Below are 54,682 nucleotides of genomic sequence, written 5' to 3' on the forward strand. Positions count from 1 at the left end.
TCTCGGCGCTGCGGGACAGGGCCCGCATCCGCTCGGACAGGGCGGCGTCCGTCAGGCGCCCGAGCAGGGCCGTCAGACCGTCGCCCGCCGCGCGGAACTCGGCGGCGATGGGCGCCATGTCGAGGAGGTCGGTCATGGCGCTCACCCGCGCCACCAGATCCTCCATGCGGCGGAACCGGTCGCGGGCCGCCCGGCTCGCCTCGTTGGCCTCGGTGGTGCGCTCGGCGAGGCTGGCGAGGTCGCCCACGGCGCCGAGGCCGATGAGGCCGGTGGCGCCGGACAGGAGGCCCGCCAGGACCATGAAGCCGAGGAGCGGAAGCAGGATCGTGGAGCGGATCGACATGGTGGGGGCGCGGTCCCGTCTCGGAATCAGGTCGGGGGAGTCTTCAGTTCGGCAGGTTCGGCAGGGCGGTCTGGGTCTGCTCCGCCGTCAGGGAGCGCAGGAAGGCGATGAGGTCCGCGCGCTCCTCGGGGCGGAGGCTGAGGGGCCGCATCAGCGGCGATTTCGAGGGCCGCGCCAGGCCGCCGCCCTCGTAGAAGGCGACGATCTCCTCGAGGTTGGCGAACTGGCCGGCATGGCCGAAGGGGGCGCGGTAGGTCAGGTTGCGCAGGCCCGGCGTCTTGAAGGCGTGCTTCGCCAGGGGCGCATCGGGCTCGAAGGCGGCGCGGCCGGGGTCCTTCGTCGGGAGGCCGAGGTCGTGGAACCGGTTGTCGGTGAAGTTCCACCCCGTGTGGCAGGCCGCGCAGCCGCCCTTGCCGGTGAACACCGCAAAACCCCGCTGGGCCGCGGGCGAGATCGCCGCGGCGTCGCCCTCGACCCAGCGGTCGAACGGCGCCCAGCCCGACACCACCGTCCGCTCGTAGGTGGCGATGGCGGTCAGGATGGTGTCCTGGGTGACGCCATCCTTGGGAAACAGCCGGCCGAACCACGCCGCGTAGTCCGGCGTGCCCTTGAGGCGGGCGATGATCTCGGGGAACTTGCCGTCCATCTCGGCATCGGCCGTGATCGGCCCCATGGCCTGGGTCTCGAGGTCGGGGGCGCGCCCGTCCCAGAACAGGATCGGAATCCAGGCGGCGTTCAGCACCGTCGGGGCTTTTCGCGCGAGGGGCTTGTTCGTCGCCCCGATGGCGCCGGGCACCGGGACCTCGAAGCCGAAGGACGGGTTGTGGCAGCTGGCGCAGCTGAGGTTCTGCTTGCCGCTCAGTCGCGGATCGAAGAACAGCATCTTGCCCAGCGTCGCCACCTGCGGTGAGAACGGCGCGGTCTCGGGGAACGGAATCGCCGACGGCCGCCGATACTGGGCCTTGAGGGCGTCGAGGTCATGGGCGCCGGCGCGGACGAGGCCGAGGGAAAGGAAGCCGACCGCGAACAACACGGCTCTCTGCACCAACGACATGCCGGGTTCCTGCATAAGACCTCCGATCGACACATCGGAAGCGCGATTACTTCATACCTTCACCCATACGGAGCGATATTTTAAGGAAACGTGAAGCAAAGACTCGATGAATTCGAGTTTGTATTGATGGTTCATGGCAAGACTAGAAGTAATGCTCGTGAGAACTCGGATCGGCGGCGCTGGTTTTTGGTTTGGACCGGATGGGTGGCCGCCGATGCGGTGGTTTGTCGAGGGCAGCATTCGCCCGGCATGAGGTTTCGCCAATCCTGTCGTCTGTCTTCGAAGTCATCCGCGTCGCCGGGGATTGCACGAGCCGGCGCACCGAAATCGGTGCGTCCAGGGCGGCGGTCCGGTCCGCGAACGCGAAAAGGGCGGCCCCGAAGGAGCCGCCCCGTATCCGTCACCCGTTCGCTGCGCAGTCCCGGCTTCAGCGTGCCTTGAGCGTCAGCTTCTTGGCGATCTCGAACATCTCCTCGGGGGCGTAATCCGGGGTGAAGGCGGAGGGCACGCCCGTGAGCTGGTGGATCTTGCCGCCGTCGGGCATGCCCTCGACCACGGAGAGTTCGCCCGGGGGATCGCCCGGCAGGGCCATCTCGCCGTCGCCCCAGATGCCGGCCATCTCCTTGTAGTCGTTCGGGCTGAAGGTATAGAGCCGGCGGTGCGAGCCCTCCTGCAGGTACTTCTGACACTCGGGGATCTTGTCGAGGTTGATGTTCGGGGTCGGCAGGAATTTTTCCAGCTCGACGCCGGTGATCTTCTTGAGCGCCAGGGCGTAGGCGTGGGCGTGGACCGAGCCGCGCACGAGCAGGTAGCCGCAGACCTCGCGGCCCGTCGGGTCGGTGAGGGTCTCGTAGACCCGGAGCTTGTGCAGGCGGGCGCCGCATTCGAGGTGGAAGTTGTGCAGCAGGTCGACCACCACGTTGCCCGTGGTGGTGATGAAATCGTTGTTCCACGAGGCGCCGTTGGAATTGACGGGCGTCACGCCGCCGCCGTTCGACAGGAACGCCGCCGCGAGGCGGATGTCCTTCATGTCCTCGAACGGCGCGCCCGAGATGTCGCCGCCGTCGCCCTTATCGCCGTCGTTGTCGGGGCCGTTGTTGAGCATGGCGACGCCGTTGCTCACGAGCTCGACGTGGCCGAGCTCCTCAGCCGTGATGGCGGCCACCAGGCTATAGAACGGGCGCAGCTTCGACTTGCTGCGGAAGTTGAAGCTCTGGAACATGTAGTTGCCCAGGGTCGACATCTCGCCGTACTTGCCGCCCAGCAGTTCCTGCAGGGCCGCGGCCGCGTTGGGATCTTTCCGCTTCGGCGCGGGAAGCTCGGCTTGGAGTTTGTCGACGCGCATGAACATGGGTTGGTCTCCGGTCGGGCTGGAAGGCGTCTCGGGGGAACCGGGCCTGCCCGGTCCTGTTCCGCCCTTGCGCCATGATCACGCAGGACCGGCCACGCTTGGAACCTTCCCGCCGGGGCAGGCGAAGCGGCGGTCCCGCCCCCGGCCCGGGCCGGGGTGTCCCGCCCGCAACTGCCTCTGAATACATCATTAACCCGCGTTGAGCCGGGTCCGGGCGTCTGCTAGCAACGTCGGCAACACCCCGGCGGGAGATCGGGGTCGCCTTGGGAGGACGCAGCCGTGAACACCGTCACCACCTGGAATCAGGTCTATGACCCGTTCGGGAGCCCCTGGCTCTCGACCCTGGCCGCCTCGCTGCCGGTCATCGCCCTCCTCGGCATGATCGCCAGCGGCAAGGTCAAGGCCCACATCGCCGCCGTCCTCTCCCTGGTCCTGGCCTTCTGCGTCGCCGTCTTCCTGTTCGGCATGCCCGCCGACCTCGCCACCCGCGCCTCCGGCTACGGCATCGCGCTCGGCCTGTTCCCCATCGGCTGGATCATCCTCAACGTCATCTTCCTCTACCGCCTGACGGTGGAGAAGGGCTGGTTCGCCACCCTGCAGCAATCCGTGGCGGGCATCACCACCGACCGGCGCCTGCAGCTGCTCCTCGTCGCCTTCGCCTTCGGGGCGTTCTTCGAGGGCGCCGGCGGCTTCGGCACCCCCGTCGCCGTCACCGGCGCCATCCTCATCGGGCTGGGCTTCTCGCCGCTGGCCGCCTCGGGCCTGTCGCTCATCGCCAACACCGCCCCCGTGGCCTACGGGGCGCTCGGCGCCCCCATCGCCGGCCTCGCCTCGGTGACGGGCTACGACCCCTACATCCTCGGCGCGATGATCGGCCGCCAGCTGCCGTTCTTCTCCGTGCTGGTGCCGTTCTGGCTCATCTGCGTGTTCGCGGGCTTCCGCGGCATGCTGCAGATCTGGCCCGCCATCCTCGTCTGCGGCGGCTCGTTCGCGCTCGCCCAGTTCGGCATCTCGAACTACGTCAACCCGTGGATCGTCGACATCGGCGCGGCGCTGGTCTCCATGGGCGCCCTGGTGCTGTTCCTGCGCTTCTGGCGCCCGGCCGTGATCTGGACCTCGCCGGCGCTCCGCGGCAACGATCCGTCCATCGGCTACGTCACCGTCGTGGACGGCCCCAAGGCCGCCGCCGCCACCCGCACCGCCACCTCCTCCGAGATCCTGCTGGCCTGGGTGCCGTGGATCATCCTCTCGGTGATCGTGGCGATCTGGGGCACCAAGTTCTTCAAGGACATCGTCGACCCGATCTTCATCTGGAACTATCCGGTGCCGGGCCTGCACAACGTCATCATGAAGGTGCCGCCGGTGGTGGCGACCGCCCATCCGGAAGCCGCGATCTTCAAGTTCGCCTACATGTCCTACACCGGCACCGGCGTGCTGTTCGCCGCCATCCTCTCGGGCCTGCTCATGCGGTTCTCGCCGTGGCGCCTCGTGACCGCCTACATCGAGACCATCTGGGTCCTGCGCTACTCGCTCATCACCATCTCGGCGATGCTGGCGCTCGGCGTGCTCACCCGCTACGCCGGCGTCGACGCCACGCTCGGTCTCGCCTTCGCGGGAACCGGCATCCTCTACCCGTTCTTTGGCACCCTGCTCGGCTGGCTCGGCGTCGCCCTGACCGGTTCGGACACGGCCTCGAACGTCCTGTTCGGCGGCCTGCAGAAGATCACGTCGGAGCAGCTCGGCCTGTCGGGCATCCTCATGGCCTCGGCGAACTCGTCGGGCGGCGTCATGGGCAAGATGATCGACGCCCAGTCCATCGTCGTCGCCTCCACCGCCACGGGGTATTTCGGCCAGGAGAGCAAGATCCTGCGCTTCGTGTTCTGGCACTCCATCGTGCTCGCCTGCCTCGTCGGCGTGCTGGTGATGCTCCAGGCCTACGTCTACCCGTTCACCGCCATGGTGATTCACCCGTAGGGGCCAACGCCCGACGCGCGCGAAACAGCCCGCTCCGGTTCGCCGGGGCGGGTTTTTTCATGCGCGGATCTTTTCCTGCGCGGGTCCTTTCGTGGCGGTGTCCGGTCGGGCCCCCGGACAGTGTGGCCGGATCGTCCGGGGCCGTCGCTGTCGCGGGGGCGGGCGGGCCTCTATCGCCGGGGTTCCACGCGAAAGGGACCCCGATGCCACGGACGACGCGAGGATGGGGCAGCGGGCTCCTCGGCATCCTCATCTTCAGCGCCTCCCTGCCGGCGACGCGAGTCGCCGTCGGGGGTTTTTCGCCCCTGTTCCTCACCGCGGCGCGGGCGGTGATCGCCGCGCTCCTCGGCGCGGGGCTGCTCCTGGCCCTGCGCCAGAAGCCGCCGGGGCGGGGCGACTGCGCCGCCCTGGCCCTGGTGGCCGTCGGGGTCGTGATCGGCTTTCCCCTGTTCACGGCCCTGGCGCTCCGGCACGTCACCGCCGCCCATGCGGTGGTGTTCGTCGGCCTGCTGCCGCTCGCCACCGCCGGGTTCGGCGTCCTGCGCGGCGGCGAGCGGCCGCGCCCGGCCTTCTGGCTGTTCTCCGTCGCCGGCGCGGCCACGGTGGCGGGCTTCGCCCTCGCCCAGGGCGGCGCCTTCGAAGGCAGCGATGCGCCCGTGGGCGACCTCCTGATGCTCGCCGCCATCCTGCTCTGCGGCCTCGGCTACGCCGAGGGGGCGACCCTGTCGCGGCGCCTCGGCGGCTGGCAGGTGATCTCCTGGGCCCTCGTCCTGGCCCTGCCCGCGATGGCGGCCCTGGCGCTGGCGACCCTGCCGGAAACCTGGCGCGGCATCGGCTGGCCGGCCTGGGCCGGCCTCGCCTACGTCTCGGTGTTCAGCATGCTCGTCGGCTTCGTGTTCTGGTATCGCGGGCTGGCGCTGGGCGGGATCGCGGGCGTCGGCCAGCTGCAGCTGCTCCAGCCGTTCTTCGGCCTGGCGCTGGCCGGCCTCGTCCTGCACGAGCCCGTGGCCTGGACCATGCCGGTCGCCGCCGGCCTCGTCGTCCTGTGCGTGGCGGGTGCAAAACGGTTCGCGTAAGCGCGGCGCGATGGGGTAGGGTGGCGGCGCCATGTTCAACCTCGCCGCCCGCTACTCCCTCGCCAAGCTCCCCGCCGTGGAGACCGCCCGCCTGCGCGTCGCGCCCCTGGTGCCGGGGGATGCCGAGGCCGTGCGGGCGCTCACCGACGATCCGGCCATCACCGGCGCCATCGACTTCCTGCCCGACCCCTTCACCCTCCAGGCCGCGCGCCAGCTCATCGGCCCGGCCAAGGTGAAGACCGACTGCTTCCTCGGTGCCAAGATCCGGGACGCGGCCCGGGACAACCCGCACTCCGGCGACCTCGTCGCCATCGTCGGCCTGCACCTGCGCGGCGACCACGCCGTCGAGCTCGGCTACTGGGTCGGCGGGTCGGCCCGGGGCCGGGGCTACGGCGCCGAGGCCGTGACCGCCGCCATCGGCCTCCTGCGCCAGCGCTTCCCCCACCGCTTCGTCGTCGCCGAATGCCGCCCGGAGAACGCCGCCTCGCGCGGCCTGCTCCTCAAGGTCGGGTTTCGCGACACCGGCGACGAGGGCCACCGGCCGGGGCGGCGGATCTTTGCGTATGAGGGTGGTTGATTCTCCCTGCGTCCTCCGATTGAAATCTCCTTGAGATCCCAATCCTGGAGGGTCGCGCGTCGTGGGTGAGGGCGAGAACCGGAAATTCATCGCCAGGCGCTTCAACGAGCATGCCAAGTTGCTCGCAACGCTCTTCAACTCCCTCTCGATCGCGACGTTCGGGGCCGCCTTCGTCGTCCCGCTCGCACAGGGACAAGCCGGCTTCCTGAAGGACGGCCATTGGATTTTGCTTCTGGTCGGGCTGGCCCTACATATGGCGGGCCATACGGCCCTTCGTTTCATGCGGAGCGAGGATTGAATCCGATGACGCTCACCCTGCAGATCGCGGCCGTCGCCGCCGTGCTGATCGTCGGAGGCCTCTCGGCCCTGGCCCTCGCCGCGCGGAACTTCGACCGGCGCTTTCCCCACACGGAGCGGCCGTCCAGCCGCGAGTGAGGGGTCCCCGCTACTCCGCCGCCATCCGCGCCGCGTCCGCCCCGATCCACGCCGCCAGATCCGCCCGGCCGCGATCGGTCAGGGCCTTCTTCTTGGCGACCGCCTTCTCCGGGCCGCGCAGGCGCTGGCCGGCCTCGCCCTTCGGCGCGTGCTCCAGGGGCGGGAACAGGCCGAAATTCACGTTCATGGGCTGGAACGAGCGCGGGGCGCCGGCATCCTCGGCGGCGATGTGGCCGCCGGTGATGTGGCCGATGAGGGCGCCGAGGGCCGTGGTGGCGGGGAGCGGCGCCAGGGTCTGCCCCCGCGCCTCGGCCACGGCGAAGCGCCCGGCCATGAGGCCGATGGCGGCGCTCTCGACGTAGCCCTCGCAGCCGGTGATCTGGCCGGCGAAGCGCAGGGAGGGCCGCGCCTTGAGGCGCAGGGTCGCGTCGAGGAGGCGGGGGCTGTCGAGGTAGGTGTTGCGGTGGAGCCCGCCGAGGCGCGCGAACTCGGCGTTCTCGAGGCCGGGGATGGAGCGGAACACCCGGACCTGCTCGGAATAGGTCAGCTTCGTCTGGAACCCGACCATGTTGTAGAGGGTGCCGAGCGCATTGTCCTGGCGCAGCTGGACGATGGCGCAGGCCTTCACCGTCGGGTTGTGCGGGTTGGTCAGCCCCACGGGCTTCATCGGGCCGTGGCGCAGGGTCTCGGGGCCGCGCTCGGCCATGACCTCGATGGGCAGGCAGCCGTCGAAGTACGGCGTCGACGCCTCCCACTCCTTGAACCCGATCTTTTCGCCGTCGACCAAAGCTTGGATGAACGCGTCGTACTGGTCGCGGTCCAGGGGGCAGTTGATGTAGTCGGCGCCGGTGCCGCCGGGGCCGACCTTGTCGTAGCGCGACTGGAACCACGCCTTGTCCATGTCGATGGAGTCGCGGTGGACGATGGGCGCGATGGCGTCGAAGAACGCCAGGGACTCGGCCCCCGTCAGGTCGCGGATGGCCTGCGCCAGGGACGGGGCGGTGAGCGGCCCGGTGGCGACGATGGTCCGGCCCCATTCCTCCGGCGGCAGACCTTCGACCTCTTCGCGCACGACGGTGACCAGGGGATGCGCTTCCAGGGCGGCGGTGACGGCGGCGGCAAAGCCGTTGCGGTCGACGGCGAGCGCCCCGCCGGCCGGCACCTGATGGGCATCGGCGCAGGTCAGGATCAGGGAGCCGAGGGTGCGCATCTCCTGGTGCAGCAGCCCCACGGCGTTGCCGTTGGCGTCGTCGGAGCGGAACGAGTTCGAGCAGACGAGCTCGGCCAGATCCTGGCCGTGATGGGCCTCGGTGCCGCGCACCGGTCGCATCTCGTGGAGCACCACCGGATGGCCGGCCTCGGCGATCTGCCAGGCGGCCTCCGAGCCCGCGAGGCCACCGCCGACGATGTGGATTGCTGTGTCCGTCATCGCCTCGGGATAGACCCGCGCGCCGCCCGGATCAATGCAGGGGCGGCGAGACCAGGAAGCGCTCGCGGTTGGCCGAGGTCACCGCGAGCTTGATGGTCTGGCCGTCGCGGCGGATGGTGAGGGGCACCCGCACCCCGGCCTCGCCGAGGGCCCAGACCTGCCGGAAGAAGCCGGCGAGATCGGCCACGGGCTCGCCCGCCACGGCCGCGACCACGTCGCCGGGGCGCAGATCCGCCGCCTCCGCCGGACCGTCGTCGGCGAGCCCCATGACCACGACGGCATCGTCGCCGTCGCTGGCGTAGAGGCCGAGCCACGGCCGCGGCGCCCGGTCGGCCCGGCCCCGGGTCACGAGGTCGTCGAGGATCGGGGTCAGGAGGTCGATGGGCACGATCATGTTGATGGTCTTCGGGCCCTCCGACGTGCCCTGCTGCAGCTGGAGCGAGCCGATCCCCAGCAACTCGCCGGCCGCCCCGATGAGGGCGGCGCCGCCCCAATGCGGGTGGGCGGGCGCGGTGAACAGGGCCTCGTCGAGGACGTATTCCCAGTAGCCGGCGAATTCCTGCCGGGCGACGATCTCCACGGCGACGCTGCGCTGGCGCCCGCCGACGCCGGCGACGATGGCCCGGTCGCCGATCTTCACCCCGCCCGAGCGCCCAAGGGGCATGGACGGCAGGCCGAGGGTGCCCAGCGCCTGGACCAGGCCGAAGCCCGTCACCGCATCGTAGCCGACGACGTGGCCCGGCACCGAGCGGCCGTCATGGGTGGTGAGCCACACGGTGTCGGCCTCGGTGACGAGGTAGCCGATGGTCACGACGAGGCCGTCGTCGCCGATGACGACGCCGTTGCCGGCCCGCTCCGTGCCCAGGGTCTCGGCCGTGAAGGCCTCGTCGGGCACCCGGGTCGAGAGGGCGACGATGGCGGTGAGCGCCTGCGCGAGGTCGAAGGCGTAGTCGGCGGCCCTGGGCTGCACGGATGTCGGGATCTTCCAGTCTCCGGGCGTGGCCATGGGGATCTTTCCTGCCGTCGTCGTTCCGCGAGACCGGGAGATAGGTCGCCGGCCACCGTTTCGACAGGCGGGGGCGGCGTCTTCCTCGCGGGGACACCGCCCGAGGCTGCCCTCAGCCCAGCAGTTTGTCGAGGGTGATGGGGAAGTCGCGCACGCGGGTTCCCGTGGCGTGCCACACGGCGTTGGCGATGGCGCCCGCCGTACCGGTGATGCCGATCTCGCCCACCCCCTTGATGCCGAGCGGGTTCACGTGCGGGTCGTGCTCCTCCACCAGGATCGCCTCCAGGGACGGCACGTCGGCGTTCACCGGGACGTGGTACTCGGCCAGATTCGGGTTCATCACCCGGCCCGACCGGGTGTCGAGGACCGCGTGCTCGTGCAGCGCCAGGGACACGCCCCAGATCATGCCGCCGTAATACTGGCTCCGCACGAGGCGCGGGTTGACGATGCGCCCGGCGGCGAAGGCGCCCACCAGCCGCGTCACCCGGATCTGCCCGAGGTCGGGATCGACCTTCACCTCGGCATAGACCGCCCCGTGCGCGTGCATGGCGTAGGTTTTTCGCGAGGCCGGTTCGCCCGCGCCCGTGCCCTTGGCCTCGACGGAGTCCTTTCCGGCCCGCGCCAGAATCTCCGAAAAGCTCTCGGAGCGAGTCGGGTCGTCGCGCCGCGCCAGGCGGCCGTTCTCCGCCACCGTGCCGGCATTGCCGGCGCCGTAGAGGGGCGAGGCGCGGTCGTTCACCGCGAGGTCTTCGAGTTGGGCCAAAGCCGCCTGCGTCGCCGCGTGCACGGCGCTGCCCGACGTGGCCGTGCCGGTGGAGCCGCCGGCGAGCCCGCCGTTGGGCAGGTCCGAATCGCCGATGCGCAGTTCGACCCGGTCGCCGTCGAGGCCGAGGCCGTCGGCGGCGATCTGGGCGAGCACGGTCCAGGCGCCCTGGCCCATGTCCTGGGCGGCGGTCTCGACCAGGGCCGTGCCGTCGGCCCGGATGGTGGCGCGGGCCTCGCCCTGCATCATCCCGGCCGGATAGGTGGCGGTGCCCATGCCCCAGCCGACGAGGAGGCCGTCCTCGTCCCGCATCTGGCGCGGCTGCTTCGGCCGCTTGCCCCAGCCGAAGCGCTCGGCCCCCTGCGCGTAGCATTCGCGCAGGGCTTTTGAGGAGAACGGCCGGTGGGTGATGGGCTCGACCTCGGCGTAGTTCTTCAGGCGCAGGTCCAACGGGTCCATGTCGAGGGCGAGGGCGAGTTCGTCCAGGGCCGATTCCACCGCGACGCTGCCCGGGGCCTCGCCGGGGGCGCGCATGAAGATCGGGGTGCCGATATCGGCCCGCGAGACCGCGTGGGTCGTGGAAATCGCCTCCGACGCGTAGAGGTGGCGGGCGATGAGGCCGCAGGCCTCGACGAAGTCGTCGTGCCGGCTCGTCAGGGTTAGGGTGTGGTGATCGAGGGCCGTGAGGGTGCCGTCGGCTTTCGCGCCGAGCTTGAGGGTCTGGCGGGTCGACGCCCGGTGGCCGACGGGGCCGAACATCTGCTCGCGCCGGGTCACCAGCTTCACCGGCCGCCCGACGAGCCTGGCCGCCATGATCCCCAGGATCTGGGGGGAGGAAATGAACCCCTTCGAGCCGAAGCCGCCGCCGAGGTAGTGGCTGACGATGTGGACGTTGCCTTCGGGAATCCCGAACAGGCCGGCGAGCCGCCCCTTGGCGATCCACAGGGCCTGGGTCGGGGTGTGGAGGGTGAGGCGGTCGCCGTCCCACTGCGCCACGCTGGTGTGGGGTTCCAGGGCGTTGTGGTACTGCGCCGCCGTCTCGTAGGTGGCCTCCATCCGGGTTGCGGCCGACGCGAACCCGGCTTCGATGTCGCCCGCGCCCTGCTCCGTCGGGGTGCCGGCGCCGACGCTGTCGGGCACGAAAATCTCGCCCCCGCCGAGTTCCACGCCCGGTGCCTCGGCCTCGTAGCGGGGGCTGAGCAGGGCCGCGCCCTCGGTCGCTGCCTCGAGGGTGTCCGCGATCACCACCCCGATGGGCTGGTTGGCGTAGCGGACGCCGGAATTCTGCAGGAGGTCGAGGCGGAAGGCGAAGGGGTTGTCCTTCTCGTCGGGGGATTTGGCGAGTGTCGGCGCGTTCTCGGGCGTCATCACGGCGACGACGCCCGGATGGGCCTCGGCCGCCGCCACGTCGAGGTGGACGACCCTGCCGCGGGCGATGGCGCTCACCGCCATGACGGCGTGGAGCATCCCCGCGGGGTGGAAGTCGGCGCTGTAGCGGGCCGCGCCCGTGACCTTGGCGGGGCCGTCGCGCCGAGTCAGGGGCTGGCCGATGGAGGCGCCGTGGCGCATGCGCTCGCTCATGGTCGGGCTCCGGAAGGGGCGGCGGCGAAGGGGCTGGCGGGCAAGGCGGGAACGCGGGCCGGGGTGCCGGCCTGCGCGAGGGTCAGCGCCCGCACGACGATGCGGCGGGCGAGCTCGATCTTGGCGGCGTTGTCGCCGGACGGCGTCGCCCCCGCGAGGGCCGCGTCGGCGGCCTTCGCGAACAGTTCGGGGCTCGGCACCTGATCGGCGAGAAGGCTTTCGGCCTCCCGCGCCCGCCAGGGCTTCAGGGCGACGCTGCCGAGGGCGATGCGAGCCTGTCCGATGCGATTCCCTTCGAGGGTCAGGCCCACCGCCGCCGAGACCAGCGCGAAGGCGTAGGAGGTGCGCTCGCGGACCTTGAGGTAGCGCGAATGGGCCGCGAACTTTTTCGCGTCGGGCGGGAGCCGGACGGCGACGATGAGCTCGCCCGGCGCCAGCTCGGTCTCGCGCTCCGGGGCGTCGCCGGGCAGGCGGTGGAAGTCGGCGAGCGGGATTTCGCGGCGCCCGGCCGGGCCCTCGATCTCCACGATCGCGTCGAGGGCGGCCAGGGGCACGCAGAAGTCGGACGGGTGGGTGGCGATGCAGGCTTCGCTCCAGCCCAAGATCGCATGGGTGCGGGTCGCGCCGCCGCGGGCCCCGCAGCCGGCGCCGGGCTGGCGTTTGTTGCAGGCGCTCGCCGTGTCGTAGAAGTACTGGCAGCGGGTGCGCTGCAGGACGTTGCCGGCGGTGGTGGCGGCGTTGCGCAGCTGCGCCGAGGCGCCCGACAGCAGGGCCTCGGCCACGGCCGGATAGGCTTTGGCGAAGGCCGGATCGTGGGCGAGGGTCGCGTTGCGCGCGAGGGCGCCGATGCGGACGCCCCCGTCCGGCAGGGTCTCGACGGCATCGAGGCCGGAGATGCGAGAGATGTCGACGAGGCGTTCGGGCCGGGTGACGCCGCCCTTCATCAGGTCGAGGAGGTTGGTGCCCGATGCCAGGTACGCCGCCCCGGCCCCGTGGGCCGCCACGGCCTCGGCGACGCTGCCGGCACGGACATAGTCGAACCGGTTCATGCCGCGTCCTCGATCAGGTGGCCGCCGGGCAGGACATCGGGGGCGTGCATGGCCGCGTGCGCCGCCAGCACCGCCTCGGTGATGCCCGCATAGGCGCCGCAGCGGCACAGGTTGCCGCTCATGCCCTCGCGCACCCGCTCGGGATCGTCGCCGGCCTGCCCCTCCCGGATCAGCCCCACGGCGCTCATGATCTGGCCCGGCGTGCAGAAGCCGCACTGGAAGCCGTCGTGATCGACGAAGGCGGCCTGGACCGGGTGCAGCACGTCGCCGTCGGCCAGCCCCTCGATGGTGGTGATGGACGCCCCGTCATGGCTCACGGCCAGCGCCAGGCAGGCGTTGATCCGCACCCCGTCGAGGAGGACCGTGCAGGCGCCGCACTGGCCCCGGTCGCAGCCCTTCTTCGAGCCGGTGAGGTCGAGACGCTCGCGCAAGGCGTCGAGGAGGGTGACCCGCGCATCCTCGAGGACGAGGCTGCGGGATTCGCCGTTCACGGTCAGCGTGATGGGAAAGCCGGTTTCGGGAAAGCTCATGCGGGGGCGGCTCCGGCAGCTTGTCTGGAACCTGTCCAGATAGGGCCGCAGGCGGAGCCGGCTAGAAGGGGGTCGCTCGCGGTCCGATGGTTCGTCTCGAGCTGACTGCGATGCCGAAGAATGTTCGGATTTGGTGGGGGGCCCCTCTCTTGGAAGGAGAGGGACAGGGTGAGGTGTGCGAACTCTCCGAAAAGGTCCCACACCTCACCCCAACCCTCTCCTTCCAGGAGAGGGAGCGCGTGGCGCCTCACGCCGAATGGCGATGGCGCCCTGCAGAATGGCTGCTGTGGGGAGCGCCGAACCGCCTACTTCACCGCCCCCTTGCGCTTCAGGATCGCCTCCATCTGGGCGATCTCGGCATCCTGCGCCTTGACGATGGTCTCGGCGAGCGCCCGCACCTCCGGGTCCTTGGAATATTGCAGGGCGACCTTGGCCATGGCGATGGCGCCCTGGTGGTGCGGGATCATGCCGGCGGCGAAGTCGCGGTCGACGTCGCCCGAATAGGCGATCTCCATGTCGCCGTGCATGCGCAGGGCGGCCTCGCGGAAGGCGCGGGTGGAGGGGGCCTCGGCGCCCGCCTTGGCCTTGGGGGCAGGGTGGTCGTGGCCGGTGTGGTCGTGGCCCGGATGATCGTGGTCGTGGTCGGGGGCGGCGACCGCGCCCAGGGCGAAGAGGGCGAAGCCGGCGGCGAGGGCGGTCTTACGGATCATGGAAAAAACTCCGGGGTCAGAACAGGGCGGGGCGCGCGGCCCCGGTGGGCGAGGGGGCCGGCTCCGGCGCGGCGGCGAGGCGGGCGAAGGCCGGGCCGCCGAAGCGCAGAAGCAGGATCGGGGTCAGCACGGCGTCCAGCAGCGTCGCGCTGAACAACCCGCCGAAGATGGTCACGGCGACGGGGTGGAGGATCTCCTTGCCGGGCGCGGTGCCGTCGACGAGGAGGGGCACCAGGGCGATGCCGGCGGCGAGCGCCGTCATCAGCACGGGCACGAGGCGCTCCTGGCTCGCCCGCAGCACCAGGGCCGGGCCGAACGGAATCCCCTCGGTCAGCCCGAGGTTGAGGGCGTGGCTGATCTTGAGGATGCCGTTGCGGGCGACGATGCCGGTGAGGGTCACGAAGCCGATCATCGAGGCCACCGACAGGGGCAGCCCTGCGACGGTCAGCGCCACGACGCTGCCGATGAGGGCCAGGGGCACGTTGCCCATGACGATGAGGGCGAGCACGCCCGAGCGGTAGCGGCTCGCCAGGAGGGCGAAGACCAGGGCCAGGGACACGAGGCTGAGTAGGCCGATGGTCCGCGTCGCCTCCCCTTGCGCCTGGTACGCGCCCTCGAGATTCGCGCTCACGCCCTCGGGCAGCTTCGCCTGCGCCAGGGCCTTGGCGATGGCGGCGGCCACGGCCGAGCCGTCCGCGCCCGCCTCGGTGTTGGCCTGGATGACGAGGCGTCTGCGCCCATTCTCGCGAAGAATCTGGTTGGGGCCGTCGCGCTCGGTGATGTCGGCCAGGGCATGGGCCGGGACCCAGCCCGTGGGGGTCTCGATGAGCAGTTCGCGCAGAGCGGTGACCGAGCGGCCGGATTCGGGCAACCGCAGGGTCACGTCGAAGCGGCGCAGGCCGTCCACCAGGGTCGAGACCACGCGGCCGTTGGCGAGGCGGCTGACGGCATCGACCACGGCGTTGGGGGCGATGCCGTAGAGGGCGGCCCGGCCGCCGTCGACGCGCACGTCGAGCTGCGGAATCCGCACCTGCTTCTCGATGGCGAGGTCGGTCAGCCCCGGAATTTTCTCGAACTCCGCCTTGAGGGCCTCGGCGGTGCGGCGCAGGACGTCGAGGTCCTCGCCGAACAGCTTCAGGGCGATCTCGGCGCGCACCCCCGACAGCATGTGGTCGAGGCGGTGCGAGATCGGCTGGCCGACATTGACCGAGACCGGCAGGACCCCGAGCCGCGCCCGGATGTCGGCGACGATGGTTTCGCGGGGGCGGCCGCCGGGCCTGAGACCGATTTCGAGGTCGGAGGAGTGGACGCCCTCGGCGTGCTCGTCGAGCTCGGCCCGGCCCGTGCGGCGCCCGACCCGGTCCACCTCCGGGATGTCGGCGACGAGGCCTTCGGCGATGGCGCCGATGCGGCTCGACTCGGTGAGCGAGATCCCCGGCGTGAAGGCGAGGTTGACGGTGAACGAGCCCTCGTTGAACGGCGGCAGGAACGCGCGCGGCAGGCCGGCGGCGGCGTAGACCGCCAGACCGACGCCCAGGACGGCGGCGGCCATCACCAGCGTCCGATGCCCGAACGCGAAGCCGACGAGGCGGGCGTTGCCGGCCTTGAGCCCGCGGATCAGCCGGCCTTCGGGCGCCTCCAGGCCCTTGAGGCCGGGTAGCAGCCAGGAGGCGAGGGCGGGTGTCAGGGTGAGAGAGACGAAAAGGCTCGACAGGATGGCGATGATGTAGGCTTGGCCGAGCGGCGCGAACAGGCGGCCCTCGATGCCGGTGAGGGCGAACAGCGGCACGAAGACGAGGCAGATGATGGCCGTGGCGTAGACGATGCCGGAGCGGACCTCGTTCGAGGCCGCTACGATCACGGCGAAGGCCGAGCGCGGGGACCCTTCGTGCCGGTTCTCGCGCAGGCGCCGCAGGATGTTCTCCACGTCGACGACGGCGTCGTCCACGAGTTCGCCGATGGCGATGGCGAGGCCGCCGAGCGTCATGGTGTTGATGGAGAGGCCCAGGGCCGAGAAGATCGCCGCCGTCGCCAGGATCGAGACCGGAATCGCGGTGAGCGAGATCAGGGTGGTGCGGGCGTTCATGAGGAACGCGAACAGCACCACGGCCACCACGGCCACGGCCTCCAGCAGCACCGTCACGACGTTGCCGAGGGACGTCTCGATGAAGTCCGCCTGCCGGAACAGGATCTTTTGGGCTTCGATGCCCTGCGGCAGGGCCGGGGCGATCTCGGCGAGCGCCGCCTCCACGGTCCGCGTCAGCCGCACGGTGTCGATGCCGGGCTGCTTCTCCACGGAGACGATGACGGCGGGGCGGCCCATGTAGCCGCCGTCGCCGCGCCGGGGGCGGGGCGCGAAGGCGACGTCGGCCACCTGCCGCAGGTAGACCGGGCCGCCTTGGGTCGGCACCACGAGGTTGCTCAGATCCTCCAGGCGGGTGGTGCGGCCGACCGCCCGGATCAGCACCTCGCGGGTCCCCGCATCGGTGAAGCCGCCGCCGGCATTGGAGCCGAAGCCTTCGAGGGCGCGAGCGAGGGCGTCGTTGGTGACGCCGAGCGCCCGCATGGCGGCGGGGTTCGGGGCGACGCGGAACTGGCGGACCTCGCCGCCGATGGGGATGACCTGGGCCACGCCGGGGATCGACAGCAGGCGCGGCCGGATGGTGAAGTCGGCGGTCTCGCGCAGCTGCATGGCGGTGGCCGTCTCGCCCGTCACGGCGACGAGGAGGATGCCGCCCATGATCGAGGAGACCGGCCCCATCTGCGGCATGACGTTCGGGGGCAGTTCCGAGCGGGCGAGGGCCAGGCGCTCGGCGACGAACTGCCGGGCACGGAACAGGTCGGCCGACCATTCGAACTCGACGGTGACGATGGATAGCCCGATGCCCGAGACCGAGCGCACGCGGGTGACGCCCGGCAGGCCGTTCATCCGGGTCTCGATGGGGTAGGTGACGCGCTGCTCCACCTCCAGGGGGGCGAGCCCTTCCGCCTCGGTCATCACCGTGACGGTGGGCCGGTTGAGATCGGGCAGCACGTCCACGGGCAGGCGGGTCAGGGCCAGCACGCCCGTGAGCACCAGGGCAGCGGCGAGGGCCAGCACGAGGAGGCGGTTGCGCAGGGACTGCGCGACGATGGTCTCGAACATTTTTGGTGCCTCTTGGGGCATGGGTTCGATGGGGGGCGGGTTTCGGTGCGGTGCGTTTCGTGGGAGGCGCGCCCCTCCTCCCCCTTGCGGGGAGGAGTTGGAGGTGGGGGTGGTTGGGCGACCCTGGGCGCTCGCAGGAGAACCTCCCGAGCCGCCTTCCGCCCGCGGAGGCTGGCGGAGCCACCCCCACCCCTGACCCCTCCCCGCAAGGGGGAGGGGGACCGCGCTCGAGTCCCATCGCGATCCGGCTAGCGGATCTGGTCCAGCAGCTCGGCGCCCTGGACGACGATGCGGCGGCCGGGCGCGAGGCCGTCGGCCACCAGCACCCGGTCGGCGTCGAGGGCGTCGGCCCGCACGGCGTGGGCGACGAAGCGCTCGGCGCTGACGTGCTCGTAGACGAGGTGGCCGCCCTCCGTGCGCACGAGGCCGCCGCGGGGGAGGGGCAGGCCCTGGCGCTCGCCGCCCGTGGGGGCGAGCACGGTGACGAACTGGCCGAGCCGGAGCGCACTGGCGTCGCCCGTGATGGCGAACTGCACCGGCACCGCCTGGTTGCGGTCGGCGAGCCCCGCGCCGCGATAGGCGAGGGCGAGGCTCGTGCCGTCGCCGAGCCGCGCCGTGGCGGCGCTGCCCTCGGCCAGGGCCGAAAAGCTCAGGGCCTCGACCCAGAGCTTCGCCGGATCGACGATGCGGTAGACCACCGTGCCGGGGGCCGCCATGGCGCCGGCCACGGCGGCGGTCTCGGCCACGACGCCGTCCACGGGGGCGACCAGGGCCTCGGGCTCGCGCCGGATGGCGTCGAGGGCGGCGCGGCGGTCCTTGAGGCCGTCGAGCTCCGAGCGGGCGTCGTCGAGCTGGGTCTGGGCCACGGCGCCCGTGGTCGACAGGCGCTCGAACCGGGTGACCCGGCGGACCAGGATGGCGATCTGCTGGTCGAGCTCGCCCTGGCGCTGGCGCATGTCGGACACGTCCACGGCCTGGACCGGCGGCGTCACCGTGGCGAGCACGTCGCCGCGCCGCACCCGGGTGCCGAGGCGGGGAAAGCCCCCGGCGGGCGGGGCGAGGCGGCCGCCGACGGAGGATTGCACCACGCCGCTGGCGTTGGGGTCGGCGATGATCCGGCCGGGCAGTTCCGTGGTGCGGGCGACGCGGCCCGTGGCGGTGAGATCCGTGCGCAGGGCCAGCAGGCGCTGCAGGGTTTTGGGCACGAACACCGAGCCGTCGGGCAGGCGCCGGGCCCGCTCCAGGGCGCCGGGCGTCAGGGCCGCCGGGAGGGGGACGTTGGCGGCCTTGCCGGCGGACTTGTCCTCGTCGTGGCCCTCGTGGGCGAAAGCCGTGCCGCCGAGGATCAGGGTCGTGGCGAGGGCGAGGAGGGCCAGGACCGGGGCGGTCCGGCGTGCGCGAAGGGTCGCGACGGCGGCCAGCCCGAGGAGGAAGCCGGCGGCGGCCGTCGCCATGGGGTTCTGGCGGGCGAGGCGTTCGGCCAGCGTCGGGGCCGCGTCCCCGGTGCTCGCCGTGGCGGCGGGCACCTCCGGCAGGTCGAAGTCGAGGGTGAGGATGTCGGTTCGGCCGCCCTCGCTGACTCCGACCATGAGGTCGCTGTGGGTCTGGCCCGCCGGCCAGGGCAGGGGCAGGCGGTAGGTGCCGGGCGCCGTCTCGACGGCCTTCCGCCGGGGCTGGCCCGCCAGGGACACGGCGATGCCGGCGCCCGGCACGGGCGCGTTGGTGACGAAGCGGTCGAGGGTGAGGACGAGGTCTTCGCCCGCGACCACGGCCACGAGTTCGAACCGCTCGGAGACGGCCTCGGCGCGGGGCGCCGCCGCCACGGGGGCCGGGGGGGCTTCGGCGCCGTGGTCGTGGCCCTCATGCGCCGCGGCGAGGCCGGGGGCGAGCAGCACACAGGCGAGGGCGAGGGCGCGCAGGGCGGCCGCGGAAACGAGGGGCATGAAGAAGTCTTTCGCCGACGGAGCAGGGAACGGCGTTCCGGCGCCGGCCCCGGGGGCAACGGCGCGCGGGACGCGCGACAGCGTCAGGCGAAGGATCTGGGGGGCTCGGGGAGCGCTTCCGGGACGACGTCCGTCCGGGCGGGGAGGGCGCGGGCATGGGCCCGCGCTTCGGGGCCGCGCGCGGGCAGGGCCGGATGGGTCTCGGGCGCGAGGGCGGTGCCGGTGCAGCAGGCGGTGCCCGGCCGGCAGCAGGCCCCGTCGCAGGGATGGGCGAGGCCCGACTCCGCGCTCGCCCGGTCCACACCAGCGCTGACGACGGATGTCGCCGCGAGGAACGTCGCCGCGACGGAAGCGGGGAGGGGGGTGACGGCCGCAGTCCGGTCCGGGCCCGCGGGGGCGTGTCCCGCATGCATCCGGCCCGCATGCGCCTCGGCGCCCGACGGCACGGCGAAGACGGCGATCAGAACGATCACCGCCACCAGCCAGAGTGCCATGTTGCGCGCGTGAGCCATGCTGGCGATCCACATAGCATGGGCGCCGTCCCCGCGACAGATGGGTTTTTCTCGCCTAATCCAGGGGGTGGGTCTGAGAGCACATCAAATGTTGCGTACCATCCGGGTCATCGGCATCGGGACCGGCAATCCCGAGCACGTCACCGTCCAGGCGGTGCGCGCCCTCAACACCGTCGACGTGGTGTTCGTCCTCGACAAGGGCCGGGAGAAGGCCGACCTCGTGGCCGTGCGGCGCGAGATCTGCGCCCGCTACATCACCGAGCGGCCCTACCGCTTCGTCGAGGCCCAGGACCCCGAGCGCGACCGCGACCCCGCCGATTACGGGGCGACGGTGGAGGCCTGGCACGCCGCCCGCGCCGTCCTCTACGAGGCGATGATCGAGGGCGAGCTGCGGCCCGACGAGTGCGGCGCCTTCCTGGTCTGGGGCGACCCGTCCCTCTACGACAGCACCCTGCGGATCATCGAGCGCATCGTGGCGCGCGGGCGCGTGCCCTTCGCCTACGACGTGATCCCGGGGATCAGCAGCGTCCAGGCCCTCGCCGCCGGCCACCGCATGGCCCTCAACCGCATCGGCGCGCCGGTCCACATCACCACGGGCCGGCTCGTCGCCGACGGGCTGCCGCCCGGCGCCGACACCACGGTGGTGATGCTCGACGGGGCCCCGCGCTTCGACCACCTCGACCCCGATCTCACCATCCACTGGGGCGCCTACCTCGGCACCGCCGACGAGATCCTCCTGTCCGGCCGCCTCGGCGACGTCGCCGGCCTCATCCTCCGGACCCGGACGGAGGCCCGCGCCCGCCACGGCTGGATCATGGACACCTACCTGCTGCGCACGCCCGGGACAGAGTGATCCGCCCAACCCCCTGCCCTCCAACCCCTTATACCTGCGACATATTCGGCCCGTCCCCGGAACGAAACCGCCCCTCCGCCGCCCCGCCGCGGGAGATCGATCCGCGCGCACCGACATCGGCAGGCGCAACCGTCTCTTCGGGCCGTGGCAGCGCCCGGCGCCGCCGATTCGGCCGCCGGCGGGGGATTTGCCGGAGCCCCGCCAGGAGCGATCATCGACCGGGCGCGTCGCGGCGATGCGCCCGGAGGGCCAGCGACATGACGGCCAGCAACATGGCGGTGCGGGCGGGAACGGCGGGATGGGGCGGGACGCGCCTCGGACGGATGCTCGGCGCGGGCGCCGCCTGCCTCGCCCTCGGCGCCGCCCTCGCCTGCCTCGACCGCCCGGCCGTGGGCGCGGCCACCGCCGCCCTGTCCCTGCGCCTCGCCGAGGAGCTCGACACCGCCGCCATGGCGCCCGCCCGCGTCGGCCTCGGCCCCCACGGCCGCGACATCCGCCTCGCCGGCGAACTGGGGGAGGGGACGGCGGAGCGCCTGCGCGCGCTCCTCGACGCCAACCCCCATGTCGAGCGCCTCCACCTCACCAGCGAGGGCGGCCTCGTCGAGGAGGGGCAGGCCATCGGCCGCCTCGTCGCCGCGCGCCATCTCGCCACCTACGTGCCCGATTACTGCGTCTCGGCCTGCACCCTCGCCTTCGTGCGCGGGCACCGGCGCTTCCTCGTGGAGGGCGGCCGCCTCGGCTTCCACGCCCCCTACGAGGCCGGCCCGTTCGGGCAGGTGGTGCAGGCCGACGGCGTGCCCGAGCGGGCGGCCTACCTCGCCGCCGGCCTCGACCCCGCCTTCGTCACCGAGGCCCTGGCCACCGCCTCCGCCGACCTGTGGGTGCCCGACGCCGACCGGCTGCTCTCCGCCGGCGCCGTCACCGAAATGGTCGGGACCGACCGGTTTCCCGATTCCACCCTCGACGACGATCCGAGCCCGGCCGGCGCCCGGGCGGCAATCCTGCGCGCCCTGCCGGTCCTGGGTTCGGCGCCGGGCGCCGTCGCGGACCTCGCCGCCTGGTACGCCGAGGCCTACCGCGCCGGCCGCTCGGAGGCCGAATCCGTCGCGGGCCTGCGCCGCCGCGCCGCCGGCGCCATCGCCCGCGGGCTGGCGCGGGCCGACGCGCCCACGCTCCTGTCCGCCGGGCGCCTCCTCCTGCGGGCCATGCTGGCGGCCCGCGACGGCGACCGCGCCCTGTGCGCCCGGATCGGGGCGGGGGCCGACCTCGTCGAGGCCGGGGAGGTGCTCGGCGACGGGGCCGAGGTGCCGGCCCTCGTGGCGCGGGCGGGGATCGTTTCGGGGATCGAACCCCTGCCCGACGATGCGGTCATCGGGCCGCGCGCCTGTGCCACGGAGATCCACGCCTACGCCCGCGCCCTGGCAAAACCCCCGGCCGAGGCGGCCCCGGCCCTGCGCGCCCTGGTGCAACGGGCCGGGCCCCCCGTGCGCGAGGCCTCCGCCCTGCCGTGAGCGCGTGGGCAAGATTTCTGGCACTGGGGGCCGGGCGGAACGACCGGGATAGGCGGCTTTGCGACGGCCGCCACCGAGCGGCAGAGGCATGGACGCGGACAGCACCGCTCCCGATCCTCGGCGGATGGCCCGACCAGGCCGCCGAGCCGCCTAGATGTCCCGCCCTCGATAGACCTCGGGCGATGGGCGTCGCCGCCGCTGGAGAAAGGCCCGGAGGCGGCCGTCGATGGCCGCGAGTCCGCAACCGATCAGCGCCATGCCGACGAAGTGCTGCGGATCGAGGCGCTCGCCCAGCACGACGGCACCGAGGAGAATGGCCGACACCGGAATGAGGAAGGTGACGAGGCAAAGGTTGGTCGCCCCCGCCGTCGCCAGGATGCGGAAGTACAGCACGTAGGCGAGCGCCGTCGACAGGGCCGCGATGCCCCCGATCGCGCCCCACACCGACGCACTCGGCACCGGCAGGGTCCAGGGCCGATCGACGACGAGGGCGATGGGCAGAAGCAGGAGCGTGGATGCCGTGACCTGCCCCGCGGCCGTCGCGAGCGGCGGAACGCCCATCCCCTGGAAGCGCCGCCCGAAGAGGCCGGCGCAGGCGTAGGACAGGGCCGCGCCGAGGACGGCGATCTGCGCCAGGAAGCCGGTCCCGAGGCCCGCGAGGACGGCGGGTCCGACCATCACGGCAACGCCGGCGAGGCCGGCGAGCACCCCCGCGATCCGGTTGCCGGTCATCCCCTCGTCGGACGTGAGGATGTGGGCCGCGGCGACGGTGAACAGCGGCGTGGTCGCGTTCAGGATCGTGGCGAGCCCGGAGGCGATGTGGGTTTGGCCCCACACGATCAGGCAGAACGGAACGGCGTTGTTGAGGAGGCCCATGCCGAGGAAGGTGGCCCAAACCCGAGCCCCGCGCGGCATGCTGAGGCCCGACAGTGGCACGACGGCGTTCAGGATCACCGCGGCGAGCCCGACGCGCAGGGTGACGAGGGTGAAGGGCGGCACTGCGTCGAGCGCCACGTGCGTGAAGAAGAACGATCCGCCCCAGAGCACGGAAAGGCTGACGAGCATCGCCCATTCGGGCGCGGACATCGTGCGGTTCACGGCGGGCGGCATGACGGAATCCTCGCTGGCTCGATCCGTCCTAGGATTTTGCCCGGGTGACGCGCGTCCCGTTTCTTGCCCTCAAATCCTCCGGCCGGCCCGCGTGGCGCGGCCGGGGCTTGTTTCGGTGATCGAATCCCCGCCCGACGATGCGGTCCTTGCGCCGCGCGGTGGATATTCGCCGGTCCGCTTTCGGGACGCTCAGGAAGATGGGCGCTGATCTATCAATCCGAGGCGGGATACGACCGTCCCAGGAGCAAGGATGGCACCGGGTGCAACAACCGCATTCGCGCCAATGCGGCATCCGTCTCCGACAAGCGCACCGAACTTCAGCGTGTCCGCTTCCATCATCTTGCCGTCATAGCTGATCTGGAGGCGGGGATCGGCATGCTCATTCCTATAGTTTGCGAGGATCGAGCCAGCTTCGAGATTGACATCACTGCCGAGGATACTGTCGCCAACGAAGTTGAAGTGGGCGAGCTTCGAGCCTTGAAACATGATGGTGGTCTTGAGTTCGGCTCCGGGTCCCACGATACAGTCACTGTCGAGCCAGCATCCGCCTCTGATCAGGCTTCCCATGGCGACAAGACAATTCGGGCCGACGATCAGTGGGCCTTTCATTACGGCACCGGCCTCGACCCTGGTTGTGCGATGAACGGCGATATCGCCCTCAATCTCGTAGTCGGTCCCAAGTGTCTCCAGAAGCCTCGCGACCAGACCTGCCAAACCGGTGACGATATCCCACGGCTCCCCCGTCGCCCACGCGGCAAGGGGCGAACTACGCCAGGACGCGATATGCGCATCAACGATGGTCATTCGGCACGCACGCGGGGTCCCTGCAACTCGAAGAGTGCCACAGCGTGTACGGCGTGCCAGCCTCGGTCAATCGTTTGCCGCGAGTTCGAACGGCAGGTCTCACGCCATGCGATTGCGTTGTTGAGAATCCGACTTGAGTCGCAACCGCCCCCACGGCAGGGGGCCGGCGCCCGACGATCCGCCCCCTAATGCCGGCGCGCGTCGGCCTTGCCCTGGAGGTGGCGGGCGAGTTCGCGGCCGATCTCCCGCATCAGGCTGTCGAGGAGCCGGGCCAGGGACGGGTGGTGCAGGTGGCCGACGAGGCCGTGCAGGGCGATGGCGTGCTCGGCCATGCGGTTGACCGCGTGCTGGCCCGGCCGGTCGAGGCCGCCCTCGTGGGTGAGGTCGAGGGCGATGCCGCGCCCGTGCCGGGGCTGGCCCGCCCCGTCGCGCTCGATCCGCCCGCGCAGGGACAGGCTGCGCCCGCCCGACGCCGTGCGGAAGGCGACGTCGAACGGGGCTCCGCCGGCGACGGCGGCATGGACGACGTTCTCCACCCGCTCGCGATCCTCGCCGTGGGTCCCGTCGAGGAGGCGGCCGAGGGGCACGCCGGAGGCCGTCGGCTCCAGGCCGAGGACCTCCGGCAGGGTGCCCGAGAGCACGAGCCGGTCCGCCCAGATGTCGTAGGTCCACAGGCCGACGACCCCGGACGCCACCAGGGCGGCCTGCACCGCCTCGCTCTCCGACATCGCAAACAGGGGTCGGGACATGATTCTCCTGGGGGGCGCGCACGCCGGGCCGCCACCGTGCCGTGGGGCCGGGCGCCGGGCGAACGGCACGATTTACCTGAGGTTGGTTCTACCGAGGGATTCGCCGGGTCCGGTTCCCGCAAGCTAGAGCGAAAACCACCGAACGAGAAGAGGGGGCGGTTGCGTTTTTATGGTGATCCATCAACCTTAGATTGACGACCGGGCCATGGCCGCAGCCGTGCGCTTAACGATTGATTAACCATGATCGGCGAGACCGGATCAGGTCATCCTTGCGTCCCAGGACAGCCCCGGCGCGGGCGCCGGCCTGCGAGACCGGGACGAATCGAGAGCCGCGAAGGGGCGCCAGGATGAAGGCCATCACGTTCGTCACGCAGAAGGGGGGCAGCGGCAAGAGCACCCTGTGCATCTCCCTCGCCGTCGCCGCGCAGGAGCGCGGCCTCTCCGTCTGCATCCTGGAGATGGACCGGCAGGCGACGATCTCCGACTGGCTCGACCACCGCACCGTGGACGGTCCCGAGGTCGCCCAGATCGACGCGACCCAGATCGACGCGGTCATGGGCAAGCTGCGCGAGTCCTCCTACGACTACGTCTTCATCGACACGCCGGGCGTCGATTCCACCGGGACCCTCTCGGCCATCCGGGCGGCGGACCTGTGCATCATCCCGTGCCGGCCGACCCCGGCGGACCTGCGCGCGTTCAAGCCGACGCTCGCCGCCATCTACCGTCTGGAGAAGAAGTTCGCCTTCGTCCTCAACCAGACCCCGCCGCGCTCCTACCGCATCCGCGACGCCGCCGACGGCCTCGCGGTGCTGGGCATCCTGCCCGACGTCAACATCGTCGCCCGCACGGACCACCAGGACGCCATCGGCGTCGGCCAGGGCGTCACCGAATTCAACCCGAAGGGCCAGGCGGCGGGCGAAGTGCGCAAGCTCTGGACCTGGATCGAGAAGCGGATGCAGGTCTCCAAGCATGTCAAAGCCGCCTAAACCGAGCCTCGCCGCCATCGTGGCGGCCTCGTCCGGGCGCCCGCAGCCCACCGCCGAGATCGTCACCCTCGCCGTCGGCACCCCCCGCCCCCGGCCCGCCGCCACCCTCAAGGAGCGGGCGCGGCAGATGTCGGTCTACCTCGAGCCGCCGGTCTACGATCAGCTGCGCGACATCGCCCATGCCGAGCGGGCCAAGATGCACGGCCTGATGCTGGAAGCCCTCGACCTGCTGTTCCGGCAGCGCGGCGCCCGCTCCATCCAGCAGCTGACGGAGACCGACCCGCGCTGAGGCGGGCGGGGTTTCGCGCGTGCGAAAACCGCTGGATCGAGAAGGGCTTGCGGCGCGATCCCGACGTCGCGTCGCAACCGGACCCCCGCCGCGGCCGGCCGACGCCCCGCCGGGCCGGGCCGCTGACCGGGCCGTCCCGTTCGATTCCGGCTTTCGCCCGATCCTGCAGCGGCTTCGGTCCGGGTCCGGATGCGGCGCCTGAACTGCGAAGGCCGGTCCGCGACCCACTCGCGAAAAATCCCGGCCGCCGGATTCAGCCTTCGTTTACGCCGAAGCGACAAACCTGGGCGTCCCGGAACGGCGCCCCTGCGTCCGCGTCGCCCCGGGCACCCGGCGGACCTCGTCGTCCTCGGTCGCGGGTGTGTGTTGCGTCACGAGGCGGCGGGGCGGATCAACGGGATGACGCGTTCGACGAAGGCCGGCCTGTCGTTCGGTGTGCCGGCCGGGCTGCCCCTGTGGCGGCTGATCGGCGCCTGCGCCGTGGCGCTCGCCACCGCCAACTGCGCCCAGAATCCGCAGCAGAAGCTCGCCGGGGCCTCCGGCTCCACCCTCGATCCGAAATACGGGGTCAAGGCGAGCCCGCGCCTCTACAAGGAGGGCGACGTGATTCCGAAGGGCGGCGGCCGGCGCTTCTCCGGCAAGCCCTACGTGGTGGCGGGCCGCACCTACGTGCCGCGGGAGGACGCCAAGGGCTACGTCCGCGAGGGCCTGGCCTCCTGGTACGGCGCCGCCTTCCACGGCCGGATGACGGCCAACGGCGAGGTGTTCGACCGCAACTCCATCGCGGCCGCACACCCGACCCTGCCCCTGCCGAGCTACGCCCGCGTCACCAACCTCACCAACCATCGCTCGATGATCGTGCGGGTGAACGATCGCGGGCCGTACCACGCCGACCGCGTCATGGACGTATCGGAGGAGGTGGCCCAGGCCCTCGAATTCCACCGCAGCGGTACGTCGAAGGTGCGGGTCGAGTATGTCGGCAAGGCCTCCACCGCCGGCAGCGACGACCGCAAGCTCCTCGCCACCCTGCGCACGGACGGCGTGCCCGCCGCCATCCGGGGCCCGTCGCCGGTGATGCTGGCCGATCTCGGACCCGACGAGCCCCTGGCGAGGGGCCGCTCGGCCCTGGCGTTCCGGTCGGCCGCCGAGGAGGCGCCGCAGGAGATTGTGCAGGACGCTTCGCGCGAGACGTCGCAGGAATCTCCGAACGAGGCGCCCCGCCCGGCGCGCGCCCGGCCGATCATCCTGGCGAGTGCGGCCGGCGTCGCCGTGCCCGCCGCCCTCCAGCCCACCGCCCCGCGCGAGACCACGTTCCGGCCCATGGCCACCGCACCCGTGCGCCTCGCGCCGGCCCCCTTGAGCCTGACGCCGCCGCCCGTGCGGCTGGCGGGGCACGGGGCTGCGGGCCACAGGACCGGGGGACGGACCGAGGTCGCCGCCGTGCCGCAGCCCCTGACGCGCACCGCCGCCGCCTGGCCCGCCCCGGCGCCCACGAAGGGCGGGGGACACGCGGGCGCTTCGGCTCCGTCCGCGCTCCCGGCCAAGGCCGCCGCCTCCACCAAGGTCGCGTCCGTCAAGACCGCCGCATCCGTCGATCCGGCGAGGCCCGCAAAGGGCATCGCACCGGTGAAAGTGCTGGCACCGGTGAAAGTCCTGGCGACGGCCAGGGTGCCCGCGCCGGCACCGCCGGTGAAGCTGGCCGCCAAGGCCGTCCCGGCTCCGGCGGGGAAGGGCGCCGCCGGCAAGACCTCGGTCGCCGCGGCCAAGCCGATCCCGGCGCGGGCGCGGGTCGCCGAGGCCCGATAGGATCAAGACTCCGTGTCCGTGTGCGGTGCGAAATGCCCTGGCGGGACCTGGATTTGGGTTCGATCTCTCCCCGAATACCTTGTATCGTCACGCTTGAACGGTGGCGGGAACGGTGATCCCGGACCGAGTGGTATGAGGCGAGTGATGCGCGCGACGATTCTCCACGCGACCCGGACCGCCCTGGTCTGCGGGGTGCTCGCCGCATCCGCCTGGGGCGCCCGCGCCCAGAGCTTCCAGACGGCCGCCCCCCACGCGATCCTCATCGATGCCGATTCCGGCTCGGTCCTGTTCGAGAAGGGCGCCGACGAGCTGTTCTCCCCGGCCAGCATGGCCAAGCTGATGACCACCGAGATCGTGTTCAACGAGATCCGGCAGGGCCGGCTCACCATGGAGTCGGAGTTCCAGATCACCGAGGACGCCTGGCGCCGGGGCGGGGCCGGGGGCGGCGGCTCGTCGATGTTCGCGCAGCTCAACAGCCGCATCAAGCTCACCGACCTCCTGCGCGGGCTCATCGTCCAGTCGGGCAACGACGCCGCCATCGCCATCGGCGAGGGCATCGCCGGCTCGGAGGAGAACTTCGGGCGGATGATGACGAACCGGGCGCGTGAGATCGGCCTGCAGCGCTCGACCTTCCGCAACGCCACCGGCTACTCGGCGCCCGACCAGAAGGTGACCGCGCGCGATCTCGCCAAGCTGGCACTCCACCTCATCGAGACCTATCCCGACCTGTACAAGATGTTCGCCGAGCGCGAATTCACCTGGAACAAGATCAAGCAGCAGAACCGCAACCCCCTGCTGGCCCTGGACATCGGCGCCGACGGGCTCAAGACCGGCTACCTCGAGGAATCCGGCTACGGCCTCACCGGCTCGGCGGTGCAGAACGGCCAGCGCCTGATCATGGTGGTGAGCGGCCTCAAGACCGCCCGCGACCGGGCGGCGGAATCGCGCAAGCTCGTGGAGTGGGGGTTCCGCGCCTTCGAGCCGCGCCAGGTCTTCGCCGCGGACGAGACCGTGGCCGAGGCCTCGGTCTTCGGCGGCGCGCAGGGCAGCGTGCCGCTCGTGGCGAAGAAGCCCGTGCGGGTGCTGCTGCCGCGCGGCACCGGCGACCGGATCACCGCCAGGGCGGTCTATGACGGGCCCCTCGTCGCGCCCGTTGAGGAGGGCAAGGCCATCGGCCGCCTGCGGATCATGCGCGGCGACACCCAGGCCCTCGACCAGCCGCTCTATGCCGGCGCCAGCGTGCCGGCCGGCTCGATCCCGCAGCGCGCCCTCGACGCGGCCCTGGAGGTCGGCACCGGCCTGTTCCGCCGCGCCTTCGACAAGGCCGGCGCCAAATCGTGACGGGCCCATCGTGACGGAGATCGCCGCCGGGGCGTTCATCACCTTCGAGGGCGGGGAGGGGGCCGGGAAATCCACCCAGGTCCAGCGCCTCGCCGCGCACCTGCGCGTCCGCACCGACCGCCCGGTGGTGGTGACCCGCGAGCCCGGCGGGTCGCCGAAGGCCGAGGCGATCCGCGACGCCCTGCTCGCCGGCATCGCCAAGCCGCACGGCCCCTTCGCCGAGGCCCTGCTGTTCTCCGCCGCCCGCATCGACCACCTCGACACCCTGATCCGTCCGGCCCTGGCCCGGGGCGAGACGGTGCTGTGCGACCGCTTCGCGGATTCGACCCGGGCCTACCAGGGTGCCGCCGGCGGCCTCGACCCCGAACTCGTGACCAGCCTGGAGCGCGTCGTCGTCGGCCCGACGCGCCCCGCCCTCACCCTGATCCTCGACCTCGACCCGGTGGTCGGCCTCGCCCGCGCCGCCGGGCGCTCGGACGGGGCGCCCGACCGCTTCGAGGCCGAGGCCCTCGACTTCCACACGCGTCTCCGCGCCGCGTTCCGCGCCATCGCCGAGGCCGAGCCGGAGCGCTGCGCCCTCGTGGACGCGGGCGCCGCGCCGGACGCCGTGGCGGCGGAGATCCGGGCCATCGTCGCCGCGCGGCTGCCGACCCTTCTCGGGGAGGCGGGTGATGATGCGGCCTGAACGCCTGCCCGAGGATGTCGAGCCGGGCGACCTGCCCCACATCCCCCGCCCCCGCGAGCAGACCGGCCTCGTCGGCCACGCCGAGGCCGAGGCCGCCCTCGTCGCCGGGATCGCGTCGGGGCGCCTGCACCATGCCTGGCTCATCGGCGGCCCCCGCGGCATCGGCAAGGCGACGCTGGCCTACCGCATGGCGCGCTGGCTCATCGCCAATCCGGGCCTCGACGCCGTTCCCGAAACCCTCGCCGTCGATCCGGGCCATCCGGCGGCGCGCCAGGTCGCGGCCCTGTCGCATCCGAACCTCGTCGCCCTGCGCCGGACCCGCCCGCCCACGGCGAAAACCCTGGCGACGAAGATCTCCGTCGATGCGGCGCGGGGCGCCCTGGAGCTCTTCGGCTCCACCGGGGGGGCGGCCGGCTACCGCATCTGCATCGTCGACAGCGCCGAGGATCTGAACGCCAACAGCGCCAACGCCCTCCTGAAGATGGTGGAGGAGCCGCCGCCCCGCTGCCTGTTCCTCATCGTCAGCCACGCGCCGGGCCGGCTCCTGCCGACCATCCGCTCGCGCTGCCGGGCCCTGACCCTGCGGCCCCTCGCCGAGGCCGAGGTCGCCCGGGTGGTGGCGGGCTTCCCCCCGCCCTTCGTCCAGCCCGACGCGGACGCCCTCGCCCGCGCCGCCGCCCTGTCCGAGGGCTCGGTGGCGCAGGGGATGGCGATGCTCGACCCGGCCACCGCCACCCTCGTCGCGGAAGTCGAGACCCTGCTCGCCCGCCTCGACCATCCGGACTGGCGCCGCATCCTGGCGCTCGCCGAGAAGCTCTCGGGCCGCGACTCCGACGACCTGTTCGCCAGGGGCCTCGACACGGTGTTCCGCTTCGTCTCGGCCGAGCTCGACCGCCGCGCCCACGAGGACCCGGCCCGCCTTGCGGCCCTGGTCGAGGTGTGTGACAAGATCGCCCGCGCCGCGCGGGAGGCCGCGATCTACAATCTCGACCGCCGGCCGCTGGTCCTGTCCCTGTTCGGAGACCTCGCCGGCGCCCTGCGCGCCGCGGCCTGAGCCGGACGGATTTTTTACGATTCTTCGTCCTGTGATCCTTTTGAACCCTGTCTCCGGGGAACCTTCGACGTGACCGACCCGGCCTCCCCAAAAACCTTCGGCCTCACCACGGCGATCTCCTACCCCAACGGCGCGCCGCATATCGGCCACGCCTACGAGGTGATCGCCACGGACGCGTTCGCGCGCTTCAAGCGCCTCGACGGCTACGACGTGCTGTTCGCCACGGGCACCGACGAGCACGGCCTCAAGATCCAGCAGACCGCCGCCAAGGCGGGGATTTCCCCGCGCGAACTCGTCGACGACATGGCCGGCCGCTTCCGGGCCATGGCCGAGGCGTTCGACTGTTCCCACGACCGCTTCATCCGCACCACCGAGCCCGAACACTACGCGGCCGCCCAGGAGCTCTGGCGCCGGATGGAGGCCAACGGCGACCTCTACCTGTCGAAATACGCCGGCTGGTACTCCGTGCGCGACGAGGCCTACTACAACGAGGACGAGACCGAGCTCGGCCCCGACGGGGCGCGCCGCTCCCGCGAGACCGGCACGCCCGTGACCTGGATGGAGGAGGAGAATTTCCTGTTCCGCCTGTCCGCCTATGGCGACCGGCTGCTGGCGCTCTACGAGGCGCAGCCCGACTTCATCGGACCGGAAACGCGGCGCAACGAGGTGGCGAGCTTCGTGCGCTCCGGCCTCAAGGACTTTTCCGTCAGCCGCACCAACTTCGACTGGGGCGTGCCGGTGCCGGGGCATCCCGACCACGTCATGTACGTCTGGGTCGACGCCCTGACGAACTACCTCACCGTCACGGGCTTCCCCGACGAGACCGACCCGCGGAAACGATTCTGGCCGATGGACCTGCACGTCATCGGCAAGGACATCGTCCGCTTCCACGCCGTGTACTGGCCGGCCTTCCTCATGTCGGCCGGGCTGCCCCTGCCCAAGCGCGTCTTCGGCCACGGCTTCCTGCTGTCCAAGGGCGAGAAGATGTCGAAGTCGCTCGGCAACGTCGTCGACCCCATGGACCTGATCAGGACCTACGGCGTCGACGCCCTGCGCCACTTCGTCCTGCGCGAGGTGCCCTTCGGCGGCGACGGCAACTACAGCCACGAGGCCATCGTCACCCGCTACACGGCGGACCTCTCCAACGGCCTCGGCAACCTCGCCCAGCGCTCCCTCTCGATGATCGCCAAGAACCTTGGGGGGCTGGTCCCGGAGCACGGCGACCTCACCGAGGACGACCGGGCGCTCCTGGCCCTGGCCGACGCCCTGCCGGGGGCCGTGCGCGAGGCCATGGACCGGCTCGCGCCCCACACGGCGCTCGCCGAGATCTGGGCCGTGGTGACGGCCTCCGACCGCTACTTCGACGCCCAGAAGCCCTGGGTCCTGCGCAAGACCGACCCGGCGCGCATGGCGGCCTCCCTCTACGTGGTAGCCGAGACCCTGCGGGCCATCGCCATCCTGGTGCAGCCGTTCATGCCGGGCTCGGCGGGGAAGCTCCTCGACCTCCTGGCCGTGCCTGCGGACAGGCGCCGCCTCGCCGATGTGGGGGAGGGCGGCCGCCTCGTCCCCGGCACGCCGCTCCCCGCCCCCGCCGGGCTGTTCCCGCGCTTCGTCGAGCCGGAGGCCGGCATCGGCGCATGACCGGTCCTGTGCTATGGTCGGGCGATCCAGCGATGCCGGACGCACGATGAGCTACGAATCCCCGACCCCCGACAACAATCCCGTCCTGCGTCAGGTCCTGGGCTTGCGACGCGAGATGCACGAGATGACGGAGCGTCAGGCGCGCGCCATCGACCTCGTCAGCCGGCTCGGAGAGCGCATGGAACGTGGCTTCGACGATGTGCGTCGCGACGTGCGGGAGGTGAAATCGGATCTCATCCTCATGGAGAATCGCGTTCTGACGGCGCAGTCCGATATCCTCCGCATCGTCCGGCGCGCCGATGACGGGCCGGATTCCGACCACGACGCATCCCGTCAGCCCTGACGTCCAAATCAGCCCTGAAATCCGAGCGCGCGGCGTCAAGCGGCGACGCCGCTCGCCATGGGTCGAGATCGTCCCCGCCGCGCGAGCCAACAATGCTGGTCGACAGTCACTGCCACCTCGATTTCCCGAATTTTTCCGAGGATCTGCCCGGCGTCATCGCCCGTGCCAGGCAGGCGGGGGTGACCCGCATGGTCACCATCGCGACGCGGGTCGCGAAGGCGAAGACCTACGAGGCGATCTCGGAGGCGAACCCCGAGATCTGGCACACCATCGGCACCCACCCGGACGGGGCCGGGGACGAGCCCGAGGTGCCGACCGAGACGATCGTGGCCCTGAGCCGGCATCCGCGCTGCGTCGGCATCGGCGAATCCGGCCTCGACTTCCACTACGACGACGCCGCCCCCCAAGCCGTGCAGGAGCGCGTCTTTCGCCGCCACATCGCGGCGGCCCGCGAGACCGGCCTGCCCCTGGTGATCCATTCCCGCGATGCCGATGCCGCGATGGAGGCGATCCTCGTCGACGAGATGGGGCAGGGGGCCTTCACGGCGGTGCTGCACTGCTTCTCGTCGGGCGCGCGCCTCGCCGAAATCGGCGTCGAACTCGGGCTCTACGTCTCGTTCTCCGGCATCGTCACCTTCCGGCGCTCGCACGACCTGCGCGCCATCGCGTTGACGGTCCCGCGCGACCGCCTGCTGGTGGAGACCGACGCCCCGTTCCTGGCGCCCGAACCCCACCGGGGCCGCACCAACGAGCCGGCCTACACCGCCGACACGGCGCGGTCCCTCGCCGGGACCTTCGCGATGGAGTTCGCGGATTTCGCCGCCCTGACCACGGCCAACTTCCACCGCCTGTTCCACAAGGCGGTGGCCGGAACCGGGGAGGGCGAAGGGGAGGGCGAAGGCAAAGGCAAAGGCAAAGGCAAAGGCAAAGGGGAGGGGACGTGACAGGCCCCTGCCCCCTCCGATACCAACGGAGCCGGAGGGTGCGATGGGTTCCTTGACGTTGACGATCCTCGGCTGCGGCTCGTCCGGCGGCGTGCCCCGGGTCGCCTATGGCTGGGGCGCCTGCGATCCGGCCGAGGCGAAGAACCGGCGGCGGCGCTGCTCTCTCCTCGTGGAGCGCCAGGGGGAGGCCGGCCGCACCAGCGTCCTCGTCGACACCTCGCCGGATCTCCGCGACCAGCTCATCGGCGCCGGCGTGGAGCGCCTCGACGCGGTGCTGTTCACCCACGCCCATGCCGACCACACCCACGGCATCGACGACGTCCGGCCCCTGGTGCTCCACATGCGCCGGCGCATCCCGGTCTATGCCGACGCCCTCACCCGCGCCCTGCTGGAGCGGCGCTTCGGCTACTGCTTCGAGACGCCGCCGGGCAGCGAGTATCCGCCGATCCTCGACATGAACGACCTGTGTCCGGGCGAGGCGGTGCGGGTGGCGGGCGCGGGCGGCGCGGTGACGGCCCTGCCCTTCGCCATGGAGCACGGCAACGAGGCGGCCCTGGGGTTCCGGTTCGGCCCGGCGGCCTACGCCCCCGACGTGAGCCTGATGCCCATGGGCGCGCAGGCCCACCTGCACGGCCTCGACCTGCTCATCATCGACGCCCTGCGGGAGACGCCGCACCCGACGCACTACTCGGTCTCGGACGCGCTGGCCCTCATCGAGACGGTGCGGCCCCGCCGCGCCATCCTCACCAACCTCCACACCGACCTCGACTACGCCACCCTGGCGCGCAAGCTCCCGCCGCACGTGGTGCCGGCGTATGATGGGCTGAGCGTGACGCTGGATCTCTGACCGGCGGCGGGTCCGCGACGCCGGGGGGAGGGTGGATCAGGTCCGGGCCTGGGCCCCTCTTCAGTTCCGGGCCGGGGCCTCTTCCGGCAGGCCGGCCGCCACCAAAATCTGGGTCATGGCCGCCTTGGCGAGGTGGTTGTAGCCCGCGTCGGTCATGTGGAGGCCGTCGGGGCCGATCATCTGGGTCGGCGTGAGCAGGCCCTTGGCCACCCAGGCCCGCATCATCGCGTTGCGCCGGATCACCGGAACGCCGAGTTCGCCGGCCACGGCGTGCAGGGCGGTGCCGTAGAGCTCCGATCCGGCGGTGCCGGACAGGCGCTTGCACCATTGCTGGTCCATGAGGATCACCTCCGCCCCCGTGGCGCGGATCGCCAGGATGCCGGCGCGGGTCAGTTCGGCGAAGCGCTCCACGCTGACGCCGGTCATTGGATCGTTGCTGCCCGTCTGCCAGACCACGAGGTCTGGCTTCTCCGCGAGCACGTCGCGCTCGAGGCGCCGGGCCATGGCCTCGGCATCGTCGCCGCCCTTGCCCCGGTTGAGCACGGTGACGAACTGATGCTCGGAGCCGGACTTGTCGAGGCGCGACTCGAGATCCTCCTGCAGCTGGGCCGGATAGGTCGAGCCCGGCGAGGTGGCGCCGATGCCCTCCGTCGAGGAGGAGCCGAACGCCACGATGCGGATGTCCGCGCCCTTGGCCACGAGTCCGGCGAGGCGCGGCAGGCGCGCCAGGGCGCGGGCGTGAAGCGCGGGGCGCGCCGCCGGGGGCGTCCGCACCGCCGCGGACGCGTCCAGTCCCGCATGATGCACCGCCGGGAGCGGCACCGGCTCGGACCGGGCCGGCGCACCGAGGGCCGCGAGGGCGAGACCGAGGATCGGGACGAGGGGGAGGCGCGCTGAGATCGGCATCAGGTTCGCTTCGGTACAGGTATCCGGACACTCGACGCCTGGATCTGAACCCAGCGTGTATCATGTATTCTGAGCCGAGATTATGACGGAGGCGAGGGCGTTGCGCGGCGATTGTGCCACAGGCGGGCCGGAACGTCAGGGTTATGCGCGCAACCCGGCGGACAGGATGAATCCCGGGTTCATGCCGGCGGGTTCACGCGAGGAAGATCGGAAGGACGGCCGGAAACGGTTTCGAAGTCCCTTCGAAGCCCCCTGCCCCGGATTTTCGGGGTTTTGGTTCCATAATATATCTTATGCGAATGGCTTCGGTGGGATCGGAGGTGGTGTCCGGGTATCCTTTGGGCACTGTGCCCGTCACGGTTCGGATACCGTTTTCGAGCGCGATTCGGGCGAACACCCTTGAAACGACCGCGCCAGTGGCAGACATCTATGGTGTGGGATTTCAGCGCGGTCACGTTCGAGTTCAGGAGCGATGGCGTTTCCGAGGACACCGTCGTGACCGTGCGGATTTCGACCCCGGGCGGTGCGTTGCACCTGATGGCCGAAGCTGAGGAAATTTCGGAGGGGCGCGGGTTGCGTCTCCGCGGCGTGCACATGCACGCGGACAACGGCAGGAACACCCTCGGTTTGTCCAACCTGCGCCAACTTGCCCTGTGGGCCCTCAAGGAGACGGGCTACGATGAAATCCTCATTGAAGGCGCGGCTCGGACGTCTGGGGCCAATCCGGGACGTATCCCGGGTGTCCTCCGGTTCGCCCGCGATCCTGTCCCTGAGCCCGAGCCAGGGGCCGGAGAAGGTCGAGGCCGTTCAGGCGACCCTGGCCCTGGCGGGGCGGGGCCTGAGCTTGCTGCGCGCCAAGCGGGTGATCGAGGAGATGCTGGATAAGGGCCGCGCCGTCGTGGAGGTCCCGCTCGTCGAGGACGAGGACGCCCTGGCGCGAGATCTGGCCGAGGCCGGATGCGCCGCAGCACGCCTGGGGCCGGCGCAGATGGATGTCCGCGCCCTGCGCGACAGGCTCGGGGTGACCCAGGAGCAGTTCGCCCACCGTTACGGCCTCGAGGTCGATGCGGTCCGGAATTGGGAGACCGGGCGGCGCAGGCCGGATGCGGCCGCCCTAGCCTATCTCGGCGTGATCGCCCGCCTGCCCGAACAGGTCAGCATGGCCCTGGAGCGATCGCTGGTGCCGGCGGGGGCGGTGGCCAGGGAGGCCGGACGCCTCCGCGCGCGCGCCGTCGGCGTCATGGAGCTTCTCCATCCGGAGCGCGTCGCCGAGAACCGGCGGCTCGTCAACAGCATCCCCGAGGCACGCTTGGGCGACGTTCTGCGTGCCGCCGAGACCGCGGTGGCGGAGCGCATCGAGGCGGCGGCGGCCGAACGTGGAGCGCTGCCCCGCGCGCCAGTCTGAACCAGTGAGCAACTCCTCCCCCTGCCCTACACCCCGCCCTACGACAGGCCGGCGCTCTGCGACGACCTCGCCGCCCGCGCCATCCCGGGCGTGGAGGCGGTCACGCGGCTCGCCTATCGCCGGACCGTCGACCTCTTCGGACGGCACGGCCACGCGGCCGATCCGCACCTGGCCCGCCTCGTGGCGGCCCGGCCGGGCCTGCGGGTGCCGGCGCGCGCCCGACGCCCTCCCGGCGGGCGACCTCGCCCTCCTGCGCGCCCTCGACGACGGGGGCGGGCGCCCGAGCGCCGCCGGCCTGGCGGCGCGGTCGCGGCCGTGGCGCCCGTGGCGGTCCTACGCCGTGCTCCACCTCCGGGCGGGCGAGGCCGACGGGGGCGGGGTTCGCGAGAGGGATTCGACCGCAAGAACCGGGATGCGCGGCCGCCGCGAAGGCGCCAGGGTAGGGGCATGACGACGCCCCTCCCGACCTGCCCCCTCCCCGCCACCCGCGATGCGCCCGACGCCACCGAGGACGCGTGCTGGGCCGCCGTCGCCGCCCGCGATCCGGTGGCGGACGGGCGCTTCGTCTACGCCGTGCGCACCACGGGCGTGTATTGCCGGCCGGGCTGCGGCGCCCGCACCCCGCGCCGGGCGAACGTGGGTTTTTACGGGACCCCCACGGCGGCGCGGGCCGCGGGCTTCCGCCCCTGCCTGCGCTGCCGCCCCGACGCTCCGCCCCTGGCCGCGCGCCACGCCGCGGCCGTGGCGAGCGCCTGCCGGCGGATCGAGGCGGCCGCGGAGCCCCCTGCCCTCGCGGCCCTGGCCCGCGCCGCTTCCCTGAGCCCGTTCCACTTCCACCGGGTGTTCAAGGGGATCACCGGCGTGACCCCGAAGGCCTACGCCGCGGCCGTGCGGGCGGGGCGCCTCGCCGCGTCCCTGCCCGAGGCCGGCACCGTGACGGAGGCGGCCTACGCGGCGGGCTACGGCACGGCGGGCCGGTTCTACGCCGCCGCCGGACCGCGCCTCGGCATGGCGCCCGGCGTGTTTCGGAAGGGCGGGGCGGGCGTCGCCATCCGCTTCTCCGTGGCGACCTGTGCCCTCGGCTTCGTCCTGGTGGCGGCCACCGAGCGGGGCCTCTGCGCCATCCTGCTCGGCGACGATCCGGAGGGACCGGTCCGGGACCTCCACGCGCGGTTTCCCCGGGCCGCGATCACCCGGGACGAGGCCGGGTTCGCGGCGCACGTGGCCGAGGTCGCGGCCTTCGTGGCGGCGCCGCAGGGCGGCCTCGCCCTGCCCCTCGACATCGGCGGCACCGCCTTCCAGCAGCGGGTCTGGGAAGCCCTGCGGGCGATCCCGGCGGGGGAGACCGCGACTTACACGGACATCGCGCGCGAGATCGGCCGGCCCGCCGCCGTGCGGGCCGTGGCGCTGGCCTGCGCCGCCAACGCCCATGCGGTGGCGATCCCCTGCCACCGGGTGGTGCGCGCCGACGGGGCGCTCTCGGGCTACCGCTGGGGCGTCGCCCGCAAGGCCGCGCTGCTGGCCCGTGAGAGGACCCCCGTGGCCGAGGACGGCGAGGGACCGGACCCGGCGTGAGGGCCGTCCCGCATGGGCCACCCTTGTCCGCGACCCTTGTCCGCCGGGCCGGGGCGGGGGAAGAGGGCCCCCGGCCCGTGAAGAGGAGTCCCGATCCGTTGCGCGTGACACCGCCCTCCCCCGCCCGGCCCGCCGGGAGCCCGCCGTCGGCCCTGGCCGCCTATCCGATCCTCGCCGGCACCATGCTGCTCTGGGGCGGCAACGTGGTGGCGGGCAAATGGGCCGTGGGCGAGGTCTCGCCGCAGGTGCTCACCTGCCTGCGCTGGGCCTTCGCCTGCCTCGTCCTGGCCCTGCCGGCCCGGGCCGGCTTGCGGGCCGAGTGGGGCCGCCTGCGACCGCACTGGCCCTACGTGCTGCTCATGGGCGCGTGCGGCTACACCCTCTACGCCAGCCTGTTCTACGCCGCCGGCCTCTACACCACGGGGATCAACATCGCCCTGTTCCAAGGGTCGATCCCCGTCCTCGTCATCCTCATCAACTACGGCGTCCACCGGGTCGCCGTGGGCGGGGCGCAGGCGCTCGGCGTCGCCGTGACCCTGGCCGGGGCGGTGGTGGCGGCCACCCACGGCGACTGGCGGGTGCTCACCCATTTCGGCTTCAACCTCGGCGACGTGCTGATGCTCGCCGCCTGCCTGTTCTATGCCGGCTACACCGTGGCCCTCGGCGCCCGGCCGAAGGTTTCCGGCCTGACCTTCTTCACCGCCATGGCGCTCGCCGCCTTCCTCACCGCCCTGCCGCCCCTCGCCGCCGAATGGGCGCTCGGCCACACGATCTGGCCGACGCCGAAGGGCTGGCTCATCGTGGCGTTCGTGGCCCTGGGGCCGAGCCTCCTGGCCCAGCTCGGCTTCATGCGCGGGGTCGAGCTCATCGGCCCGAACCGGGCGGGGCTGTTCGTCAACTTCGTGCCGATCTTCGGGGCCGGCCTCGCCGTCGTCTTCCTCGGCGAGCCGTTCCGCTGGAACGACGCCCTGGCCCTCGGCCTCGTCATCGGCGGCATCGCCATCGCCGAGCGCCTCGGCCGGCGGCGCTGACGGACGCCGAAACCGTCAGGGACCCGCCTGCCCCGTCACCGCCCTGCGCAGGGCGGTGAGCAGGGCGCCCTCGAAGGCCAGGGCCGAGCCGTAGTGGAACTCGATGTCGAACGGCTTGCGGGCGTTCATGGAGAGGGAGGCGCTCTGCATGGCGATGAGCCGGCCGGCCTCGTCGAACAGGCCCGAGCCCGAGCCGCCGAAACCGTCGTTGCAATCGTGGCGCAGGCGCCGGATGCCGCCCTCGCTCGGCGGATCGACCTGACGGATGGCGCAGGTCTCGAGGCTCGCCGGCCCGCGGTAGTTCTCGTGCCCGCCTGGGGACACCATCACGACGGGCAGCCGCATCGGCCCCTCCCCCAGCTCGGGGGCGGCCGGCAGGGGTTGCGGCCGGGCGCCCTCCACGGGCCGCACGAGGCGCAGGATCGCCCAGTCGTCGGTGATGTGGAGCGCCTGCGCGGCCGGTTCGGCCCCGAGCTCGATGCTGCCCGGCACGAAGTCGTAGTTGCGTCCGCCGATCTGGAAGAAGCAGTCGCCGACCTCGCGGGTGGTCTCGAGGCGGCGATTGCGGAAGTTGTGGGCGTTGAGCACCACCACGGACGGATCGCCGACGAGCCAGGCCGCCGCCGCCTTGCGCGGGATGCCGTCGGGGCCGTGGCAGAACAGCACGCCCGCCCCCGGATAGCGGTCGATATCCGCGCCGGTGAGGTCGCGGCGTCCGTCCCTCGGATAGAGGGCGGCCAAGCTCCATGCCGAAAAATCCTGCGCCGGGGCCGGTCCGGCGGCGCAGAGCAGGGCCGCCAGGGCGATGCCGAGGCGGTCCGGAATCCCCCCGCGCGCGGTTGCGCGTCTCCGCCCAGCCCCTGGCGCCATCTTTCCCCGCTCCCCGCCATCGGCCCGTTCGCCCGGGCCGTTGCGACAGTGGTGCGACGGCCCCCTGGGGGCGGTCAAGCGACGGGTCGCCGCTGCGCGATCCTCACGCTCTATTTGCCAAAGTTTCCCGACTAGAAATGTCGGATCGTCTAGAGACTTTGCGACAGGAAGATGGCTAGAAATAAGGGCTGAAGGGACAGTAATAAGCTTCTTATAAGACTACGCTAGTCTGATAAAAGCTTAAGAGCGCGGCGGTTCTTCTGAGGATCGCGGCGCCGATGTTCCGAAACGGCGGGAGAAACAGCCACGCACGACCGCAGGGTCGATAGACGGGGCGGCAGCTGAGGAGACGCACGATGATGAGGTACTTGAGTTCCGTGTCGGTGCTGGCCGTGATGGCCCTGGCGCCCATCGGGATGGCCACCAGTGCGGCCGCCAACGACAAGCTCGTCGAGCTGTCGAAGAGCGACGAAAACTGGATCATGCCCGGCAAGAACTACGACTCGGACAATTACAGCAAGCTCAAGCAGATCAACACCGAGAACGTGAAGCAGCTCAAGCCGGCCTGGAGCTTCTCCACCGGCCTGCTCAACGGCCACGAGGGCGCGCCCATCGTCGTCGACGGCAAGATGTACATCCACACCTCGTTCCCGAACAACACGTTCGCCCTCGGCCTCGACGATCCGGGCCTGATCCTGTGGCAGGACAAGCCCAAGCAGAACCCGGCCGCCCGCGCCGTCGCCTGCTGCGATCTCGTGAACCGCGGCCTCGCCTACTGGCCGGGTGACGGCAAGGTGCCGTCCCTCATCCTGAAGACGCAGCTCGACGGCAACGTCGCCGCCCTCAACGCCGAGACCGGCGAGACGGTGTGGAAGGTCGAGAACTCCGACATCAAGATGGGCTCGACCCTGACCATCGCCCCCTACGTGGTGAAGGACAAGGTGATCATCGGGTCGTCCGGCGCCGAGCTCGGCGTGCGCGGCTACCTCACCGCCTACGACGTGAAGACCGGTGCCCAGGTGTGGCGCGCCTACGCCACGGGTCCCGACAAGGACCTGCTGCTCGGGCCCGACTTCAACGTGAAGAACGCCCATTACGGCCAGAAGGGCCTGGGCACCTCCACCTGGGAGGGCGATGCCTGGAAGATCGGCGGCGGCACCAACTGGGGCTGGTACGCCTACGATCCCGGCACCAACCTGATCTACTTCGGCACCGGCAACCCGGCGCCGTGGAACGAGACCATGCGTCCCGGCGACAACAAGTGGACGATGACCATCTTCGGCCGCGACGCCGATACGGGTGAAGCCAAGTTCGGCTACCAGAAGACCCCGCACGACGAGTGGGATTACGCCGGCGTCAACGTGATGATGCTGTCGAACCAGAAGGACAAGGACGGCAAGGATCGCAAGCTCCTCACCCATCCGGACCGCAACGGCATCGTCTATACCCTCGACCGGACCGACGGTTCGCTCGTCTCGGCCAACAAGATCGACGACACCGTCAACGTCTTCAAGTCCGTCGACCTGAAGACCGGCCAGCCGGTGCGCGATCCCGAGTACGGCACCCGGATGGACCACCTCGCCAAGGACGTCTGTCCCTCGGCCATGGGCTACCACAACCAGGGCCACGATTCCTACGATCCGGAGCGCAAGCTCTTCTACATGGGCATCAACCACATCTGCATGGACTGGGAGCCGTTCATGCTTCCGTACCGTGCGGGCCAGTTCTTCGTCGGTGCGACGCTGAACATGTACCCCGGCCCGAAGGGTGACCGTCAGAACTACGAGGGTCTCGGCCAGATCAAGGCCTACAACGCCATCACGGGCGAGTATAAGTGGGACAAGATGGAGCGTTTCGCCGTGTGGGGCGGAACGATGGCCACCGCCGGCGACCTCGTGTTCTACGGAACGCTGGACGGCTACATCAAGGCCCGTCACTCCGACAACGGCGACCTCCTCTGGAAGTTCAAGCTGCCGTCGGGCGCCATCGGTTACCCGATGACCTACAGCCACAAGGGTGATCAGTTCGTCGCCATCTACTACGGCGTCGGCGGATGGCCGGGCGTCGGCCTGGTGTTCGACTTGCAGGACCCGACCGCCGGCCTCGGCGCGGTGGGCGCCTTCAAGAAGCTCGCCAACTACACCCAGATGGGCGGCGGCGTGATGGTGTTCTCCCTCAACGGCAAGGGTCCGTACGACGATCCGAACGTCGGCGAGTACCTGACGGCCGCCAAGAAGTAAGTCTCGATCCCAGGACCAGGACCTCGCCGGCCTCAGGGCCGGCGGGGTTCCCACAATGCCCGAGATTTCGCGCGCGACGGCCAACGCGAGGACACGCCATGTCCCGCCCGAGATGCCCCGCCCGAGCGCAGCCCAGAAAACAACCGAACAACGGATCTCACCCATGTCGCTCGTCACCGGACGTCGCCGCGCGGCGCTCCCGGCCGCCTCCCTCCTGGCGCTGGGTCTCGTATCCTCCGTTCACGCGGCCGAGGACGCGAAAGCGCCGGCGCCCGCCGACGACAAGACCCTGCGCGTCTGCGCGGCGGTGCAGCCGCCCCTCTCGCTGAAGGACGGATCGGGCCTCGAGAACCGGATCGCCACGGCGGTCGCCGAGGCCATGGGCCGCAAGGTCCAGTTCGTCTGGTCGGAGAAGCCGGCGATCTACCTCGTCCGCGACGGCCTCGACAAGAAGCTCTGCGACGTGGTGGTCGGCCTCGACAGCGACGACCCGCGCGTCCTCGTCACCAAGCCGTACTACCGCAGCGGCTACGTCTTCATCACCCGCGCCGACCGCGACCTCGACATCAAGTCCTGGGCCGATCCGCGCCTGAAGAGCGTCGACCACATGGTGGTGGGCTTCGGCACCCCCGGCGAGGCGATGCTGAAGGATATCGGCCGCTACGAGGAGGACATGGCCTACCTCTACTCGCTGGTGAATTTCCGCGCGCCGCGCAACCAGTACACCCAGATCGACCCGGCCCGGATGATCAGTGAAGTCGCCGGCGGCAAGGCCGACGTCGCCGTGGCCTTCGGCCCCGATGTGGCCCGCTACGTCAAGGATTCGGGCACGCCCCTGCGGGTGACGCCGGTGCCGGACGACACCGTGCGCAGCGACGGCCAGAAGATGCCCCAGAGCTTCGACCAGTCCATGGGCGTGCGCCGGGACGACACCGCCCTGAAGGCCGCCCTCGACGCCGGCATCGCCAAGGCCAAGCCGCAGATCGACGCGATCCTGCGCCAAGAGGGGGTGCCCCTCGCGACCGCCTCGAACTGATCCGTGCAAGCCCCGGGCCGCTCGCAGGGGCGGCCCGCCCAGAACCCGACCGGACGGTCGGAGAACCCCATCAGAGCGATTTCATGCGTCATCTCAAAGGCCTTCTGGCCGGATTCGTCGGCCTCGGCCTCGTCACCGCCGGGTTCTCGGCCGGGCTCTCCGCCCTGGCGCAGCCGGCCTCCGGCCCGCAGAGCGGGTTCGTGTTCCGCAACACCGTCACGGGCGAGCAGCTCGACGTGTCCCAGGGCAAGGAGGGCGGCCGCGACACGCCGGCCGTGAAGGAGTTCTTCCAGACCGGCAAGAACCTCTACATCGACGACAAGTCCTGCCTGCGCAACGGCGAGTCCCTGTTCGCCACCTCGTGCTCGGGCTGTCACGGGCATCTGGCCGAGGGCAAGCTCGGGCCGGGCCTCAACGACAATTACTGGACCTACCCGTCCAACACCGAGGATACCGGCCTGTTCGCCACCATTTTCGGCGGCGCCAACGGCATGATGGGGCCGCACAACGAGAACCTGACCCCCGACGAGATGCTGCAGACCATCGCCTGGATCCGCCATCTCTATACCGGTCCGGCCAAGGACGCCGTCTGGCTCAGCGCCGACCAGAAGAAAGCTTACACGCCTTACAAGCAGGGCGAGACCTTCCCCACGGACGTGAAGGGCCAGTGCAAGCCGCTGGAGAACTAGCGTCCCTGGGAAGTCACGCCGCGTGACGTGCGCGCGGTGAACGATGAGCGGCCCACGCGCCGCGCCAACCATAAACGGAGGAGACGAACATGCGGACGTTCATTTTTGCGGTGGCGCTGGGTGCAGGCGCAGTGCTGGCGAGCCCGGCGATGGCCTACGACGGCACCAAGTGCAAGGCAGCCGGCAATTGCTGGGAGCCCAAGCCCGGCTTCCCCGAGAAGATCGCCGGCTCGAAGTACGACCCCAAGCACGACCCGAAGGAGCTGAACAAGCAGTCGGAGTCGATCAAGGGCATGGAAGAGCGCAACGCCCGGCGCATCGAGGCCGCCAAGAAGTCCGGCAAGTTCGAGTACGACGTCACCAAGCTGTCGTCGAACTGAGCCGACGGCGCGCGTTCACCCTCGCCTGTCCGCGCTCGAACGCCGGCCCCTCTCCCCGCTCGCGGGGAGAGGACCGCAGACACCCCGGCGTGTCTGCGGTGAGTGCAGCCGGAGCGTAGGTGCGGGGGGGCTCGCCGGACGAGCCTCAGGCGGAGCCGCCCCCTCACCCTCGGCTGCCGCCTCGTTTCGGACCCGACAAGGGGTCCGAAACCCTCTCCCCGCAAGCGGGGCGAGGGGATGCGTGCAACCCGGTTGGATTTCCCGCCTCAGAATGCCGGGCAGCCGTTTCCCAGCTTAAAGATTCAAGGCCCCCGCGTGATGAACGAGACCCGCCCCGGCGACGCGATGCTCACCGATTGGCGCGAGGCCGCCGGCCGGTTCGAGCGGGCCGTGGGCGGCGCCGTGGTCGGCCAGGCGCGGGCGATCCGCCTCCTCACCATCGCGATCTTCGCCCGCGGCCACGTGCTGCTCGAGGGCGATGTCGGCGTCGGCAAGACCACCCTGCTGCGGGCCGTCGCCCGGGCGCTGGGCGGCGCCTACGAGCGCGTCGAGGGCACCGTCGACATGATGCCGACGGACCTCATCTACCACACCTACCTCGCCGAGGACGGCCGCCCCCGCGTCGAGCCCGGACCGGTCCTGCGCCGGGCCGAGGACCTGTCGATCTTCTTCTTCAACGAGATCAACCGCGCCCGGCCCCAGGTGCATGCCCTGCTCCTGCGCCTCATGGCCGAGCGCAGCCTGACCGCGTTCAACCGCGAGTACCATTTCCCCAACCTGCAGGTCTTCGCCGACCGCAACCGCGTCGAGCGGGAAGAGACCTTCGAGCTGCCGGCGGCCGCCCGCGACCGCTTCCTCATGGAGATCGGGATGGAGGCCCCGCGCGACGCCGAGAGCCGCCGCGCCCTCGTGTTCGATCCGCGCTTCCACGACACCGACGCCCTCATCGCGGGCATCGACGCCGACGTGCTGGACCACGCCGCCATCCCGGGCATCGCCAGGGCGATCCAGCACGGGATTCAGGCGAGCCCGGCCATCGAAGCCTACGTCGTCGGCCTGTGGGAGGCCCTGGTGCGTCCCGGCGGCGCCGGCATCCGGCTTCCCGGCATCGACATGGAGGCCCTGGTGCAGGGCGGGGCCTCGCCCCGCGGCGTCGCCTTCCTCGTGCGCGCCGCCAAGGTCCGCGCCTGGCTCGAGGGCCGGGACTGGCTCGTGCCCGAGGACATCCGCGCCGTGTTCCCCGAGGTCATGGCCCACCGCGTCTTCCTCGAACCCGTCTACGAGATGCGCCGCGCCGCCATCGTGCCCGAGCTCTGCCGCGCCGTGTTCGACACGGTGCCGGCGCCGTGAGGGAGCCCGATCCGCAGGCCGACATCGTCTACCGTCCGCGCGGGCGGGTGCCGGGCACCGCCGCCGGTGCCCATCGCGGCCGCGACGCCGGGGGCCTCGGCACCTTCCGCGATCAGGTGCCGTTCCTGCGCATGCCGGATGCGCGCCGCATCGACGTGCGCGCCACCCTGCGCGATCCGTTCGAGGGCACCCATGTCCGCCGCTTCGAGAGCCGCACGGCCATCGAGGTCTGGGCCCTCGTCGATCTCTCCGCCTCCATGCGCTACCGCGGCGCGGCCGACCGCATGGCCCTCGCCGCCGCCCTGTGCGGGGGGCTCGCGGCGTCGGCCACCCGCATCGGCGACGGCTTCGGCCTCATGGGCTGCGACGGCGCCCTGCGCGCGGACGTGTCGATGCCGGCGACCCGCCGGCGCGGGATCGGCGCCTCCGTCCAGGCCCGCCTGTTGGCCGCGCCCTGCACGGGCGCGCGGGCCGACGGCATGCGCGAGGCCGGCCGCGGCCTCGTCGGGCGGCCCAAGATCGTGTTCGTCGTCTCGGATTTCCGCTGGCCCGAGGCCCTGATCGCGGAGGTGTTCGCGAGCCTGGCCCGCCACGACCTCGTGCCCGTGGTCCTGGCCGACGCCTCCGAGGACGAGGGGCTGCCGGCCTGGGGCCTGATGGAACTCGACGACCTCGAGGGCGCCGGGCGCCGGACCGTGTTCATGCGCCCGGCCCTGCGCCGGCGCTGGCTCGCCCACGAGCGGGCCCGCGCCGACACCTTGCGCCGCATCGCCATGACCTACGGCCGCCCGCCGTTCCGCCTCGAAGGCCGCTTCGAGGCCGACGCCCTCACCCGCCACCTCATCGGGACCTGATGCGAGTCCTTTTCCCCGTCCTCGTGTTCCTCCTCGCCGTGTCCGGCGCGGCGCAGGCCCAGGTGCGCTCCGTCGAGGTCCGCACCCCGCGCGCCTTCGGCTACGTCCTCGGCGACGTCGTGCGGGCGCAGGCCGACATCGTCGTGGATGCGGGTTTCACCCTCCAGGCGGCCTCCCTGCCCCAGCCCGGGCCGCTGGCCTACTGGCTCGACCTGCGCGATCTTCGCGTGGAGGAAACCGTCACCGGCGACGCCCGGCGGGTGCGGATCTCCCTGACCTACCAGAACTTCTACGCGGCCCTCGACGTCCGCGCCCTGGAGATCCCGGGCTTTTCCGTGACCTTCGAGAGCGCCGGCGCCCACGGCGCCACCACCGCCACGGCGCAGGTGCCGGCCTGGTCCTTCACCATCTCGCCCCTGCGCGAGGTGGTGCCGCCCGCCCGCGAGAACCCGGCCGACTACATGCGGCCGGACGGGCGCGTCGCCGCCGTCGACGCGCAGCCCCTGTGGTGGCGGGCGGGGGGCTTCGGGGCCCTCGCCCTCCTGGCCTTCGCCGGGCTCGCCCGCGACCGGGCCTGGGGGCCGTTCCGGGCGCGGCGCGGGCGCCCGTTCGCGGCCGCCCTCGCGCGCCTGCGCCGCCTCGCGCGCACCCCCGACGCGGAGGCCGCCTACGGCGACGCCCTGCGCGCCCTCCATCGCGGCCTCGACGCCACCGACGGGCGCCGGGTGCTGGCCGACGATCTGCCGGGCTTCCTCGCCCGCCACCCCGCCTACCGGCCCGAGGCCGACGCCCTCGCCCGGCTCCTTGCGACCTCGCGCCTCGCCTTCTTCGGTCTCGGTCCCGCCGCCGCCCGCGCCGCCCTGCCCTGGACCCATCTCGAAACCCTGGCCCGGCGCCTGGCCGCAGCCGAGCGGGCGGCGTGATGGGCGACACCCTCGCGCGATTCGCCGTCGATGCGCCCCTGGTGCTGTGGTTGCTGCCACTGGCCCTGCTGCCGTTCCGGGCTTCGGCCCAGCGCGTCGTGCCCGTGGCCGCCATCGACGCCGGTCCGGCCGATCCGCTCTCGCGGGCGCTCGGTTGGGCCCTGCGCATCGCCGGTTGCCTGGCGCTGGCGGGCCTCATCGTCGGCATCGCCGGCCCGTACCGCCGGGGCGAGACCGTCACCCGCACGGGCATCGGCGCCCAGGTCTCGATCCTCGTCGACCGCTCGGGCAGCATGAACGAGACCTTCGCCGGGCGTCAGCCCTCGGGTGCCGAGGAATCGAAGGCCGCCGCCTCCCGCCGCCTGCTCGGCGACTTCGTCGGCAGCCGCGCCCACGACCAGTTCGCCGTCACCGCCTTCTCGACGGCGCCCATGCTGGTGGTGCCGATGACCGACCGGCACGAGGCCGTCCGCGCCGCCATCCGGGCCATCGACCGGCCGGGCCTCGATTACACCAACGTGGCGCGCGGCCTCGCCATGGGCCTGTCGCAGTTCGGACCCCAGGCCGCCAACGTCTCGCGGGCGCTGCTCATCGTCTCCGACGGCGCGGCGGTGATCGATCCGCGCGTCCAGGGCACCCTGCGGGCCGAGTTCGCCAGGATCCGGCCCAACCTCTACTGGCTGTTCCTTCGCACCAAGGGCTCGCCCGCCATCGCCGACAAGCCCGCCGGCGAGGACACGCCCCAGGCGGCGCCCGAGCGCCACCTCGACCTGTTTTTCAAGAGCCTCGGCACGCCCTACCGCGCCTTCGAGGCGGAGGGCCCCGAGGCCGTCGCCGCCGCCATCCGCCAGATCGAGGCCCTGGAGCGCGACCCCATCCCCTACACCGAGCGGCGCCCGCGCCGCGACCTGTCGTGGGTCGCTTTCGGGCTGGCGCTGCTCGGGCTGCTTCTCCTCGTGGCGGGCAAGCTCGCGGAGGCGGACGTGCGGCGGGGACGGGGGGGCCTTCCGCAGGCGGCCGAGGCTCCATCCGAAAGGATCGCCGCATGAACCCGGCTTCGCACCGTTCCACCCCGTTGGCGCGCATCCCCCTCGCCCCGCCCGGTGGTGACGGCTCCCGCGGATCGCGCATCGGGCACGGGTCCCCTCTCCTGGAAGGAGAGGGACAGGGTGAGGTGTGTGACCTTTCCGGAGAATCCACACACCTCACCCCAACCCTCTCCTTCCAGGAGAGGGGGCCCGTCGCGTTTCATGCCAACGCGTCTGGTCCCTGCCGAAAAGCGATCTCGCGGATGCATGACGGTGCGGAGGCCGGACGATGACGGCACTCGCTTTCTCCACCGAACGCACCGCCCTCCGTCCCCGCATCGCCAGCACCCTGCGGCGCGCCCGGCCGCACCTGCTCCTCGTCCTGCCGGTCCTGCTCGGCCTCGCGGCCGTCGGGTTCGGCGCGGCGGCGTGGCGGGTGGAGCGGGACAACGCCGCCATCGCGGCGCTCCAGGCCGGGCGCGACGTGGCCGTGGGGCCGGACGCGTCCGCCCCCCTGCTGCTCGCCCGGGTCCAGCACCTCGCCCGGCGCGGCCTGCCCGAGGGGATCGAACCCCTCGTCGACGCCTTGGCGCGGGCCGGCGACACCGACCGGGTGGCGCGGGCCCGCTACGCCCTGGCCAACACCCGCCTGCGTCAGGCGTTCTCGCACCTGGAGCGCGGCGACCTCGACCCGGCCGGGCCCCTCATCACCCTGGCGCGCCAGGATTACCGCCGCGCCCTGCAGAACGCGCCCGACCTCTGGGACGCCAAGTTCAACCTCGACGTCGCCTCGCGGCTCCTGCGCGATTTCCCCGAATTCGACCGCAAGACCGGCGACGAGCTGAAGGCGGAGCCGAAGCAGATCTGGACGGAGGTCCCCGGCCTCCCCAGGGGGGCACCATGAGGGGGGTGTCATGAGGGGCGCACCATGAAGGCGCATCTCGTCCGCAACCTGCGCGACGGCCGGTTCCAGGCGCTCGCCGGGGCGATGGTCCTCGCCGCCCTCGCCCTCGTGCTGCCGGCCGTGCCGCTCACCCGGACCGGCGTCTCGGTGCTCGCCGTGGTCGACATCACCGGCAGCATGAACGTGCGCGACTACGCGAGCGCCGACGGCAGGCCGGCGAGCCGCCTCGACACGGCGCGCGGCGCCCTGCGCGAGCTCATCGCCGCCCTGCCCTGCGGCTCGCGGATGGCGCTCGGCCTGTTCACCGAGCGCCGGCCGTTTCTCCTGTTCACGCCCATCGAGGTCTGCGCCGATTTCGCGCCCCTCGACGGGGCGCTGGCGGCCCTGGACTGGCGCATGGCCTGGGAGGGCGACAGCCGCATCTCCGCCGGCCTGTTCCGCGCCGTGGAGATGGCGGCCAGCCTCGACACCGACCTGATCTTCCTCACGGACGGGCAGGAGGCGCCGCCGCTCCCCAGCGCCGGCGGTCCGGCCTTCGAAGGCAAGCCGGGCGCCGTGCGCGGCCTCATCGTGGGCGCCGGCGCCTACGCCCTGTCGCCGATCCCGCGCTACAACGACCGGGGCCGCGAGATCGGCTTCTACGGCGCGGGCGACGTCCAGCAGGAGAACCGCTTCGGCCCGCCCCCGGCCGATGCCGAGAGCCGCGAGGGCTACAACCCGCGCAACGCCCCCTTCGGCGGGGCCGCCGCCACGGGCGCCGAGCACCTCTCCTCCGTGCGCGAGCCCTACCTCAAGACCCTCGCGGGCGAGACCGGCCTCGCCTACGTCCACCTCGACGGCCCCGGCGGCCTCAGCGTCCCGCTCCTGGCGGCCGCGACCCCGCGCCCCCTGCCCGGCCGCCTCGACCTGCGCCCCTTCCTCGGCGGGGCCGCCCTGGCGCTCGTCCTCGCCGTGTTCCTGCTTCCCACGTTGCGCGCCCTGTCCCTTCCGCGCGCCCTCACCCTGAAGAAGGCCTGATCCGTATGCGTCTCCTCGCCCCGACCGTGCTCCTCGCCCTGTTCGCCGCCGCCGTCCCGGTCACCGTCGTCTCGGTCACCCCCGTCCTGGCCCACGGCCCGACGCCGCAGAAGGTCGACCAGTCCGTCACCATCGCGGCCAAGCCCGAGGCGGTGTGGAAGGTGGTCGGCACCTTCGCGGCCATCGACACCTGGCACCCGGATGTGGCCAAGAGCGAAGCCGTCGACGGCAACGCCGCCGGCGGCCGGCGCAAGGTCACCCTCAAGAACGGCGGCACCCTCGACGAGGGCCTCGACGAGATGAACGACAAGACCTTCACCTACTCGTACCGCCTGTCGGACGCCGACCTGAAGGCCCTGCCGGTCTCGTCCTACTCGGCCACCGTCACGGTGACGCCCGACGGCGCCGGCTCGAAGGTCGAGTGGCTCGGCCGGTTCTACCGGGGCGACACCGGCAACGAGCCGCCCGAGGAGCTGAGCGACGCCGCCGGCAAGGCGGCGATGAACGCCTATTTCGCCAACGGCCTCAAGGGGCTGAAGGCCAAGGTCGAGGGCGGCAAGGCCAAGTGATCCGAGGACTCGCCCGTCTCGCCCTGGCGGCCCTTCTAGCCGGTGCTGGTGCCGGCCCCGTCGTCGCGAACACCGTCTACGTGGTGAGCCAGGAGGGCGGCAGCCTGACGTCGGTGGCGCCGCCCGGCGCCGCGATTGCCGTGGGCAAGGGCCCGGCCCAGGTGGCGGCGGGGCCGGACGGGCGGCTCTACCTCACCCATTCGGACACCCATGCGGTGTCGGTGGTGGACGGCCGGACCGGGGCGGTCCTGGCCCGGTTCCCCTTCGCCGGCCAGCCCTTCGGCGTCGCCGTGGCGCCGGATGGCCGCAGCCTGTTCGTCGGCGACTGGGCGGGCGGCCGCGTGGTGCGCCTGTCCACCGCCACGGGCGCGGTGGAAGGCCACGTCGGCGTCGGGCGCGATCCGGCGGCCCTCGCCCTCGACGGCCGGGGCCGCCTCTACGTCGCCGACCGCGAGAGCCGTCAGGTCAGCGTGGTCGACACCGCGACCATGACCCGGATCAGCACCGTGCCCGTCGGCGAGGGACCGTTCGCCCTGGCGTTGAACCCGGCGCAGGACCTGCTCTACGTCGCATGCGTCCGCAGCGGCGACCTCCACGCCATCGACACCGCCACCCTGAAACCCGCGGGTCGCGCGATCCTCGGCGGCATGCCGTACGGCGTCGCGGTGAGCGGCGACGGCGCGCGCATCCTCGTCACCAACCAGCAGGGCGGCACCCTCGTGGTGCTCGACGCCGCCCTGAAGCCCGTCGCGACGATCCCCGTCGGCCGCTATCCCGAGGGCGTGGCGGTCGCGGGCGACAGGGCCTACGTGGCGAACTGGTTCTCGGATTCCGTCTCGGTGATCGATCTCACCACCCTCGCGGAGACGGCGCGGCTTCCCGTGGGCGAGGGGCCGCGCGGCCTCGCCGTCCTGATGCGGGAGGCCCCATGACGCCGACGCCCATGACACCGACGCGCATGACGCCGACGCGCATGACGCCGACGCGACCGCTCCTCGCCCTCGCCCTCGCGGCCGGGCTCGCCGCCTGCGACAGGCCCGAGGAGCCCGCCGAGGCGGCGCGCGCGCCCGAGGACCAGACGGTGGTGGCGACGAAATCCGACGCCGACATCCCGCCCTGGCTGTCGCCCACGGACCCCATGGAGCCGGCCCGCTGGCTCGCCAGCCGGGAGCTCGGCCGGCCGGCGCCGGAGGTCGGGTCCCAGGCCGACCACCTGCGCCACAGCCTCGCCCGCGCCAAGGACGCGTTCATCGAGGACCCGCGCATGGTGGCCAACCGCACGGTGCAGCTCGGGCAGATGCTGGCCGAGGCCGGCACGCCCGAGCCCTATGCCGATCTGCTCGACGGGCTGGAGGCCGTGGCGGCGGTGACCACCCGCAAGCAGCTCTTCGGCGAGATGTGCCAGCAATACTACAACACCCGCCGGCAGGGGGCCGACCGGGCCACCGCCCTGGCCCGCCTCACCGAGCGCTACGCCGCGCAGGGGAGCGGGGACCAGACGCCCGCGCCCGGCCCCTCCCCCGGGGATGCGCGATGACGAGCGTCCTCATCGTGGACGACCACCCGGTGATCCTGCGGGGCTTCCGCCGCATCATGGAGGATGCCGGGGTCGAGACCGTCCACGAGGCCACCGACATCGCCGGCGGCTACCGCCTGTTCCACCGCCTGCGCCCCGCCATGGTCGTGGCCGACCTCACCTTCCGCACGGGCGCCCTGTCGGGCCTGTCCCTGATCCGGCAGATCCGCGCCCTGGCGCGCGACACCCGCATCCTCGCCTTCAGCATGCACGACGACCCGATCATCGTCGCGCGCGCCCTGGAGAGCGGGGCCACGGGCTACGTGCTGAAGGACGTCCCGGCGGCGCGGTTCCACGAGGCGTTCGAGACGGTGCGGGCGGGGCGGAGCTATCTCGACCACGCGTTGGCCACCCGCGTCGCCGTGCTCGGCCTCGCCGGACGGCCGGCGCCCCTCGCCGACCTCACGGCCCGCGAACTCCAGATCCTGTCCCTGCTCGGCCGCGGCCAATCCTACCAGGCCATCGCCGACGCCCTGGCGGTGAGCTACCGCACGGTGATCGGCGCCTGCGCCAGCCTGCGGCACAAGCTCGGGGTGCGGACGCTCGCCGAACTCATCCACGTTGCCGTCTCGCAGGGCGAGGGCGGCCCGGCGCGGTGAGCCCGGGCTACTGCCCGGCGCCGCTCGGGCGCTTGAGGGAGAAGCGCGTCTCGGGCTCGGCGGTGAAATAGTCGAAATAGCCGCCGCGCAGGATCGGCCGCATGGCCGCCGTCTCGACGAGGCCGTCCTTGATGTAGGCGTCGTCGATGTAGATCGAGACCACCTGCCCGATCACCAGGAAGCTGGTCGCGTCCCGGCCGTCGAGGGGCGTCAGGGGCACGGTCTGCACCCACTTGCACTCGATGGCGGCGGGCGATTCGCCCACCCGCGGCGGCCGCACCTTGCGCGAGGGCACCGGCGTGAGACCGGCCACCGCGAACTCGCTCTGCCCGCGCGGCAGCGGCGCCGACGTCGCATTCATCGCCTCGCGCAGATCGAAGGTGGCGATGTTGCAGACGAACTCGCCGCCCTCCTCCGCGAAGGTCATGGCGTCCTTCCGGCCCGAGGACGAGAACATCACCATGTCGGGGTCCGCCGCCACGGCGTTGAAGTAGGAGTACGGCGCCAGGTTCAGCTGTCCCGCCCGGTTCATGGCGCTGATCCAGCCGATGGGGCGCGGCGCGATGAGGGCCTTCAGGGGGTTGTGCGGCAGGCCCCGGGTCTCGGAATCGTAATGCATGGCGTCAGATCCGCGTGACGATGTGGGCGAGGTCCGGCCGGGGCCGGTCGCCCGGGACCTCCTGCGGGTGACCCATGTGGATGAAGCCGGCGATCTTCTCGTTCGGCGTGAGGCCGAGGGCGTCGAGGATGCGGCGGTCGTAGGCGAACCATTCCGTGAGCCAGGACGTGGCGTAGCCCGCCGCGTTGGCCGCGACCACGAGGTTCATGCACACGGCGCCCGCCGACAGCACCTGCTCCCATTCGGGGATCTTGATGTGCGGACCGGCGCGGGAGACCACCGCCACCACCACGGGGGCGTGGGCGAGGCGGGCGCGCTCGAGGTCGAGGCGCGCGTCATCCGCCTCCGGGTGGTCGGCGGCGTAGGCCCCGGCGATGATGCCGCCGACCCGCGCCCGCGCCTCGCCCGCGATGACGAGGAAGCGCCAGGGCGCGAGCTTGCCGTGGTCCGGCACCCGGGCGGCCAGGGTCAGGAGCGTGTCGAGTTCGGCCGGCGTCGGGCCGGGGCCGTCGAGGCGCATGGGGGGCACGGAGCGGCGGGTGCGCAGGAGATCGAGGGTGGCGTTCATCGAGACCTTTTTGGACTAGGATCGCGGCGTATCGCTGGAGTCACGGCCTCGTCCGAAAACCGGGTCCCCCTTTTCGGGCCGATGCCTTAGCATGGATCAGGC

At 71.9% G+C, this 54,682-nt stretch carries 53 protein-coding genes and 1 pseudogene (1 of these 54 running past the window's edge); 35 read left to right on the forward strand and 19 right to left on the reverse strand.

What is annotated here, in order from left to right; genetic code table 11:
- The 3 genes from ASF28_RS18685 to ASF28_RS18695 form a co-directional block, all read right to left on the reverse strand.
- Positions 1–343 carry the start of a methyl-accepting chemotaxis protein gene (locus ASF28_RS18685; protein WP_056096209.1) on the reverse strand. The gene continues 1,319 nt to the left of window position 1, outside the view, so the window shows 343 of its 1,662 coding nt (coding positions 1–343); it begins with the start codon at positions 341–343; its stop codon lies beyond the left edge, outside the window.
- 43 nt (positions 344–386) lie between these two features.
- Complete coding sequence (locus tag ASF28_RS18690; RefSeq protein WP_056096456.1) at positions 387–1,397, reverse strand: cytochrome-c peroxidase; 1,011 nt, start codon at positions 1,395–1,397, stop codon at positions 387–389.
- Positions 1,398–1,824: 427 nt separating this feature from the next.
- A complete protein-coding gene (locus ASF28_RS18695; RefSeq protein ID WP_056096212.1) occupies positions 1,825–2,748 on the reverse strand; it encodes a manganese catalase family protein in 924 nt (307 codons plus the stop codon).
- A gap of 279 nt (positions 2,749–3,027) precedes the next feature.
- On the opposite strand from ASF28_RS18695, the gene ASF28_RS18700 reads away from it, so the two are divergent.
- The 5 genes from ASF28_RS18700 (at position 3,028) to ASF28_RS23625 (ending at position 6,810) form a co-directional block, all read left to right on the forward strand.
- Positions 3,028–4,722: an L-lactate permease gene (locus ASF28_RS18700; RefSeq protein ID WP_056096215.1), complete on the forward strand. Its 1,695-nt coding sequence runs from the start codon at positions 3,028–3,030 to the stop codon at positions 4,720–4,722.
- Between the two features lie 203 nt (positions 4,723–4,925).
- Positions 4,926–5,798, forward strand: a complete 873-nt coding sequence (locus ASF28_RS18705) for a DMT family transporter (RefSeq protein WP_056096218.1) — start codon at positions 4,926–4,928, stop codon at positions 5,796–5,798.
- Positions 5,799–5,829: 31 nt separating this feature from the next.
- Positions 5,830–6,375 carry a GNAT family N-acetyltransferase gene (locus ASF28_RS18710; RefSeq protein ID WP_056096221.1) on the forward strand — a complete coding sequence of 182 codons (546 nt, stop codon included), beginning with the start codon at positions 5,830–5,832 and terminating at the stop codon, positions 6,373–6,375.
- A gap of 61 nt (positions 6,376–6,436) precedes the next feature.
- A complete protein-coding gene (locus tag ASF28_RS18715; protein ID WP_056096223.1) occupies positions 6,437–6,673 on the forward strand; it encodes a hypothetical protein in 237 nt (78 codons plus the stop codon).
- A gap of 5 nt (positions 6,674–6,678) precedes the next feature.
- Positions 6,679–6,810, forward strand: coding sequence for a hypothetical protein (locus tag ASF28_RS23625; protein WP_274533136.1), 132 nt, complete (start codon positions 6,679–6,681; stop codon positions 6,808–6,810).
- Positions 6,811–6,820: 10 nt separating this feature from the next.
- On the opposite strand, the gene trmFO is transcribed toward ASF28_RS23625, so the two are convergent.
- The 9 genes from trmFO to ASF28_RS18760 form a co-directional block, all read right to left on the reverse strand.
- Positions 6,821–8,239, reverse strand: a complete 1,419-nt coding sequence (gene trmFO, locus ASF28_RS18720; protein WP_056096229.1) for a methylenetetrahydrofolate--tRNA-(uracil(54)-C(5))-methyltransferase (FADH(2)-oxidizing) TrmFO — start codon at positions 8,237–8,239, stop codon at positions 6,821–6,823.
- Between the two features lie 31 nt (positions 8,240–8,270).
- Positions 8,271–9,245 carry a S1C family serine protease gene (locus tag ASF28_RS18725; protein WP_056096233.1) on the reverse strand — a complete coding sequence of 325 codons (975 nt, stop codon included), beginning with the start codon at positions 9,243–9,245 and terminating at the stop codon, positions 8,271–8,273.
- 112 nt (positions 9,246–9,357) lie between these two features.
- Positions 9,358–11,589 carry a xanthine dehydrogenase family protein molybdopterin-binding subunit gene (locus ASF28_RS18730; RefSeq protein WP_056096237.1) on the reverse strand — a complete coding sequence of 744 codons (2,232 nt, stop codon included), beginning with the start codon at positions 11,587–11,589 and terminating at the stop codon, positions 9,358–9,360.
- Positions 11,586–12,638: an FAD binding domain-containing protein gene (locus ASF28_RS18735; RefSeq protein WP_056096239.1), complete on the reverse strand. Its 1,053-nt coding sequence runs from the start codon at positions 12,636–12,638 to the stop codon at positions 11,586–11,588. Before ASF28_RS18735 ends, ASF28_RS18730 begins: the two co-directional genes overlap by 4 nt.
- Positions 12,635–13,168 (reverse strand): (2Fe-2S)-binding protein, encoded by a 534-nt coding sequence (locus ASF28_RS18740; RefSeq protein ID WP_056096242.1) that lies wholly within the window; start codon positions 13,166–13,168, stop codon positions 12,635–12,637. Before ASF28_RS18740 ends, ASF28_RS18735 begins: the two co-directional genes overlap by 4 nt.
- Positions 13,169–13,473: 305 nt before the next feature.
- On the reverse strand, positions 13,474–13,878 hold the full coding sequence (gene copM / locus ASF28_RS18745; RefSeq protein WP_056096246.1) for a CopM family metallochaperone: 405 nt from the start codon (positions 13,876–13,878) through the stop codon (positions 13,474–13,476).
- A 16-nt stretch (positions 13,879–13,894) separates the two neighbouring features.
- Positions 13,895–17,023: an efflux RND transporter permease subunit gene (locus tag ASF28_RS18750; RefSeq protein WP_056096249.1), complete on the reverse strand. Its 3,129-nt coding sequence runs from the start codon at positions 17,021–17,023 to the stop codon at positions 13,895–13,897.
- Between the two features lie 248 nt (positions 17,024–17,271).
- Positions 17,272–18,966, reverse strand: a complete 1,695-nt coding sequence (locus tag ASF28_RS18755; protein WP_056096251.1) for an efflux RND transporter periplasmic adaptor subunit — start codon at positions 18,964–18,966, stop codon at positions 17,272–17,274.
- Positions 18,967–19,049: 83 nt separating this feature from the next.
- Positions 19,050–19,478 carry a hypothetical protein gene (locus ASF28_RS18760; protein ID WP_157085648.1) on the reverse strand — a complete coding sequence of 143 codons (429 nt, stop codon included), beginning with the start codon at positions 19,476–19,478 and terminating at the stop codon, positions 19,050–19,052.
- Positions 19,479–19,569: 91 nt separating this feature from the next.
- Between ASF28_RS18760 and cobF the strand changes: the two genes are divergently transcribed.
- Both cobF and ASF28_RS18770 read left to right on the forward strand, forming a co-directional pair.
- Positions 19,570–20,331, forward strand: coding sequence for a precorrin-6A synthase (deacetylating) (cobF, locus tag ASF28_RS18765; RefSeq protein WP_056096459.1), 762 nt, complete (start codon positions 19,570–19,572; stop codon positions 20,329–20,331).
- Between the two features lie 257 nt (positions 20,332–20,588).
- A complete protein-coding gene (locus ASF28_RS18770) occupies positions 20,589–21,842 on the forward strand; it encodes a hypothetical protein (RefSeq protein WP_056096257.1) in 1,254 nt (417 codons plus the stop codon).
- Between the two features lie 150 nt (positions 21,843–21,992).
- Here the strand turns inward: ASF28_RS18770 and ASF28_RS18775 are convergent, their stop codons facing one another.
- From ASF28_RS18775 to ASF28_RS18785, 3 genes are all read right to left on the reverse strand, one after another.
- Positions 21,993–22,952: a DMT family transporter gene (locus ASF28_RS18775; RefSeq protein ID WP_056096260.1), complete on the reverse strand. Its 960-nt coding sequence runs from the start codon at positions 22,950–22,952 to the stop codon at positions 21,993–21,995.
- A gap of 189 nt (positions 22,953–23,141) precedes the next feature.
- Entirely contained in the window at positions 23,142–23,756 is a 615-nt protein-coding gene (locus tag ASF28_RS18780; protein ID WP_056096263.1) for an LpxA family transferase, read from the reverse strand.
- A 185-nt stretch (positions 23,757–23,941) separates the two neighbouring features.
- The gene (locus tag ASF28_RS18785; RefSeq protein WP_244475083.1) at positions 23,942–24,505 is read right to left on the reverse strand and encodes a PAS domain-containing protein; all 564 of its coding nucleotides are present in this window, start codon (positions 24,503–24,505) and stop codon (positions 23,942–23,944) included.
- A 347-nt stretch (positions 24,506–24,852) separates the two neighbouring features.
- Between ASF28_RS18785 and ASF28_RS18790 the strand changes: the two genes are divergently transcribed.
- From ASF28_RS18790 to ASF28_RS18835, 10 genes are all read left to right on the forward strand, one after another.
- Positions 24,853–25,491: a ParA family protein gene (locus ASF28_RS18790; RefSeq protein WP_056096269.1), complete on the forward strand. Its 639-nt coding sequence runs from the start codon at positions 24,853–24,855 to the stop codon at positions 25,489–25,491.
- Entirely contained in the window at positions 25,475–25,780 is a 306-nt protein-coding gene (locus ASF28_RS18795) for a ribbon-helix-helix domain-containing protein (RefSeq protein ID WP_056096272.1), read from the forward strand. The genes ASF28_RS18790 and ASF28_RS18795 overlap by 17 nt, the downstream gene beginning before the upstream one ends.
- Positions 25,781–26,179: 399 nt before the next feature.
- On the forward strand, positions 26,180–27,586 hold the full coding sequence (locus ASF28_RS18800; RefSeq protein ID WP_056096275.1) for a septal ring lytic transglycosylase RlpA family protein: 1,407 nt from the start codon (positions 26,180–26,182) through the stop codon (positions 27,584–27,586).
- A gap of 144 nt (positions 27,587–27,730) precedes the next feature.
- A complete protein-coding gene (locus ASF28_RS18805; protein WP_056096278.1) occupies positions 27,731–28,927 on the forward strand; it encodes a D-alanyl-D-alanine carboxypeptidase family protein in 1,197 nt (398 codons plus the stop codon).
- 10 nt (positions 28,928–28,937) lie between these two features.
- On the forward strand, positions 28,938–29,612 hold the full coding sequence (gene tmk, locus ASF28_RS18810; RefSeq protein ID WP_244475085.1) for a dTMP kinase: 675 nt from the start codon (positions 28,938–28,940) through the stop codon (positions 29,610–29,612).
- Complete coding sequence (locus ASF28_RS18815) at positions 29,602–30,666, forward strand: DNA polymerase III subunit delta' (protein WP_056096465.1); 1,065 nt, start codon at positions 29,602–29,604, stop codon at positions 30,664–30,666. The genes tmk and ASF28_RS18815 overlap by 11 nt, the downstream gene beginning before the upstream one ends.
- 69 nt (positions 30,667–30,735) lie before the next feature.
- Complete coding sequence (gene metG, locus ASF28_RS18820; protein WP_056096281.1) at positions 30,736–32,307, forward strand: methionine--tRNA ligase; 1,572 nt, start codon at positions 30,736–30,738, stop codon at positions 32,305–32,307.
- Positions 32,308–32,353: 46 nt separating this feature from the next.
- On the forward strand, positions 32,354–32,650 hold the full coding sequence (locus ASF28_RS18825) for a hypothetical protein (RefSeq protein ID WP_147711372.1): 297 nt from the start codon (positions 32,354–32,356) through the stop codon (positions 32,648–32,650).
- A 92-nt stretch (positions 32,651–32,742) separates the two neighbouring features.
- Positions 32,743–33,594 carry a TatD family hydrolase gene (locus tag ASF28_RS18830; RefSeq protein WP_056096287.1) on the forward strand — a complete coding sequence of 284 codons (852 nt, stop codon included), beginning with the start codon at positions 32,743–32,745 and terminating at the stop codon, positions 33,592–33,594.
- 43 nt (positions 33,595–33,637) lie between these two features.
- Positions 33,638–34,441: an MBL fold metallo-hydrolase gene (locus ASF28_RS18835; protein ID WP_056096290.1), complete on the forward strand. Its 804-nt coding sequence runs from the start codon at positions 33,638–33,640 to the stop codon at positions 34,439–34,441.
- A gap of 60 nt (positions 34,442–34,501) precedes the next feature.
- Here the strand turns inward: ASF28_RS18835 and ASF28_RS18840 are convergent, their stop codons facing one another.
- The gene (locus ASF28_RS18840; RefSeq protein WP_056096293.1) at positions 34,502–35,347 is read right to left on the reverse strand and encodes an SGNH/GDSL hydrolase family protein; all 846 of its coding nucleotides are present in this window, start codon (positions 35,345–35,347) and stop codon (positions 34,502–34,504) included.
- Between the two features lie 679 nt (positions 35,348–36,026).
- Between ASF28_RS18840 and ASF28_RS22010 the strand changes: the two genes are divergently transcribed.
- The 4 genes and pseudogenes from ASF28_RS22010 (at position 36,027) to ASF28_RS18855 (ending at position 39,358) form a co-directional block, all read left to right on the forward strand.
- A complete protein-coding gene (locus ASF28_RS22010) occupies positions 36,027–36,752 on the forward strand; it encodes a helix-turn-helix domain-containing protein (RefSeq protein WP_244475086.1) in 726 nt (241 codons plus the stop codon).
- Positions 36,753–36,773: 21 nt separating this feature from the next.
- Positions 36,774–36,890 (forward strand): annotated as a pseudogene (locus ASF28_RS23765) (AlkA N-terminal domain-containing protein); the annotation flags it as partial.
- A gap of 309 nt (positions 36,891–37,199) precedes the next feature.
- Positions 37,200–38,327, forward strand: coding sequence for a bifunctional DNA-binding transcriptional regulator/O6-methylguanine-DNA methyltransferase Ada (ada, locus tag ASF28_RS18850; RefSeq protein ID WP_056096296.1), 1,128 nt, complete (start codon positions 37,200–37,202; stop codon positions 38,325–38,327).
- A gap of 104 nt (positions 38,328–38,431) precedes the next feature.
- On the forward strand, positions 38,432–39,358 hold the full coding sequence (locus tag ASF28_RS18855; RefSeq protein ID WP_056096468.1) for a DMT family transporter: 927 nt from the start codon (positions 38,432–38,434) through the stop codon (positions 39,356–39,358).
- Between the two features lie 15 nt (positions 39,359–39,373).
- Here ASF28_RS18855 and ASF28_RS18860 read toward each other — a convergent pair whose 3' ends face one another.
- Positions 39,374–40,228: a trypsin-like peptidase domain-containing protein gene (locus ASF28_RS18860; protein ID WP_082476663.1), complete on the reverse strand. Its 855-nt coding sequence runs from the start codon at positions 40,226–40,228 to the stop codon at positions 39,374–39,376.
- Positions 40,229–40,584: 356 nt separating this feature from the next.
- Between ASF28_RS18860 and ASF28_RS18865 the strand changes: the two genes are divergently transcribed.
- The 14 genes from ASF28_RS18865 (at position 40,585) to ASF28_RS18930 (ending at position 53,393) form a co-directional block, all read left to right on the forward strand.
- The gene (locus ASF28_RS18865; protein ID WP_056096299.1) at positions 40,585–42,468 is read left to right on the forward strand and encodes a methanol/ethanol family PQQ-dependent dehydrogenase; all 1,884 of its coding nucleotides are present in this window, start codon (positions 40,585–40,587) and stop codon (positions 42,466–42,468) included.
- A 163-nt stretch (positions 42,469–42,631) separates the two neighbouring features.
- Positions 42,632–43,504 (forward strand): methanol oxidation system protein MoxJ, encoded by an 873-nt coding sequence (gene moxJ, locus ASF28_RS18870; RefSeq protein WP_056096302.1) that lies wholly within the window; start codon positions 42,632–42,634, stop codon positions 43,502–43,504.
- An 83-nt stretch (positions 43,505–43,587) separates the two neighbouring features.
- Positions 43,588–44,193, forward strand: a complete 606-nt coding sequence (gene moxG, locus ASF28_RS18875; protein WP_056096305.1) for a cytochrome c(L), periplasmic — start codon at positions 43,588–43,590, stop codon at positions 44,191–44,193.
- Positions 44,194–44,282: 89 nt separating this feature from the next.
- Positions 44,283–44,573, forward strand: a complete 291-nt coding sequence (locus ASF28_RS18880; protein ID WP_056096307.1) for a methanol dehydrogenase [cytochrome c] subunit — start codon at positions 44,283–44,285, stop codon at positions 44,571–44,573.
- A gap of 318 nt (positions 44,574–44,891) precedes the next feature.
- Entirely contained in the window at positions 44,892–45,923 is a 1,032-nt protein-coding gene (locus ASF28_RS18885; protein ID WP_056096310.1) for an AAA family ATPase, read from the forward strand.
- The gene (locus ASF28_RS18890) at positions 45,920–46,777 is read left to right on the forward strand and encodes a DUF58 domain-containing protein (protein WP_056096313.1); all 858 of its coding nucleotides are present in this window, start codon (positions 45,920–45,922) and stop codon (positions 46,775–46,777) included. Before ASF28_RS18885 ends, ASF28_RS18890 begins: the two co-directional genes overlap by 4 nt.
- Positions 46,777–47,700, forward strand: a complete 924-nt coding sequence (locus tag ASF28_RS18895) for a hypothetical protein (RefSeq protein ID WP_056096316.1) — start codon at positions 46,777–46,779, stop codon at positions 47,698–47,700. Before ASF28_RS18890 ends, ASF28_RS18895 begins: the two co-directional genes overlap by 1 nt.
- Positions 47,700–48,749, forward strand: a complete 1,050-nt coding sequence (locus ASF28_RS18900; protein ID WP_056096318.1) for a vWA domain-containing protein — start codon at positions 47,700–47,702, stop codon at positions 48,747–48,749. The genes ASF28_RS18895 and ASF28_RS18900 overlap by 1 nt, the downstream gene beginning before the upstream one ends.
- A gap of 268 nt (positions 48,750–49,017) precedes the next feature.
- The gene (locus ASF28_RS18905) at positions 49,018–49,632 is read left to right on the forward strand and encodes a hypothetical protein (RefSeq protein ID WP_056096322.1); all 615 of its coding nucleotides are present in this window, start codon (positions 49,018–49,020) and stop codon (positions 49,630–49,632) included.
- Positions 49,633–49,656: 24 nt separating this feature from the next.
- Positions 49,657–50,649, forward strand: coding sequence for a vWA domain-containing protein (locus ASF28_RS18910; protein WP_056096325.1), 993 nt, complete (start codon positions 49,657–49,659; stop codon positions 50,647–50,649).
- Positions 50,650–50,654: 5 nt separating this feature from the next.
- Positions 50,655–51,218, forward strand: coding sequence for an SRPBCC family protein (locus ASF28_RS18915; RefSeq protein WP_056096327.1), 564 nt, complete (start codon positions 50,655–50,657; stop codon positions 51,216–51,218).
- Positions 51,218–52,150: a Vgb family protein gene (locus tag ASF28_RS18920; protein WP_056096474.1), complete on the forward strand. Its 933-nt coding sequence runs from the start codon at positions 51,218–51,220 to the stop codon at positions 52,148–52,150. The genes ASF28_RS18915 and ASF28_RS18920 overlap by 1 nt, the downstream gene beginning before the upstream one ends.
- 41 nt (positions 52,151–52,191) lie before the next feature.
- Complete coding sequence (locus ASF28_RS18925; protein WP_056096477.1) at positions 52,192–52,755, forward strand: hypothetical protein; 564 nt, start codon at positions 52,192–52,194, stop codon at positions 52,753–52,755.
- The gene (locus ASF28_RS18930; protein WP_056096329.1) at positions 52,752–53,393 is read left to right on the forward strand and encodes a response regulator transcription factor; all 642 of its coding nucleotides are present in this window, start codon (positions 52,752–52,754) and stop codon (positions 53,391–53,393) included. Before ASF28_RS18925 ends, ASF28_RS18930 begins: the two co-directional genes overlap by 4 nt.
- 7 nt (positions 53,394–53,400) lie before the next feature.
- Here ASF28_RS18930 and ASF28_RS18935 read toward each other — a convergent pair whose 3' ends face one another.
- Complete coding sequence (locus ASF28_RS18935; RefSeq protein ID WP_056096332.1) at positions 53,401–54,012, reverse strand: flavin reductase family protein; 612 nt, start codon at positions 54,010–54,012, stop codon at positions 53,401–53,403.
- A 4-nt stretch (positions 54,013–54,016) separates the two neighbouring features.
- On the reverse strand, positions 54,017–54,580 hold the full coding sequence (locus ASF28_RS18940; RefSeq protein ID WP_056096333.1) for a nitroreductase family protein: 564 nt from the start codon (positions 54,578–54,580) through the stop codon (positions 54,017–54,019).
- Positions 54,581–54,682: the final 102 nt, after the last annotated feature.

This window comes from Methylobacterium sp. Leaf99 (assembly GCF_001422375.1).
GTDB lineage: Bacteria > Pseudomonadota > Alphaproteobacteria > Rhizobiales > Beijerinckiaceae > Methylobacterium.

What these genes read in the sequence shown, in the direction of transcription:
- ASF28_RS18690 (WP_056096456.1), bottom strand. Translation starts at nt 1,397, where the DNA reads ATGTCGTTGGTGCAGAGAGCCGTGTTGTTCGCGGTCGGCTTCCTTTCC.
- ASF28_RS18695 (WP_056096212.1), bottom strand. Translation starts at nt 2,748, where the DNA reads ATGTTCATGCGCGTCGACAAACTCCAAGCCGAGCTTCCCGCGCCGAAG.
- ASF28_RS18705 (WP_056096218.1), top strand. Translation starts at nt 4,926, where the DNA reads ATGCCACGGACGACGCGAGGATGGGGCAGCGGGCTCCTCGGCATCCTC.
- ASF28_RS18710 (WP_056096221.1), top strand. Translation starts at nt 5,830, where the DNA reads ATGTTCAACCTCGCCGCCCGCTACTCCCTCGCCAAGCTCCCCGCCGTG.
- ASF28_RS23625 (WP_274533136.1), top strand. Translation starts at nt 6,679, where the DNA reads ATGACGCTCACCCTGCAGATCGCGGCCGTCGCCGCCGTGCTGATCGTC.
- trmFO (WP_056096229.1), bottom strand. Translation starts at nt 8,239, where the DNA reads ATGACGGACACAGCAATCCACATCGTCGGCGGTGGCCTCGCGGGCTCG.
- ASF28_RS18725 (WP_056096233.1), bottom strand. Translation starts at nt 9,245, where the DNA reads ATGGCCACGCCCGGAGACTGGAAGATCCCGACATCCGTGCAGCCCAGG.
- ASF28_RS18730 (WP_056096237.1), bottom strand. Translation starts at nt 11,589, where the DNA reads ATGAGCGAGCGCATGCGCCACGGCGCCTCCATCGGCCAGCCCCTGACT.
- ASF28_RS18735 (WP_056096239.1), bottom strand. Translation starts at nt 12,638, where the DNA reads ATGAACCGGTTCGACTATGTCCGTGCCGGCAGCGTCGCCGAGGCCGTG.
- ASF28_RS18740 (WP_056096242.1), bottom strand. Translation starts at nt 13,168, where the DNA reads ATGAGCTTTCCCGAAACCGGCTTTCCCATCACGCTGACCGTGAACGGC.
- copM (WP_056096246.1), bottom strand. Translation starts at nt 13,878, where the DNA reads ATGATCCGTAAGACCGCCCTCGCCGCCGGCTTCGCCCTCTTCGCCCTG.
- ASF28_RS18750 (WP_056096249.1), bottom strand. Translation starts at nt 17,023, where the DNA reads ATGTTCGAGACCATCGTCGCGCAGTCCCTGCGCAACCGCCTCCTCGTG.
- ASF28_RS18755 (WP_056096251.1), bottom strand. Translation starts at nt 18,966, where the DNA reads ATGCCCCTCGTTTCCGCGGCCGCCCTGCGCGCCCTCGCCCTCGCCTGT.
- ASF28_RS18760 (WP_157085648.1), bottom strand. Translation starts at nt 19,478, where the DNA reads ATGGCTCACGCGCGCAACATGGCACTCTGGCTGGTGGCGGTGATCGTT.
- ASF28_RS18770 (WP_056096257.1), top strand. Translation starts at nt 20,589, where the DNA reads ATGACGGCCAGCAACATGGCGGTGCGGGCGGGAACGGCGGGATGGGGC.
- ASF28_RS18775 (WP_056096260.1), bottom strand. Translation starts at nt 22,952, where the DNA reads ATGCCGCCCGCCGTGAACCGCACGATGTCCGCGCCCGAATGGGCGATG.
- ASF28_RS18780 (WP_056096263.1), bottom strand. Translation starts at nt 23,756, where the DNA reads ATGACCATCGTTGATGCGCATATCGCGTCCTGGCGTAGTTCGCCCCTT.
- ASF28_RS18785 (WP_244475083.1), bottom strand. Translation starts at nt 24,505, where the DNA reads ATGTCCCGACCCCTGTTTGCGATGTCGGAGAGCGAGGCGGTGCAGGCC.
- ASF28_RS18790 (WP_056096269.1), top strand. Translation starts at nt 24,853, where the DNA reads ATGAAGGCCATCACGTTCGTCACGCAGAAGGGGGGCAGCGGCAAGAGC.
- ASF28_RS18795 (WP_056096272.1), top strand. Translation starts at nt 25,475, where the DNA reads ATGTCAAAGCCGCCTAAACCGAGCCTCGCCGCCATCGTGGCGGCCTCG.
- ASF28_RS18800 (WP_056096275.1), top strand. Translation starts at nt 26,180, where the DNA reads ATGACGCGTTCGACGAAGGCCGGCCTGTCGTTCGGTGTGCCGGCCGGG.
- ASF28_RS18805 (WP_056096278.1), top strand. Translation starts at nt 27,731, where the DNA reads ATGCGCGCGACGATTCTCCACGCGACCCGGACCGCCCTGGTCTGCGGG.
- ASF28_RS18815 (WP_056096465.1), top strand. Translation starts at nt 29,602, where the DNA reads ATGCGGCCTGAACGCCTGCCCGAGGATGTCGAGCCGGGCGACCTGCCC.
- ASF28_RS18825 (WP_147711372.1), top strand. Translation starts at nt 32,354, where the DNA reads ATGAGCTACGAATCCCCGACCCCCGACAACAATCCCGTCCTGCGTCAG.
- ASF28_RS18830 (WP_056096287.1), top strand. Translation starts at nt 32,743, where the DNA reads ATGCTGGTCGACAGTCACTGCCACCTCGATTTCCCGAATTTTTCCGAG.
- ASF28_RS18835 (WP_056096290.1), top strand. Translation starts at nt 33,638, where the DNA reads ATGGGTTCCTTGACGTTGACGATCCTCGGCTGCGGCTCGTCCGGCGGC.
- ASF28_RS18840 (WP_056096293.1), bottom strand. Translation starts at nt 35,347, where the DNA reads ATGCCGATCTCAGCGCGCCTCCCCCTCGTCCCGATCCTCGGTCTCGCC.
- ASF28_RS22010 (WP_244475086.1), top strand. Translation starts at nt 36,027, where the DNA reads ATGAAATCCTCATTGAAGGCGCGGCTCGGACGTCTGGGGCCAATCCGG.
- ada (WP_056096296.1), top strand. Translation starts at nt 37,200, where the DNA reads ATGACGACGCCCCTCCCGACCTGCCCCCTCCCCGCCACCCGCGATGCG.
- ASF28_RS18860 (WP_082476663.1), bottom strand. Translation starts at nt 40,228, where the DNA reads ATGGCGCCAGGGGCTGGGCGGAGACGCGCAACCGCGCGCGGGGGGATT.
- ASF28_RS18865 (WP_056096299.1), top strand. Translation starts at nt 40,585, where the DNA reads ATGATGAGGTACTTGAGTTCCGTGTCGGTGCTGGCCGTGATGGCCCTG.
- moxJ (WP_056096302.1), top strand. Translation starts at nt 42,632, where the DNA reads ATGTCGCTCGTCACCGGACGTCGCCGCGCGGCGCTCCCGGCCGCCTCC.
- moxG (WP_056096305.1), top strand. Translation starts at nt 43,588, where the DNA reads ATGCGTCATCTCAAAGGCCTTCTGGCCGGATTCGTCGGCCTCGGCCTC.
- ASF28_RS18880 (WP_056096307.1), top strand. Translation starts at nt 44,283, where the DNA reads ATGCGGACGTTCATTTTTGCGGTGGCGCTGGGTGCAGGCGCAGTGCTG.
- ASF28_RS18885 (WP_056096310.1), top strand. Translation starts at nt 44,892, where the DNA reads ATGAACGAGACCCGCCCCGGCGACGCGATGCTCACCGATTGGCGCGAG.
- ASF28_RS18895 (WP_056096316.1), top strand. Translation starts at nt 46,777, where the DNA reads ATGCGAGTCCTTTTCCCCGTCCTCGTGTTCCTCCTCGCCGTGTCCGGC.
- ASF28_RS18900 (WP_056096318.1), top strand. Translation starts at nt 47,700, where the DNA reads ATGGGCGACACCCTCGCGCGATTCGCCGTCGATGCGCCCCTGGTGCTG.
- ASF28_RS18905 (WP_056096322.1), top strand. Translation starts at nt 49,018, where the DNA reads ATGACGGCACTCGCTTTCTCCACCGAACGCACCGCCCTCCGTCCCCGC.
- ASF28_RS18910 (WP_056096325.1), top strand. Translation starts at nt 49,657, where the DNA reads ATGAAGGCGCATCTCGTCCGCAACCTGCGCGACGGCCGGTTCCAGGCG.
- ASF28_RS18915 (WP_056096327.1), top strand. Translation starts at nt 50,655, where the DNA reads ATGCGTCTCCTCGCCCCGACCGTGCTCCTCGCCCTGTTCGCCGCCGCC.
- ASF28_RS18925 (WP_056096477.1), top strand. Translation starts at nt 52,192, where the DNA reads ATGACGCCGACGCGACCGCTCCTCGCCCTCGCCCTCGCGGCCGGGCTC.
- ASF28_RS18930 (WP_056096329.1), top strand. Translation starts at nt 52,752, where the DNA reads ATGACGAGCGTCCTCATCGTGGACGACCACCCGGTGATCCTGCGGGGC.
- ASF28_RS18935 (WP_056096332.1), bottom strand. Translation starts at nt 54,012, where the DNA reads ATGCATTACGATTCCGAGACCCGGGGCCTGCCGCACAACCCCCTGAAG.
- ASF28_RS18940 (WP_056096333.1), bottom strand. Translation starts at nt 54,580, where the DNA reads ATGAACGCCACCCTCGATCTCCTGCGCACCCGCCGCTCCGTGCCCCCC.